This is a genomic window from Nitrosospira sp. Nl5 (assembly GCF_900102495.1).
In the GTDB taxonomy this organism is placed as follows: Bacteria; Pseudomonadota; Gammaproteobacteria; order Burkholderiales; family Nitrosomonadaceae; genus Nitrosospira.
On the sequence record NZ_FMVQ01000018.1, the window covers coordinates 1 to 46,041 of the forward strand.

Sequence of the window (46,041 nt, forward strand, 5' to 3'; positions counted from 1 at the left end):
GTCTCGTTTGCTCCGCCATGCCTTAAATTACACATCTGTTCCTTCCTCTCCAGTAGCGGCTCCCATCGTGGCCGCTCAACCACGAGGCTTCTCGGGGCGTTATTTCCCGTGAGCAAAATGCACAGTGTATTTTCAAACCGGATTGATCAGCATGACTGCCGAGGTGGTAGCGGTGAAAGGATGAGGGTTTTAGCGATGCGCACGTACCCAATCCCGCCATTGTATAAACAGGTCCGGATCAAGCGCGGCAATGGCTGGGCGTTGCCAGAGCGGTTGGGCCCAGAAATCATCCTGCTCGAAACCGCACATCTTTCCCCCCGCCTCTTCCAGAACGAGACAGCCGGCAGCATAATCCCATAGTTTCTGCCCGCCGTGCAGATAGAGATCAAACCGGCCGGCGGCCGTATAGCACCACTCCAGCGAACAGGCACCGTAATTGCGCTGGTAGGAGAAGGGTCGCGCGGAGCAGATTCCCTCCGCGAGCCTGGGGGTAAGACGCTTCAAATCAACGTTAGCCATCGCGCTGCGCAACGTGGGCACATGCTCCTTGATCGGCAACTTTTCGCCATTAAGGTATGCACCTTTACCCTGTTCGGCATAGAACATTTCATCCGCCACTGGATTATAAACTACACCAAGCACACTTCTGCCCTGGCGCATCAGTGCCACCGAAACCGCAAAATACGGCAAGCCGTTGACGAAATTGGAGGTGCCATCGATTGGGTCCATGCACCACAATCCGGCGTCGCCAGCGCGCCATTGATCGATCTGCTCCTGTTCCGGCATTTCCTCTCCTACTACCGCGCCGGGATAGATTTTGCGTAATTCCCGCGACAGTGCTTCCTGCGTGACGAGATCGGCTTCGGTAATCACGCTGCCATCAACCTTGCGCTGCCGTGCTACTCGCAGATAGCGGGGCATGACCTCCTGTTGCGCAACTGCCTTGACCGCAGCAATGACTGCATTAAGCACGTATTATTCCGTCCGCCATTTGATCGAACAGCCAATGCTGGGAATTTGCTTATCAGGGCCACGACCGGTTTCTGCTACCTGAAGCATACCTTCGAATAGGTCGCGGTACGCGCCAGGAGGCGCAGCGTCCTTGCGTGAAGCATCCAGCCGGCCACGGTACTGCAACTCGAGCTTGTCATTAAAGCCGAAGAAATCCGGCGTGCATACCGCACCATATGCCTTCGCGACTTCCTGGGTTTCGTCCCATACATAGGGGAAGGAAAAATCGTATTCCTTTGCTACTTGTTCCATGTTGGCGAACGAATCTTCGGGATAATCGGCTGGATCATTTGACATGATGGCAATGGCGCCGATACCGTGCTGACGCAACTCCGTCACATCGCGGACGATACGATCCCGTATCGCTTTTACATAAGGACAGTGATTGCAGATGAACATCACGAGTAGCCCGTTTTTGCCCCTTACTGATGCAAGGCTGTAACGCTTTCCGTCCACTCCCGGCAGATCGAAATCCACCCCCTTCCAGCCGAAATCACAAACAGGTGTTTCCAGGCTTGCCATGCTTTCCCTCCTGAATGAATGACAAAGTACTTTTTGGGCGTCACCGCAATCGCCATTATATTATCATGGAGCCAATAATTAATTCCGCTCACTGGAAACAATGGCGCTTCCCCGCTTTTACTGTCCCGAAAAAATGACCGTTGGCCAGGTTATCGAATTACCCGCCAACGTCGCACACCACGCTCTTCGCGCGTTGAGGCTTGAACAAGACGACGAGCTGATTTTGTTCAATGGTGATGGGGGCGAGTTTCGGGCGGCTATTGTACGTATTGGCAAGCACGGTGCAGCGGTAATGATTGAAAGGTACCTGGACATCGAACGCGAGTCTCCACTGGTCATTACACTGGCCCAGGCAATATGCACCAACGAGAAAATGGACTGGATTGTACAAAAGGGGGTGGAAATGGGGATTAGCCGAATCCAGCCCCTTGTCACAAAACTCAGCATGGTGAGACTCTCGGCCGAGCGAGCGGAAAGACGCATGAAACACTGGCAGCAAATTGTGATTTCTGCCTGCGAGCAGTGCGGAAGAAATCGCATTCCCCGAATACTGCCATTGATTTCATTGCCCGGGTGGCTCGGCCCGCAAATTGGCACGTGTCAGGATCTGAATAATAGTATTCCACGTAATCCGTGTTTTATACTGTCGCCTACCGCAAAGAAGGGCTTGCGCGATTTTCCCGGATCCCCCCCTGTTACTGCCCTGACTTTGCTGGTTGGGCCGGAAGGCGGCTTTACGCCGGAGGAAGAGGCCGCCGCCGCAGTGGCTGGATTTATTCCGCTGTGCCTGGGAAAACGCATCCTCCGCACGGAAAGTGCGGCGTTGGCGGCGGCTTCGGCGATGCAGGCGCTATGGGGAGATTATTGATTCAGTGAGGATTGCGTCGCAATCCCGGCTCAACAGTCTTTTTCGCGGCAATCTTAAAGTCCGGCACGCCGCTGGTTTTGCGATTTGGATTTTGGGCTGTAAACTTACGAATTCTGTTTGCGTGTTTTTTCCACTTCGCATAGTCCGGGCATAAATCGATGAACGATGCGATCTTCAATGTGTCAACCGAAAGCATGAGGCTCAACACGGACTTCGTGGCTTGGTTCCGTTCAGTGGCGCCTTATATCAATGCCTTCCGCAGCAAAGTCTTTGTCGTCGCTTTCGGTGGCGAGGTGGTGGCTGACGGAAAGTTTGTCGAGCTTGTTCATGACCTCAACTTGCTGGCAAGCCTGGGTGTCCGGCTGGTCTTGGTGCACGGTGCACGTCCGCAGATTGAAGCCCGACTGAAAGAGTCCCAGCTGCAAACCACGTACGTGAGAGGAATGCGTGTTACCGATGCCGCTACCCTGCAATGCGTGAAGGAATCGATAGGGCGGGTGCGTGTTGAAATCGAGGCATTGCTGTCGATGGGACTGCCAAATTCACCCATGGCCAATGCCGCCATTCGCGTTGCCAGTGGAAACTTCGTCACCGCTCGTCCAGTGGGCGTGATAGAAGGTATCGATCTGATGCACACCGGTGAAGTGCGCAAAGTGGATACAGCAGCTGTCCGCTTCCGCCTGGAACAAGGCGAGGTCGCGCTACTCTCACCGCTAGGCTATTCACCCACCGGCGAGATCTTTAATCTGACCCTGGAAAACGTTGCGGCTGAAGCTGCAATTGCGCTCAAAGCGGAGAAACTTATTTTTTTGATGGATACTGACGGCATAGAGGAAGAGTGCGGTGGTAGTTCCGGGGCATTGCTATTGCGCGAACTGACGGTGGCCGAAGGCAAGGTACTGCTTACGAAACTTGCAAATAAGGCTGCCCGGCTCTCCGACGACGCCCAATTATATTTGCCCTTTGCTGTAAAGGCCTGCGAAGGGGGAGTGTCACGCGTTCACCTCATCAACCGCCATGCAAATGGCGCGGTGTTGCAGGAATTGTTCACGCACAGTGGTATTGGAACCATGATATCGGAAGGACCATTGCAAAACTTGCGGGATGCGAGGATAGAAGATGTCGGCGCTATCCTGCAGTTGATTGAGCCGCTAGAAATCGATGGGACGTTAGTGCGTCGTAATCGCGAATTGCTGGAGATGGAGATCAACCGTTTCGTCGTGGTCGAGCATGACGGCATGATAATTGGTTGTGCCGCACTCTATCCTTTCCCCCATGATAAGGCAGGCGAACTCGCTTGTCTCACCGTGCACTCGGATTATCGTGGTACGGGATGTGGTGATACATTGCTCAAGAACGTTGAAGCCAAGGCCAGATCTCAAGGAAGCAAAAAATTATTTGTGCTTACCACTCGAACTGCCCATTGGTTTGTCGAACGTGGTTTTCTCCAAGCCGATGTGGAGGAATTACCAAAAGCCAAGCAGGGACTATACAATTATCGGCGCCGCTCCAAGGTATTCGTAAAAAAAATATAACGTGGTTGCCCCCTCGTCCAACCGCGGATTTAGGATAATGAGGTCACAATTTCGTATTGGAGCCGATTAAATGGCAAGACTCGTTAAATGTATCAAACTCGGGCGTGAGATGGAAGGGTTGGATTTTCAGCCTTATCCAGGGGAGTTAGGGAAGCGGATCTTTGATAATGTGTCGAAAGAGGCGTGGGCCGGGTGGATAAGACACCAGACCATGCTGGTCAATGAGTATCGTCTTAATCTGGCGGATATCAAGGCACGCAAGTATCTGGCCGAACAACTTGAAGCGTATTTTTTTGGAGCAGGAGCGGAGCAGCCTGTCGGTTACGTGCCGCCGGCGAAATAAATGGTACGAAAAATGGGAGCGTCTTTCACGTGATCCACAAAAAACACAATTGTAGTAACCAGACAGATAGAGCATAAACCTGCTTTTCCATGACAAATCTCTCAACCGGCAGTCAGTTCCTCAACCGTGAACTTGGCCAGATCGAGTTCAATCGACGAGTCCTTGCGCAGGCTGAAAATAAAGACAATCCCCTTCTGGAGCGACTGAAATTTCTTTGTATCGTCAGTAGTAATCTCGACGAGTTTTTCGAGGTTCGTGTTGCCGGGCTGAAGGAACAAATCAAACTGGATACGCCTGGTTTTGGTCCGGACGGCATGATGCCGCATCAGGTATTCAGGCTAGTCTCCGATCAGGTTCATAAGCTGGTAGCGCGCCAGTATCAGCTATTGAATCAGGATGTCCTGCCCGGACTTGCAAACGAGGGTATCCGCTTTCTGCGCCGTAACGCCTGGAGCGATATTCAGCGCGAGTGGATCAAAGCTTTTTTTTTCCGAGAATTGATGCCGGTACTGACCCCGATAGGTCTCGATATCTCACACCCTTTTCCACGCGTGCTTAATAAAAGCTTGAATTTTGCGGTTGAACTGGAAGGCAAGGATGCTTTTGGGCGCAGCTCCGGAACGGCTATCGTGCAGGCGCCGCGTGTGCTGCCGCGCGTGATTCTGCTGCCAAGTGAAGTCAGCAACGGCGGGTATAGCTTTGTGTTTTTGTCATCCATTCTGCACGCCCATGTGGCCGAATTGTTCTCCGGGATGAATGTGCGGGGATGCTACCAATTCCGCGCCACCCGCAACAGCGACTTGTTCGTGGACGAGGAAGAAGTCAAAAACCTGCGCATTGCACTGCAAGGTGAACTGCCGCAGCGGCATTTTGGCAACGCGGTACGGTTGGAGGTGGCGGATAATTGTCCACAACATATGTCGGGTTTTTTGCTGGAGCAACTCGGCCTTTCCCGTGATGATTTTTATCAAGTGGAAGGACCGGTTAATCTGGTGCGGCTGATGCGGGTACCGGATCGTATCGAACGTCCCAATCTGAAATATCCGCCATTTATCCCCGGCCTGCCGCTAACGTTGCAAAAGAAGAAAGCGGTCGATATTTTTCAGATGATCCGCAAGAACGATATCCTTTTGCATCATCCTTATCAATCTTTCCAGCCGGTGATTCAGTTTATTCAACAGGCAGCGGCTGATCCCGACGTCGTGGCGATTAAACAGACTGTATACCGCACCGGAACAGATTCATTAGTCATGGCGGCACTTATCGCCGCGGCGGGCAGTGGCAAGGAAGTTACGGTAGTGGTGGAATTGCTGGCGCGTTTTGATGAGGAAGCCAATATCAGCTGGGCCAGTCGTTTGGAGGAAGTCGGCGCACATGTCGTATATGGGGTGGTGGGCCACAAAACGCATGCGAAGATGGCGATGGTGATACGGCGAGAGGAAGGCAAATTGCGGCGTTATGTGCATGTGGGGACCGGCAATTATCACGCCAGTACTGCAAGGCTCTATACCGATTTCGGTTTATTTACCTGCAATGCCGAGTTCTGCGCAGATGTGAACGAAGTATTCATGCAGCTGACCGGTTTGGGCAAGGCCGGAAAATTAAAACATCTTTGGCAATCCCCGTTCAGTTTCCATAGTCAGATGCTGCTAGCTATCGATAACGAGATACAGAACGCCAAAGCGGGGAAGTCTACCCGCATTATCGCCAAAATGAATGCGTTGCTTGAGCCGGAAATCATTAAGGCGCTTTATGCGGCTTCGGGGGCCGGGGTTAAAATTGATCTTATCGTTCGCGGCGTATGCGCCTTGCGTCCCGGCATTCCCGGATTATCGGAAAACATCCGGGTACGTTCGATAATTGGACGTTTCCTGGAACATAGCCGGATTTTCTATTTTCGTGGCGGCGGTAGCCATGTCATATATCTTTCCAGTGCTGACTGGATGGACCGCAATTTCTTTCGCCGTATTGAAATATGCTTTCCCGTTCTGGAGGCGAGATTGAAAAAGCGGGTGCTCACCGAAGGGCTAAACGTTTACCTCAAAGACAACATGCAGGCATGGGAAATGGACGGCGACGGCAATTATCGTCTCAGATCTGCCCGCGGAGGCAAAAAATTCCGCGCCCAGGAGGCGCTGCTTACGGAATTGGCAGCGGCGAAACAGACTGAGACGTAGGGGTGCGGCAAGCAAGAAGATTAAGCCCGAATCGGTTCCGAGTAATGCCTCTACGTATCCTCGCTAAAAAAGCAACGCTTTCCAACCGCAATTCTTTTACGGAACTCCAGCCGTATAGGACAAGTAAGCGTTAACTCTAGTCCTTTGCTTCACGATATTCCTGGTGTGATGGACTGATGAAAAAGCTGGAGCTGGATAGGGTTCTGGACGCGTGCCGATGAAAATGTCCCACCCTGGTAAAGATAAGTTTTCTACCGGTCTTCCAACCGGCCCACATTCCGGCAAGCAAAAAGGCGGCCAACTAGCCGCCTTTTTGCTTGCCCCAGTCCCTTGTCCTTCGTAGTCGGAGGAATGGGATAAAGTAACCTGCGCCAGTTAGGGCTTTGTTGTCTTTTTATTTGATAATGGCTTTCAATTCGCCTTTGGCATACTTGTTTGCCATGTTCTCCAGCATAATGGGTTTGATTTTATCGGCTTGACCGGCGCAGCCAAATGCTTCAAAGCGCGCTTTACAAATATCCTTTGCCGCAGCGGTTGCGTCCTTGAGAAATTTACGCGGGTCGAACTCACTCTTGTTTTTGGCAAGATGGCGGCGGATTGAGCCGGTCATGGCGAGACGAATATCGGTATCGATATTGATTTTGCGCACGCCATGCTTAATTCCCTCCTGGATTTCCTCAACCGGTACGCCGTAGGTCTCTTTCATTTCTCCGCCATACTCGCGGATGATGTCAAGCCAGTCCTGTGGTACGGAACTGGAGCCGTGCATTACCAGATGGGTATTAGGTATACGCTGATGGATTTCCTTGACACGTTCGATAGCGAGAATGTCGCCGGTGGGTTTGCGCGTAAATTTGTATGCGCCATGGGAGGTGCCGATGGCAATAGCCAGCGCATCCACGCCCGTTTGCTTGACAAAATCGGCGGCCTGCTCTGGATCTGTCAGCAATTGGTCATGGGACAGCTTGCCTTCGGCTCCATGGCCGTCTTCCGCCTCACCCATGCCGGACTCGAGTGAACCCAGGCAGCCCAGCTCGCCCTCGACAGAAACACCGACCGCATGTGCCATCTCCACCACCTTGGCGGTGACCTCGACGTTATATTCATAGGACGATGGCGTCTTCGCATCCGCCTCCAGCGAGCCGTCCATCATGACACTGGAAAAACCGCTACGGATGGCATTGATGCATACCGCAGGAGAGGCGCCATGGTCCTGATGCATGACGATGGGAATATGCGGGTAAGACTCTACCGCCGCCGCAATCAGGTGGCGCAAGAAAGCTTCGCCGGCATATTTGCGTGCGCCGGCGGAGCCCTGCATGATAACCGGGCTGTTGCATTCATCGGCCGCCTGCATGATTGCCTGAATCTGCTCCAGATTGTTGACATTGAAAGCGGGCAGTCCATAGCCGTTTTCCGCCGCATGATCCAAAAGTTGACGCAATGATACGAGTGCCATTTTGAGCCTCCTCCAAGTTAGAATCTGAATATGGTGAACCGATATCGGGAAACCCGATGTCCGGGATGACTTACGAGCCGGGCTTTGGTTTATCCTTTCTGTATTCCCCTACCTTGACAATTTTCATCGTATTGGTGCCGCCAGCCTTACCCACCGGTTCCCCGATGGTCATGATAATCAGGTCGCCGTTGCGCACCGCGCCACGCTTGAGCAATTCGTTTTCCGCGTGATTCAGGATGATCTCCGGATCATTCGGGCCACCACCGAATTTGACCGGATAGACACCGCGAAACAAGGTCATTTTACGGCGTGTATCCTCCTGTGGGCTTAAAGCAAATATGGGGACATTGGAGCTTCTGCGCGACATCAGCAAGACGGTGTGGCCACTCTGCGTGAGGGCGGCAATGGCGCGAATTTTCAGACCCCCGGCGGTAAACATGGTGGCACGGGCAACTGCTTCCTCAATGGTGTCAGGAAGGCCGCCCTGAAGCCGGCGAAGCTCGTTGCTGACGAGATATTCTTTTTCTGCCTCAAGGCAGACCCTGGCCATGGCTGCGACCGCTTCGACGGGGTACTGTCCTGTCGCGGATTCTGCCGACAGCATCACAGCATCGGTGCCATCGAGCACGGCGTTGGCCACGTCGGATACTTCCGCACGGGTTGGAATCGGACTGGTGACCATCGATTCCATCATCTGCGTGGCGGTTATCACCAGCTTGTTGTTGGCACGGGCTGTGCGTATCATGCGCTTCTGCAGGGCCGGCACTACCGCGTCGCCTACTTCTACCGCAAGATCACCCCGCGCTACCATGATCGCGTCGGACGCTTCCAGGATATCATCCAGTGCCAGGATAGCCTCCGACCGCTCAATTTTTGCCATCAGTAAACTTTTACCACCGGCTTCGCGCATGACATCACGTGCCCAACGCATGTCATCGCCGGAACGCGGGAAAGATACTGCAAGATAATCTGCCTTAAGCGCCGCGGCAGTTCTAATATCCTCCACGTCTTTTCCGGTCAACGCAGGAGCGCTAAGTCCTCCCCCCTTGCGGTTGATACCTTTGTTGTTGGACAGTATGCCTCCCTGCTCAACGACACAATATACTTGGCGTCCCTTGACCCCGGATACACCGAGCACGATACGGCCATCGTCCAGAATCAGCGTCGCGCCGGTTTCGACATCATTTGGCAGTTCCTTATAATCTAGTCCTACCCGCTCCTCATTGCCGAGAGCGCATTCCGCGTCAAGTATAAATTTGTCACCGGTTTTGAGCGCAATTTTTCCTTTTTCAAATTTGCCGATCCGGATTTTCGGTCCCTGTAAATCCGCCAGTACTCCCACTGCATGACCTGCGGCGCGTGCCAGCGAACGCGTCAGATCAGCGGCTGCGATGTGCTCCTCTCTGGTGCCATGAGAAAAATTAATACGGACGACGTCCACCCCGGCGTTTATCATGCGCTCCAGTACCTTGGGATCACTTGATGCGGGGCCGAGAGTGGCGACGATTTTTGTTCTTCGAATCATCCTAAATCCGGCGGTTGGAACATGGTATTAAGTTAAAAAACGAGCGGCCAATCCCGGACTTGAGATCTTCTAGACAGGCGTGCATTGCATCCGTTAACCGTGCTGAAATTCAGTGCGCTCGCTGTTCAAGTATTTCTACGGCGGGAAGCTTCTTGCCTTCGAGAAACTCTAGGAAGGCGCCGCCGGCAGTGGATATGTAAGATACCTTATCATAGATATCGTACTTCTGGATCGCAGCGATGGTGTCGCCGCCACCCGCCAGGGTGAAGGCTTTGGTATCGGCAATGGCTGTCGCGATTGTTTTGGTGCCAGCGCCGAATTGATCGAACTCGAATACGCCAACGGGTCCGTTCCACACGACGGTGCCAGCTTTCATGATAATGTCCGCCAACTCTTTTGCGCTCTTCGGACCAATGTCGAAAATCATGTCATCATCGGCAACCGCATCGGCATCTTTCAATATCGCCGGTTCGTTCGCATCGAATTTTTTCCCGATTACAACATCCACTGCGATGGGGATGGAAGCATGGCGTTTCGCCATCTTGTCCATCAGCATTTTTGCGGTAGAAATCAGATCATTTTCGCACAAGGATTTTCCGATATTCTTGCCCGTAGCTTTGAGGAAGGTGTTGGCAATGCCACCGCCAACCACCATCTGGTCCACTTTTTCGGACAGAGACTCAAGCACGGTAAGTTTCGTCGAAACCTTGGAGCCTCCAACAATGGCGACCATGGGACGCGCCGGATTCAGCAGGGCTTTGGTCAGCGCGTCCAGCTCTTCCGTCAGCAAGATGCCGGCACAAGCAACAGGAGCGTACTTTGCAATACCGTGAGTTGAGGCCTCAGCGCGGTGCGCCGTGCCAAATGCATCCATGACAAATACGTCGCACAGCCTTGCGTATTTTCGTGCGGTCTCATCAGCATTTTTCTTTTCACCCTTGTTGATGCGGCAATTTTCCAGAACGACCAGTTCACCTTCGGCGATCTCGAATTCGTTTTCCACCCAATCCTTGATCAGGCGCACGGGCTTGCCCAAACGTGCGGCGATATCATCGGCAACCGGCTTGAGCGAATTCTCCTCCGACCATACACCTTCATCAGGGCGGCCCAGATGTGAGGTCACCATGACTTTGGCTTTTTGTTTCAGGCAATGGCTAATAGTGGCCATGGAAGCGGTAATACGCGCATCGGAGGTAACTTTGCCGCCCTTAACGGGAACATTGAGATCGGCGCGAATGAAAACGCGCTTGCCTTTAAGATCGAGATCGATGACTTTAATGACAGACACTGGAAAGCTCCAAATTTATACGGCATAAGGATGTCGCACGGACTGTTCCTTATGCCTCATCGAAGGAGCGGGAGATATGAGAAGGGAAGCGACAGATTCTTTTAATCCCGCAGTTCCACACACCACACCGCAAACTATTTGGCTGCAACGCGGACCATCTCCAGGATCTTGCTGGAGTAACCCCACTCGTTGTCATACCAGGAAACGACTTTGATGAAACTGCCATCCAGAGCCATGCCGGCTTCCGCGTCAAAAATGGATGTGCAACTTTCACCGCGAAAATCAGTGGAGACGACTTTCTCGTCGGTATAACCGAGCACACCCTTCATTGATCCCTCCGATGCGTTCTTCATGGCAGCGCAGATTTCTTCGTAGGTAGCATCCTTGTCCAATTCAACAGTGAGATCGACCACTGAAACATCGGAAGTTGGTACGCGGAAAGCCATTCCGGTGAGCTTCTTGTTCAGTTCCGGGATAACCATGCCAACGGCTTTGGCTGCGCCAGTCGAAGATGGAATGATATTCTCGAGAATGCCGCGTCCGCCGCGCCAATCCTTGTTGGAAGGGCCGTCCACGGTCTTTTGGGTGGCAGTTGCCGCATGAACGGTGGTCATCAGGCCTCGCTTGATGCCCCAGGTGTCGTTCAATATCTTGGCGACGGGAGCGAGACAGTTGGTGGTGCACGAAGCGTTGGAGATGATAGCTTGGCCGGCATATGTCTTATCATTCACGCCGTACACAAACATGGGCGTATCATCCTTTGACGGTGCTGACATGATGACCTTTTTGGCACCCGCGGCGATGTGTTTCTCGCAAGTTTCCTTTGTGAGAAACAGACCGGTGGACTCAACGACGACGTCGGCGCCAACTTCGTCCCATTTCAGTTCAGCGGGATCTTTGATGGCCGTCAGGCGAATCCTCTTGCCATTGACAACCAGGGTGCCATCGTCAATCGAGACATCCCCTTTGAAGCGGCCATGCACGGAATCATGTTGCAGCATGTAGGCCAGATAGTCGGGCTCAAGCAGATCGTTGATAGCGACGACTTCGATGTCCGGAAAATTTTGGATTGCCGCACGGAACACCATACGTCCAATGCGGCCAAACCCGTTGATGCCGACTTTAATTGTCATGTTTTGAACTCCTTGGATAAAAAAATCGAACGGCGCAAGAAAATTTGCGTGGCGCCGCCCGCGTTGCGAATGCTTGAATCAGATAACGCTATTCACCGCTTTTATTACATTCTCGACGGTGAAGCCAAAATGCTTGAATAAATCGCCGGCGGGTGCCGATTCGCCAAATGTATCCATGCCAACCACCGCGCCTTCGAGCCCCACATACTTGCGCCAGTAATCGGTAATGCCGGCTTCCACCGCCACCCGCCCTATGCCTTTCGGCAAGACGTTATCCTTATAGGTGGGGTCCTGGCGGTCAAACAGGCTCGTGCAGGGCATCGAGACTACGCGCGCGCGCACGCCTGTTTCGGCCAGCGCCTTTTGTGCGAGCATCGCCAGCCCGACTTCAGAACCGGTCGCGATAATAATCGCCTGTGGTTTTCCGTCCGCAGCCTCCGACAGGATATAGCCACCCTTATCGATCTGTTTGATGGTAGCGGCGTCACGTTTCTGAAAGGGCAGATTCTGGCGGCTGAAAATCAGGGTAGAAGGACCATCCTTTCGCTCAATTGCGCGTGCCCAGGCGACTGTCGACTCCACCGTATCGCAGGGCCGCCATACATCCATATTGGGAATATAACGTAACGTCGCTGTCTGTTCTACCGGTTGGTGTGTCGGTCCATCTTCACCCAAGCCAATCGAATCGTGTGTAAACACAAACAGGTTGCGGATTTTCATCAGTGCCGACATGCGCAGGGCATTGCGAGCATATTCCGAAAACATAAGGAAAGTAGCGCCGTAAGGGATGATGCCGCCGTGCAGCGATAATCCGTTCATTACGGCACTCATGCCAAATTCACGTACACCGTAATAAATATAATTGCCGCCGGTCCCTCGGCTGACAGTCTTCGACCCCGACCAGAGGGTGAGGTTGGAGCCCGCCAGATCCGCGGAACCACCAATCAGTTCGGGCAATGCCGGTGCCAGGCCCTCAATGGCGTTCTGCGAAGCTTTGCGGGTGGCGATAGTTTCCTGCTTGGCGTCAACACGACCAATCAAGCCATCCACGTGCTCGCGCCAGCCATCCGGTAGCTCGCCCGATGTGCGCCGCGTGAACTCGGCGGCCTCGGCGGGATATTTCTCGACATACTCCGCGAACTTACGGTTCCATTCGGTTTCCAGTTTTTCGCCTTTTGAGCGGCCGTCCCACATTGCATAGACATCATTGGGGATTTCGAATGGCAGATGATGCCAGCCGATATGCGGACGCGCGGCGGCTATCTCCATGTCTCCCAGGGCGGCACCATGGACTTCGTGAGTATCCGCCTTGTTGGGAGAGCCCATGCCGATTACGGTTTTGCAGCAAATCATTGACGGTTTGCCGCTGGCCTGCTTGGCCGCTTCGATAGCTGCCTCGATAGCTACAGGGTCATGGCCGTTGACGTTGGGGACCACATGCCAACCGTAAGCTTCGAAACGCCTGGGTGTATCATCGGTGAACCAGCCTTCCACGTGACCATCGATGGAAATTCCGTTGTCATCATAAAAACAGATCAGCTTACCCAGCCCCAGCGTGCCCGCCAGTGAGCAGGCTTCGTGTGAAATTCCTTCCATCAAACAGCCATCGCCAAGAAACACATAAGTGTAGTGATTGACAATATCAAAGCCGGGACGATTGAAATCCGCGGCAAGTATTTGTTCCGCCAGCGCCATGCCCACGGCGTTGGCAAGGCCTTGTCCCAGAGGGCCGGTGGTGGTTTCCACTCCCGGTGTATAACCGTACTCAGGGTGGCCGGGCGTCTTGGAATGAAGCTGGCGGAAGCGCTTGATTTCCTCCATCGGCAAGTCATAGCCGGTAAGGTGCAGCAAGGCATAAATCAGCATCGAGCCATGCCCGTTGGACAGCACGAACCGATCGCGATCAACCCACTTGGGATTGGCAGGATTGTGGCGTAAATGATGAATCCATAATACCTCGGCTATCTCCGCCATACCCATGGGCATGCCGGGGTGACCAGAATTGGCTTTTTGAACAGCGTCCATAGCCAGCGCGCGGATAGCGCTGGTCAGGTTCTTGAACACCGGCGCGTCAAAATCTCTAAATGTTCCCATGGACACAAGCTCCCTTGTTCAACGAATATATCGCAAATAAAAACACCGCCCCCTAACCCGGGTAGCGGTGCGGGTCGGCAAAGCCTTATTATCGCTTAAGATACGATGTCAGACAACTATGACAAACCTGAATTGCGCCAGATTAAATGGAATTGGAGAGAATTCCGAGACGTAACCATCATACATATCGTCCCGATAGCGTATCCCCAACTCGTATGATTCCGATAATTTTTTCGAGGGAGAATATTGAAAAACTTCTTTAGGGGTATCAGTGATTCCGCAGCTTGATGCCCAGCAGCTTGAGTTTGCGGTAAAGATGTGTGCGTTCCAGCCCGGCTCGCTCCGCCACCCGCGTCATATTGCCACTTTCCTGATCAATGAGCTGTTCAAAATAAGTTTTTTCAAACATGTCACGCGCCTCGCGTAACGGAATATTCAGCGGGACGCCCGCAACCGCTTGCGCCGGCGATGAAGAAGCTAATATTTGCTTCACATCCTCGGCTGATATTTCATCGGCCGCGCAGGTCAGCGCCAGGGAGTGAACCGCGCCAGTGAGCTGCGCAAGGTTTCCGGGCCAGTCCTGGTTTCGCAAGACATTTAGTGCTGCCGTGCTGAATTGCCGCAGAGGTACTTCACCCGATTCGATAAAGCGTGAGAGTATCTGGCTGGCGAGTTCAGGGATGTCTTCACGGTGTTCCCTCAATGCGGGAACGTTGATGCAGAGGCCGCTCAAAACTTCATATAGTCTAGGATCATAGACGCCTTGCGCCGTCAATCCGGCGAGCGGCATTGATGTGGCAACCACGAGTCGCACGCTATATTTTTCCAGTTTGCCCAGCAGCAGCAATAATCCTTTTTGCGCCAGTCTGTTGAGATCACCGATCTCCTTCAGAAATAACACTCCGCCCTTTGCCCGTTCCAGCAAATCAAACGGGGCATTCGTCAGAGCGGCGAGGGTATCCGGCTCCACCCAGGGGGTGTTAGGGCGATGTAGAAAGCGTGCGCACAGGTCCACGCCGGTACCTGGTTCGCCGGTGAGGAGGAGCGGCGTTCTCAGGTTGCTTACCTGTTCCAGCCGTTTTTTCAGATCGACGATCAACGGCCCCCTGCCCAGGCTGGCAAGTGGAAGGATCGCGGGCGGCCTGACTTGTCCTCCGCGCAACGCGCGTCCCACCGTACTCAACAGCTTTTGTAGCGGAATAGGTTTTTCCAGGTAACCTGATGCGCCCATACGCGTCGCTTCCACCGCGGTATCTATGGTGCCGTGGCCAGACATCATGACTACTGGCATGGTGAGCAGGCCGCCGCTTGCCCACTCTTTCAGGAGCGTAATGCCATCGGTATCCGGCATCCAGATATCCAGGAGTACAAGATCGGGTCGCGTCTGTTTTCGCCAATTGCGGGCCTGCCCAGCATTTTCCGCAAGTGCCACGTGATAGCCTTCATCACGCAAGATTTCGGACAATAGCTCACGGATGCCAATTTCGTCATCAACGACAAGGATTGTATTGTTACTCATATTCAAGCGTAAAATCCTTCATGACTTGGGGAAATGCCTGTCAATGAGCGCCGATAAGAGTGTATCGGAGTGGGCGCTTCCAGGCAGCGGAATATAAATTCCGGAATATAAATTCTTAAAGCGGTCATCATATGGCTTCGCGATCGATCGCCGTGTTGTCCCTTGCCGCGGTTGGCAGGGTAATTGAAATTCGTGCCCCGTGAGGCCGGATATTTTCTATCTGAATCGATCCGTTGTGTTCTTCGACTATTTTTTTGACGATCGGAAGTCCTAACCCTGTCCCCTTGGACTTGGTGGTAACGTAAGGCTCGAACACTCGCGCTCTGACCTGTTCAGGAAACCCCCCGCCATTATCACTCACGCTAAACCGTACTCCGCCCGGCGCAGTCTCGGTTCGTACCATGATAGCGGGTTCCGCCACCCCTATCAGTGTATCTTGGGCATTTTGCAGGAGATTGTGGATAACCTGGCGTAATCGCGCGGAGTCCCCTTTCACCGCCGGCAAATCTGAAGCCAAGGCCAAATAAATGTGTGGTTGCGGATAGCCAGGTACTGTTACGCTAGCCGCCTCGTATAACGTGAGTACTTCCCGCACCAGCCCATTGAAATCCAGCGGATGAAATTCCAGTTCAGGTGCCCGCGCATATTCACTGAACTCGTTGACCATTTTTTTAAGGGCCGCCACCTGATTGACGATAGTCTCGGTGGAGCGCCGCAAGATTTGCGCATCTTGAACATTCAGTTTCTCAGCGAGCTTGTGCTGCATGCGCTCCGCCGAAAGTTGTATCGGTGTCAGAGGATTCTTGATTTCATGCGCCAGGCGGCGCGCTACTTCGCCCCACGCAGCAGTGCGCTGTACCTGCAATAAACCGGTAATGTCATCAAACACCACCACACCGCCTCCGCCTGAGACTGGCGGCAGGCGTGTTCCGCGTAGCAGCAGCACCTGATCGGTACCATCTCTCGAACGTTCTACCTGGCATTGCCATTCGCCCCTCTTTCCCGAATGAAATCCCTCGAGAATTTCAGTTTTGAAAGAGCTCAATTGCGGTTCGCGAACTGCACATTCTTCAATGGTCAATCCTTCGAGACCCATCAGCGGAACCTGCAGAATTTGTTCTGCGCTAAGGTTCGCCGTGCGTAAGCATAAATTTTCGTCGAATACCAGGACGCCGGATGAGAGGTTGGCCAATATGTTTTCGAGATATGCTCTGGCACTCTCCACTTCCTGCTGGTTGCGCTGAGCCGTCACACGGGCTTCCTCAAGTTGCTGGGTCATGAGATTAAAAGATTCGGTCAACACTCCCATCTCGTCCCGGCTTTGCACCGGATGGCGTCTGCTAAAATCACCTTGAGCAACGGCGCGGGTGCCTTCCGCCAGCATGCCCAAGGGCGCGCTCAGCCGCTCACTGATAAGGAACGCCGCAGCCAAAGCGGAGAAAAGGGAGAGCAGCAGCGTGAGTGTAAGCGTCACGCCATAGAGACCTTTCAATCCTTCGCGCGATAGCAGCAATTCCTGATAATCGCGATAGGCTGCCTGCACTATTTCCGCATCTTCGGTGAGTTGCTTCGGTACCGGCTGCAATAATTGCAAGACAGGAGCATCTCCTTCCTTGCCGAGCACGTCGATCGACGTTATCACCCTTAAATACAGGCCCCTGCCGGGAATCGATTCAACGGCACTGTAAGCTTTCTCCGTCCTTATCTGGCGCATTACCGCCGGATTCAATGTTTCTGTGAACAACTCGGTGTCATTGGCGCCGGAAAAAGCGATGACCTGGCCTTCCTGATTAAATAGTGCGGCTTCCTGTATCTGTGATTGGTCCAGCAATTGGTTTAGCGCCGGCACCGGTGCAGCGGAATGCTCAGATAGCGTCAGTGCGGCGGTCTGGGCTTTGATGCGCAGCTCGTCCAGCAGATTATCGAGGATGCTGCGTCCCAGGTTTAAGCCCCCCTCAAGCGCCCGGTCTACTTTGACATCAAACCACGACTCAATGCTTTTCCCGAGGAACTGTACCGATACCCCATACACTAGCGCACCTGGAAGAATGGCCATCAGCGAGAAGATCAGCAATAGGCGTAACGCCAGTCGGGAGCCGAATACGCCCGCTTTGAGTCTGCGCCTGAGTCTCCATAGCAAATATCCCACCACTGCCATGAGAAACAGCACCAGACCGATATTGAGCCGGATGAGGAGCCGGTATTTTCGCTCAAAAAGTCCGGTATCTGCACCCGCCGTCGCGAGCAGAAATAGCATGACCGCACCTAGGCCGGCGCCAATGATAATGACGTATTTCACGGCTTGGTATTGTCTTGGAGCTTTTGCAATGGCAACCTTGTGGCCCATTGCAGGATGCCAGAGCTCAGATCCCACTCCCTGGAGCCAAGTGTCTCTACCTGGAATGGTTTAGGTAACGCCGATATATCAAGTCGCATACGCATTTCCACGGTGTATTCCGTATCTTGTTTCAGCTCGGAACTTGCGATAATAGGACGATCACGCACTCGGCCCAGGGCCTGTAATGCCTCATTCAGTGTGGCGAAGTTCTGCGACAATGTCCCACGGCTTAAACGGTATTGGCGGGTAAGCGCGTAATAGCTCAACCCTTCCCTCACCCGGCTGTGCGCAACCCTCTCGTCGAACCAGTACCAACGCGCGTTCATCAGGTTAAGTTCCGTTACAAAATAAAGTACGATGCCTTTTTCGAGTGCACGCTCCAGCTTGAAGTTGAGCGCGATGTCGAAATCAGCGTCAAACTGATAGCCCCCATCCACTGCCTCTATTACAACAGACTTAATCTGTATGCCTTCCGCGGTGGCGGTACCACCCAGTAGCAGTGCCGCTGTCAGCAGTACTCTCGCAGCCGCGCGTAACCCCCGCGCGAAGGAATCAGGCTTTGTGCAGCAGGGCATAAAAGAAACCGTCATGGTGGGAATTCGGTAACAGTTGCCCGTCAATTGTTTCAACCAGGGAAAGAGGCAGCAGACGGGCATCCGGATGATGGCGTAAAAATTCTTCCACCTGTCGTTTATTTTCCTCGGCGAAAACCGAACAGGTGACGTAAAGCAATTTACCATCTCTGGTCAGCATCTGCCATAGAGCGTCGAGGATTTCCCGCTGCTGTGCGGCAAATCGGGAAAGGTCGCTTTCGCGCCTTAGCCATTTTATATCGGGATGACGGCACACCACTCCCGATGCAGAGCAGGGTACATCGGCTAAAATGCGGTCAAATTGCCGGCCGTCCCACCATCCCGCAGGTTGGACCGCATTGCCTTGAACGACGCGATGAGACCTAAGATCCAGCCGCGAGAAGTTTTGTGTTATGCGTATAATCCGCGTGGTATCGTTGTCGAGCGCAGTCAGTTCCACATCCGCCAGTTCCAGTAGATGCGCGCTTTTACCTCCAGGAGCAGCGCAAGCATCCAATACCCGCATGCCATCTTGTGCATCCAACAATGGTGCAGCCAATTGCGCACCTGCATCCTGTACTGATACCAATCCCTCGGCAAATCCAGGTAGTTTTTCCACCGGCACCGGACACGCCAGTTCGAGCGCATCGTTCCATAATAGCTGGGCATTCATACCGTTTTGATTGAGCCATTTCCGGTATTCACTCACGCAGACTTTGCGACGATTGACCCTTAGCGTCATAGGCGGGTGTTGATTGCTGGCCTCCAGCACAGCCTGATAGCTTTGCGGATATTGTGTACGGAGTTTGTCTATCCACCATTGTGGATGGGAGTAACGTCCCACTTCGCTCTCAGCCGCCCGTTCCAGCAGGGTTGCGCGTTGGCGTATGAAGTTGCGCAAAATCGCATTGACCAGCCCTTGCGCACCCTTGCTACCCTTCAAACCGAGAGAAGCGGATACGGCATTATCCACAACCGCATGCACCGAAGTTTTGCTGTATCCCAGTTGATACAAGCCAACCAATAATAAACAACGTAGATTTTGGTCCCATAGCGGCTTATTCAGCAGCAATGCCAGCAACGCGTCGAGTTGGCCATAAAAACGCAGCACACCGTAGCTTAAATCCTGGATCGCTCCGCGCTGCTGGCCGGAAAGATCGGCATGGGTACGCCAGTAGTCCTGCAACACCGCTGTCAGGCTCGCGCCAGCCAGTACTTTACCTACCGTTGCGGCGGCTACACGTTGTGTTTTAATCATTCCGGTATTTTGGTTGAAAGCAGTCGCCCGGTTGCAATGAATGTCCCGAAAGAAATTGGGCCGCGGTTAATTTTTTACCACCGGATTTTTGCACGATTTCCAGTACGAGAGAGCCATTTCCGCACCCGACCACAATGCCATCGCGCCTTGTCGCAACAATCTCCCCCGGCCTGTCAGCAACATCCGCAGCTACGCTAGCCTGCCATACTTTCATAGAGATTCCGCGTACCCGGGAATGCGCGCCAGGCCGGGGGTTGAATGCGCGCACCGCCCGGCTGATGCTCTCTGCGCTGCACCGCCAGTCAATCTCCGCTTCCTCTTTTTCCAGTTTAGGCGCGTACCTCGCGGCAGCTTCATTTTGGGGAGTTGCGGAAATTTTCCCTTGTTGTATACCTGTTAATGCTTCCACAATGCAAAGCGCTCCCAGCAAGGCGAGTTTGTCATGCAGAGTTTGAGCGGTATCATCTTGTGCGATTGCAATACTTCGCTGCAACAGGATCGCGCCAGTATCCAGACCTTGGTCCATCTGCATGATCGTGATTCCGGTTTCCCGATCACCCGCCAATATTGCCCGCTGGATTGGCGCAGCGCCCCGCCAGCGCGGCAGTAACGAAGCATGAATATTAAGACAACCAAGGCGTGGAATATTCAAAACAGTCGAGGGTAGGATCAGTCCATACGCCGCGACCACCATGATATCCGCATCAATGGCTTCCAGTTGCGTACGCAACTCGGCTTGCTTGAGGGAATACGGCTGCGACAAGGAGAATTTTCGTTTTTGCGCAAGCGACTTAACGGCGCTTTCCGCCGTTCTCATGCCGCGTCCGGCAGGACGGTCGGGCTGGGTCAGAACCAATGCAATCTCATGTCCGGCATCTGCCAGAGCTTCAAGCGCGGGGACGGAAAATGATGGGGTACCTGCAAAAATAATTTTCATGTTGAGCGCGGGTTGGTCTGAATCCGACAGTTGGAAGAGATGGAAAGAGATGGAAAGAGATGGAAGGCGCTGTGTTTATGGCGCAGGACGAGGCGCAACGACGGGATTACGGCCGCGTAGGGCTGAGCAATGCCTTCCGCGGGAAGGTACGACCGCTAAAAGCGGGGACGGGGGCGTCCATAGAGGCGTAAACACAGTCCTCTCAGCCCCGCTACCGGTGCTCCGCTGCGGAGAACCTGCTCGAAAGCGTCTATTCAAAGCGTTGGGAACAATGCAGCTGTATGTCACAAAAGACTATTGTCACATTACCTGCGCATTTGCTTTTTCAACCTCGTTCGAATACGTGATTGCTTCATCTGCGACCAGTACTCGACAAATACCTTGCCTACCAAATGATCCATTTCGTGCTGAATGCACACTGCCAGCAAGCCATCGGCATCGAGTACAAAGGGTCTGCCGTCCCGATCCCATGCCTCAACCGTAATTCGCTCGGCGCGTTGCACTTTTCCGAATATTCCCGGAACAGATAGGCAGCCTTCTTCGCAGTCGGACTCGCCGCTGCGGGCGGTGATTTCCGGATTGATCAACACGTGCAACTGGCTATGGGTATTGGAGATGTCAACGACGATTACGCGCTGATGCACATCAACCTGGGTTGCCGCCAAGCCAATTCCGGGTGCGGCGTACATTGTTTCCGCCATATCTTGCACCAGGGCACGAGTTTCGTCAGTCACCTCCGATACCCGGTCTGCTACCGTATGAAGGCGTTCATCAGGGTATTGTAATATCTTCAGAAGCGCCATAAAAAGACTTGCACATTTAACAATCTAAATGCAGAATTTGAATCATATCATCGTGGTTCCTCATTCCCGTTATTCCGTGGTTTCTTTTGTTAGTAGTCGGAATGATTCCCACGCAATCTTGCTCCCCACACTTTATTATATCCCGATTTTGACAAGCGCCTTGTTTTCCACCTTGCAGGAGATTCCCTAATATGCATTTCAGAATATGCTGATCACCAGCATCGTGCGTTAAGATGCGTTGAGTAGCTTTATCTCACGTTTTCTCGGAAATCAACTGTTCTTCCGTAATGCAAAATAGACTGTCCCCTTGCGCTACGGCTGCAATGCCGGAACCGTCCCATTCATAGGTTAACTCGAAAATGAAGCCAATTCAGGACATCGAATCCTGGCTCGCACTTGGCTTGATTAATGGTCTGGGTGACGAATCGATACGACGACTGCTGGTTGCTTTCGGCAGTCCTGCTGAAATTCTTTCCGCAAATGCAGCTTCGCTAGAGCGCGTGGTGAGAAAGAAGGTGGCATACAGTATTCTTAAGGGAGCGGAAAAAAAACGAATTGCCGCCACGCTCGAATGGCTGAAAGACCCGGCAAATTCGATCATCACGCTGGCCGACCCTGATTATTCGTCACTGCTGCTCAACATTCCGGATCCCCCTCCGCTTCTCTATCTCAAGGGAAAACGTGCGCTGCTGAGCTCGCCGATGCTTGCCATTGTGGGTAGCCGCAATGCTACACCTCAAGGTCTTTCCAACGCTGAAGCTTTTGCCGAAGCTGCAAGCAACGCGGGACTTTGCGTTATCAGCGGCTTGGCGCTTGGGGTGGATACTGCTGCCCATTGCGGGGGCTTGCGCGGTATTGCAGCCAGCATCGCTGTATTGGGAACCGGACTGGATATCGTTTATCCGGCACGTAATCGTGATCTTGCTCATGAACTGGCGGAAAAGGGCGCGCTTATTTCCGAGTTTCCATTAGGTACTCCCGCTGTTGGTAGCAACTTTCCACGCCGTAACCGCATTATCAGCGGCATGAGCCGGGGCTGCCTGGTGGTGGAAGCCGCATTGCAAAGCGGATCTCTTATTACCGCACGACAGGCGTTGGAGCAGGGGCGGGAGGTATTCGCCATTCCCGGTTCGATTCACTCCCCGCTATCCAAGGGCTGTCACGCTCTTATTAAACAAGGAGCGAAACTGGTGGAGAGCGTAGAGGATATTCTGGATGAGTTGGGGTGCCAGCCTGAGCGACGTACCACCGATGCCGAGGAACCGGTGGGGGAAGAGCCGTTGCTGCTGAAGCAGCTAGGTTATGACATCACCAATATCGATACATTGTGCATCCGTAGCGGCTTGACGGCAGAAACGGTATCGGCGATGCTACTGACGTTTGAACTGGATGGCGTAGTCGCCAGCCTTCCGGGGGGGCGCTACCAGCGGGTTCGGTAGTTATCGTCGCAATTGTCTGCGTTCCTTTGCTATCCGTGTTAATTCTGAAAAGGCGCTTGAACCGCGACGATACAGAACAAGAGCACCGCAATTGGCGGGTTCCAATCATTATGTACTTTGGTTGTAGTAATCGGAGGTACACTCCATCCTTTTCGAGTCGCTACTGATAGTCCTCAGACCTTCACAGGAGTTTCATGGGTAAAACTTTAATCATTGCCGAGAAGCCTTCTGTCGCCGCCGATATTGCGCGGGTATTAGGCGGTTTCACCAAGCATCCAGATTATTTTGAGAGTGATCAGTATGTATTGTCATCAGCCGTTGGCCATTTGCTGGAGTTGGCGGTACCCGAGCAATATGAAGTCAAACGCGGGAAGTGGAGTTTTTCCAATCTACCGATAATTCCGCCTTACTTTGATCTCGATCCCATCGAGAAAACCGAGTCCCGTTTGAAACTTTTAACCAAGCTCATCAAACGCAAGGATGTTGATTCTCTTATTAATGCCTGTGACGCGGGGCGTGAAGGCGAATTGATTTTTCGTTACATTGTACGCCACGTGGGAACCGGAAAACCGGTAAAGCGGCTTTGGCTGCAATCGATGACGCCCGCCTCCATCCGCGAGGGTTTTACAAAATTGCTTGACGATACCGCTGTGCAACCGCTGGCGGAAGCGGCTGTAAGCCGTTCGGAAGCCGACTGGCTTGTGGGCATAAACGGCACGCGTGCCATGACCGCGTTCAATTCGCAGGAAGGTGGTTTCCACAAGACTACTGTAGGGCGGGTGCAAACGCCGACGTTGGCCATCCTGATTGAACGCGAAGATACAATCAGGAAATTTGTCCCTCGTAGCTACTGGGAGGTGCATGGTACGTTTGCTGCCAAAGCAGGCAACTATAACGGGCGCTGGTTCGACGAAAAATTTTCCAAAGACAAAAAGGATGGTGAACAAAAGGCCGAGCGATTGTGGGATCAGAAAAATGCCGAGGCTATCCGCGGTAAATGCCAGAATAAATCCGGTATCGTCAGCGAGGAAAGCAAGCCCACCACGGAAATCTGCCCATTGCTGTACGACCTCACCAGCCTGCAGCGCGATGCCAACGGGCGCTTTGGTTTCTCTGCCAAAACAACGCTTGGCTTGGCCCAGGCGTTGTACGAGAAACATAAGGCGCTGACTTATCCGCGAACTGACTCACGCGCGCTGCCGGAAGATTATATTGCTACCGTTAAGGATTCCTTGAGCGCATTGGAAAAGACTCGCTATGATCAATTCGCCAAGCAGATTCTCAAAGCAGGCTGGGTCAGGCCCAACAAGCGGATATTTAATAATGCGAAGATTTCCGACCATTTTGCCATTATCCCGACTTCGCTTGAACCCAAGGGGCTGAATGACGCGGAAGCGAAACTTTATGATCTTGTTACCAAGCGTTTTCTAGCGATATTTTATCCCGCCGCCGAATTTCTTGTTACGACTCGAATCACTCGCGTCGAGAACGAGCCGTTTAAAACCGAGGGTAAAGTCATGGTTAATCCCGGGTGGCAAACGGTTTACGGTAAGGAGGTTCATGTCGAGAGCGCGGATGATAACTCTACCCTGGTCGCGGTAAATCCGGGCGAGCTGGTTCTTGCCGAAGAAGTTAAAGTTGTTGCCAACCAGACCCGGCCACCGGCCAGGTTCAATGAAGCGACATTGCTATCAGCCATGGAAGGCGCGGGTAAGCTGGTGGAAGATGAGGATCTGCGGGAAGCCATGAGCGCGAAGGGACTGGGTACACCCGCTACCCGGGCCTCGATCATCGAAGGTCTTGTATTCGAAAATTACATGCAGCGAGTGGGGCGGGAATTGCATCCTACTGCAAAAGCATTTTCGCTGATTACATTATTGCGTGGATTGAAAGTGCCTGAGCTCACCTCACCGGAATTGACTGGTGACTGGGAATTCAAACTGCGCCAGATCGAGCAGGGCAAACTCGAACGTAATAAGTTCATGGAAGAAATTGCCGGCATGACAAGCCATATCGTAGAGCAGGCGAAAAGCCACCGTGGCGAAACCATAAGCGGCGATTTTTCCACCCTTAAGTCTCCGTGCCCGAAATGCGGCAGCGTAGTTCAGGAGACTTACAAAAAATTTCAGTGTCAAAAATGCGATTTTGCATTATGGAAGATACTCGCCGGACGGCAATTTGAAACGGCGGAAATGGAACAATTGATTACCCGCGGCGAGGTTGGTCCGCTACAGGGTTTTCGTAGCAAGATGGGACGACTATTCAACGCCAACATCAAGCTCACCGACGAATTTGAAATGAAATTCGATTTTGGTGGAGATAGCGAAGAAGGCATAGAAAATATAGACTTCTCCGGACAGGAATCGTTGGGAAAGTGTCCCCGCTGTGGCAGCAGGGTATTCGATCATGGGATGAGTTACATATGCGAGAAAGCCGTCGGCGCGGCGCGTACCTGCAATTTTAAAATCGGAAAAATAATTCTTACGCGTCCTATTGAATGCGAACAAATTGCGAAGCTGTTACACACCGGCAAAACCGATTTGCTGCCAAAATTCATATCCAAGAAGGGAAGGCCGTTTTCAGCCTATCTGGTGGTAGACGCGGAAGGAAAAGTGGGTTTTGAGTTTGAGCCGAGAGAAATAAAGAAGAAAACGACAGCAGGAACAGCCGGAACCAGGATTATGAAACCAAAACCCAAGCCATCGGTCGTCAAGAACTATTAGCGCCAGCATATAATGGGTAAACCCATAGTCATCGGGTAGAGGCGGTCCTTACCGTTCGATTCGCTGTAATTTTAGCGATTGCAATTCTATGCCTGTCCCTCATTCTTGGTGAGGGGTGCCGACATCTGATGTTTTTCAATGTAGGAAACGATATCTCCGACGCAGCGAAATCCTTTGGCTTCTTCCCCCTCAAAATTAATGCCAAAAGCATCTTCCGCATCAAACAAAAGCTGAATCGTATCCATAGAGTCAAGGCCGAGCTCGTCGAACTTTGACGATGCACTGATTGTGGAAGCATCCAGGTTTTCAACTTTCGTGGCGATAAATTGTATAACTTTTGTTTCGATATCTGCTGTATCCATATCATCTCCTTCCTTCATTCAAGGGGTTGTGAAAACGATGCTTGCATTGTTGCCGCCAAATCCAAAAGCGTTACACAGGGCATTCCGTGGCTGCTTCTGCCGGGCGTGGTTTGGCGTGTAATCGAGATCACACTCCGGATCAGCCTCGTCAAGATTGATAGTGGGATGTATCGTGCCGGTATGCAGTGCCATGATGGTGGCGATACTGCCGATTGCAGCCGACGCCCCGACCGTATGTCCGATCATTGACTTGGTGGCGTTGATTGCAATATCCCGAGCCCGGTCTCCAAAAAGAGCTTTAATAGCGCGAGTTTCCACGATATCACCAAGGGGAGTCGATGTTGCATGCGCATTGATGTGATCGATTGAATCCGGTTCCATCCCGGCATCGCGGATGGCTGCATGCATCGCCGCTACCTGCCCATCCATGTCCGGCATGACGATATGTGTGGCGTCACATGTTTGTCCATAGCCAGCGAGCCGGGCATATATTTTCGCTCCGCGTTGTTTTGCCCCTTCTTCCTTCTCCAGGATAAGCATGCCCGCGCCTTCCGACATTACGAAGCCGTCGCGACCCTTGGCAAAAGGCCGCGATGCCCGTGCTGGCTCAGTATTAAAGCTGGTGGTTAAAGCATGCAATGCTTCAAACCCAGTCATGGTCAGCGGCAATACGCATGCTTCCGCACCGCCGGCAATCACGGCATCCGCTCTCCCTGCCCGCAAAAGGTCGAGCGCCATGCCGATCGCATTGGCTCCGGAAGAGCATGCGGTGCTGCAGGTCAGGTTCACCCCCTTCAGTCGATGTTTGATTGCTATCCAGGCCGCTGCGGAATTTGCCATCGTTCGAGGTACGGTGAAGGGAGGGATTGACTGATTCCGGAACTTGCGCGCGGCCGAGGACTCAAAGGTCGCAAATCCACCCATCCCCGATCCTATACTTACCGCCAAGCATTGCGGTGCGTACGCGTCGAGTCCACCCGCATCTTCAAGAGCGAGATGGGTAGCCAGCAGCGCTAGTTGTGTAAATCTATCCGTTTGGTCTATATATTTAGCCGACAAAAAGGTATTGGGATCAAATCCGGTAATCTCTCCCGCTATTTGGGAGCGCTGACTTGATGCATCAAAACATCTGATTTTTTGGATCCCGCTGATACCATTGATAGCCGCTGCCCAGAACTGGTCAGTGCCTGTGCCAATGGGAGAAACAACCCCCATTCCCGTGACAACTACCCGCATACACAGTTAGGATTCATCATAAAGGATCGGAAGCACACTGGCAGGCATTCGCAATTCTTCGGAAAACCCGTACTAGGCATGGTCTATTAAGAACGACAAAGAAGTTGTTTGCTTTGTTTTCTCATCCTGTTTTGCCGGCCGTGAAAATCCTGATTCACTGGGCATTAAATATGACAGGAAACAGGTACTTCAATACCGCTCCCATGATCCAGATAATGAGTACTAAACTGGAGATCACGGCTACTCCTTCGGCAATCGCCGATATGAGTGTTGAACTGAGGCTGTCGAATTCCTGTTGCCCAGCCTCGTTACGGCGGCGGAGCCGACGTTGCCTCACCCACATTTGCAGCATGAAGACGACCGGGATAAGGGCAAGAGAAATTAATAGGGAATATTCAGGACTGTCCATTAATAGTCAACCTTTTCTTTATAAAGTATCGCTAAGGAAATTTTAATTGCTGTTTTTGCCTTTCTTTTCGCCAGCGCATCTAGTCATGCTCAGCATTACCAGAACTGGATTAATCAGACAGCTGTCCAATTTGTGCCGCAATCCTGCAACGAAAGCGCTCATTGCTTTCGACGGATAACTGGTATCTCCCGCTTCTAAAAGAAAACGTAAGTCTTCATTTGAAGAGTTGAGACGAGGAGCGCCAACGGGTATTGCTCTGTGTACTTTCCGTTCTGGCCAGCTACGCTCCGTTGTTACAATAAATGATATCTCAAATGCCAGAATGGTAAAATTGGCAATTATTTTATAAATTATTGACACGAAATGACTACGGCAATGATATCGCTCGAAGCTTGCTTCCGTGTAACAATCGGGTTGCTGAGATACGCCTTATCGAAAACCGGCGATTATACTATCACACGTCATCACGGTCATTGAATTTACCCACGTTTGCTAGCACCTGTACTTTGGCAAATGCTATCAGCAGAGCAAAAGGGTCGTCGACACGAAGTGCTTTATTTGCTTTAGTAATGGCTAAACCGCTGTCCGGGCAATATTAGCGTAATCGATTTCAAGCGATCCAGCTAGACAGGGGATGAGAGCATACCGGATAAAACGCAAAGACGGCTAGCCATCACTGGTAATGGAGTCCTGACAGATCCCTTCCGATAGCGGGCCGGTTTTGCCCGGACACTATTTTTTCAAAAATAAAAATTCCAGCGCGGTTGCTCGCGTTTCCTGATGAATGATAAGTCTGATCAACCAATATCGACGGTAGTCACTCTGCACCCGGTCACGAATTTCCGTGAAATGGGCGTCTTTATCGATATCCCGTGGCGGATCTATGCAGATGATCCGATGTGGATACCGCCGCTGCGCCTGGAGCGGCGCCTGCATTTTTCCAGATTTAATCCATTCTTCAAGCACGGAGAATGGCAGGCATGGGTTGCTTACCGGAATAAGCAGCCGGTCGGAAGGATCAGTGCTCAAATTGATCAGCTGCACCGGCAACGCTACGGTACGGATACCGGCCATTTTGGCTTGCTGGAATGCATAGATGACATTAAGGTACTCGCAACGCTTATCCATGCCGCCGAGGCGTGGCTGGCCGACCGGCATACCAGGTATGTCAGCGGGCCTTTCAACTTATCCATCAATCAGGAGTGCGGTATCCTGGTGGACGGTTTTGATACGCCGCCGATGGTGATGATGCCCCATTCACGTAAATGGTATGGCCGGTTGCTCGAACAGCAAGGCTATCAGCCGCTGAAGGATCTACTTGCCTATTGGGTGGAGGTAGACTTTGAGACCCCCCGGGTGATGAGTGTTCTACTCAAGAAATTTGCCGGCCAGGTACGGGTAAGGCGGCTAAGCCGCAACAAATTTGGCGAAGAGATGGAGATTCTGCGTGACATATTCAATGATGCCTGGTCGGAGAATTGGGGCTTCGTTCCTTTCACCGAGGCCGAGTTTGCCGAGCTTGGTACTAGCCTTCGTCTGCTCGTGCCCGATGACTTTATCCAGATTGCCGAGGTTGATGGAATCCCGGCGGCATTTATGGTGGGATTGCCCAATCTCAATGAGATCTTCGCCGAGCTTAACGGCCGGCTATTCCCATTTGGCTGGGTTCGCCTGGTGAGGCGCCTTAAGTCCAGGGGAGTTCGTACGGGGCGGATACCGTTGATGGGGGTACGCAAGCAATTCCAGAATACGCCGCTCGGTATAGCGCTGGCTTTCATGGTAATCGATGCCCCCCGGCAATTAGGGCTCTCACGAGGGGTCCGTGCAGTTGAATTGTCATGGATACTTGACGATAACAAAGCAATGCGCGGAATTCTTGATAGTATAGGGTGCAGACAATACAAGCGCTATCGGATATATGGAAAAACGCTGTGACCTGTCCATTGGCAGACAGGATAACAACGACGATAAGGACAATGAGCCAAATTTGAATGGATAAGACGAGTCAATTTACCGCCCTGGTGCTGGCGGCGGACCGTACAGCTAATGACCCGGTTGCCGTGAAGACCGGTATGGCCTGCAAGGCGATTGCGCCGATCTGTGGAACGCCAATGATTATACGTGTTCTGGATGCGCTGGAAGCCAGCGGGATGGTTAAGACGATTGTAGTGTGCGGGCCACCCGAGTCCGCGCTTCCCGATTGCCCGGAGCTGGAAAAGCGGATCGAGTGCGGCCGTGTTACGTGGCTGCCGAATCTCGATTCCCCCAGTCGCAGTGCCAATAGCGGCCTCTCGCGCATTGATAAGAACGCTCCGGTATTACTGACGACGGCGGATCATGCGTTATTGACGGCATCGATTGTGCAGTATTTTTTGTGCGAAACGCAAAAGGCAGACAGCGACGCCACAGTGGGGGTAGTTAAATATGAAGATGTCGCAGCGGCATTCCCCGGCGTAAAACGGACCGTAATACGGCTGCGCGATGGAGGTGTCTGCGGCTGCAATCTTTATGCATTTCTTAATAATCGCGGCCGCGGTCTGGTTTCGTTCTGGCAGCGCGCGGAAGAGTTGCGCAAACGTCCATGGCTATTGATTGCGCAGATATTTGGCCCGATGGCTGTTCTTTCCTATTTGCTTGGATCGCTGACACTCGACCGGGCGCTCAATGCCGTCTCGGCCAAAACTGGTATCAGAGTGCAGCCGGTATTTCTGCCTTATCCCCAGGCAGGCGTTGATGTTGATAAGGTCGAGGATATGCTGCTGGTGGAATCCGTCCTGGCAGGAGTTGTGCCGCTTGCTCGCGAAGAAACGGATTTGCGCGACTTGCTCTCTTAGCGTAAAGATCGTCCCATCATCAAGCCGCCAGGAAGAATCTGTGAAAATAATAGAACGATATATCACGCGTGAGTTATTGCTGCCGTTTATGGTGGTAATCGTTATCCTGGCGGCATTGTTCTCGAGTTTTAGCAGCGCCCGCTTTCTGGCAGGGGCAGTCACAGAATCGCTTGGCATTGCCGCGATGCTGAAGCTCGTGTTGCTGAAAACTTTGATTGCGCTGGAGGTGCTGATGCCGATCGCCCTCTATGTCGCTATCATCATAGGTCTTGGTCGATTGCACAGGGACCAGGAAATTAACGTATTACGTTCTGCCGGGGTCAGCGAACACCGCATCACCTATGCGGTGCTCATCGTTGCCATCCCCGTGGGCATTATCAGCGGTGTACTTTCTGTCTTCGCACGTCCGTGGGCCTATGAAGAAAGTTATATTCTGAATGCGCAGGCAGAAGCTGAATTAAATATGAATCGATTCCAGGCGGGGCGTTTCTATGGAAGCGAGGGCAGCGGCAGAGTGGTCTATATTCAAGACAAGGATAGCGCTGGCAAGCAGATGAAAGATGTGTTTCATTACATCAACAAAGGCGATAGCAGCGAGATCATTATCGCCAAGGAAGCTCACCAGCGGGAGCCGGTGGCCGCTGAACGCCCGCAAATACATTTACTTGATGGCGTTAGTTACCGGCTCATGCATTCCACAACGGGAGATACCGTTGTCCGGTTCGAAAAACTGATCTATTTCACCGATAGCGGCAACGCATTGGATTACAAACGCAAGGCGGCTGCTACCATGGACTTGGGAAGATCCGATCACCCACGTGACATTGCCGAATTCCAATGGCGGGTCTCACGTCCGATTGCTACGATTCTGCTGGCGCTAATCGCCGTGCCATTCAGCCGAGCTTCACCCCGCCAGGACAAGGGTGAGAAGACTTATTATGCCGCAGCCCTGGTTTTTGCGATCTATTATATCCTGAGCGGATTAGCCCAGACATGGGTGGAGCAAGGTACTGTCGGCAGAGTTCCTGGTGTCTGGTGGTTATATGTCTTGATGTTCATGGTCGCGATTAGCTTGTTGTCATCCGGTTTCTGGCAGAAACTATCCCGGCGTCCATGACGATAATTAACCGCTACCTTGCCCTGCAGGTTTTAATGGGGCTGGGCATCGCTACCGCGGTACTCTTGCCGTTATTCAGCTTTCTCGACTTGCTGGATCAGCTTGACGATGTGGGAAAAGGGACTTATCGCATTCAGGATGCGTTCTTGCATACCGCACTACTGCTGCCACGCAGGTTTGTCCAACTTGCACCCTTTATTGCGCTACTCGGCAATGTAGCGGCACTGGGACGATTGGCTGTTAATTCAGAGCTGACCGCATTACGGGTGGCGGGTGTTTCTCCAATTCGCATTAGCTTGGCCCCACTTGGGGTGGGACTGATTCTCTTATTGTTCATTGCTGTGCTGGAACAATTTATTGCTCCACAACTTCAGCAGAGAGCCATTTCGTCCCGCGCCGTCGCGCTTGACAAGAGCGCGACACTTGGCAAGCACCTGGGTATCTGGACCCGGGATGAACGGAATATCATACGTATCGGTGAAATGCTGCATGCAAAAAAGGCCGCAGATATAGAAGTCATGCATTTTGATGAGAACGGTCTCCTGCTGACCTATACCTATGCTAAATATGCTGATCTCATAGCAGATGATCTATGGAAATTAAGTGATGTCATTACCAAGACCTTTACGGAAAAGCGCATCGAGTCCGTAAGTACAAGCTCGATGAATTGGAAATCATTTCTGAATCCAGACGATATTTCGACACTGACTAAGTCACCGGAGAGCCTTTCGCCCATTGAGTTGTTTTTGCATGTACGTTTCCTTCGCGCCACCGGTCAAGAGGCGGACGCCTATGCGCTGGCTTTATGGCGAAAGGTGGGGGGGGCGTTGACAACCATCGCGATGTTATTGCTTTCCATACCCTTTGTTTTCGGATCGGTACGGGCAGGACTTGGCAATAAACTGGTACTTGCATCAATGCTCGGTATCAGCGTATATCTATTTGACCAGGTTATCGCAAATGCGGGCCTATTGCTGCATTTAAATCCTGCGTTAACCGCTCTTTTTCCCGGGCTACTGTTGATTGCGCTTGCTAATTTCTGGTTGCGGCGGGTTTTTTAGCCGCTTGCTTATTATTTCCCATTAGCGTAGAAGGATTCGGCGCTCGTTCCGGATAGCGGTATTGCCGTGGCAGTGATACGGCATATATTTCGATCTGTATGTCCCCGCATGACAACCAGCCACTACGAACATAGCAGGCCTTCCAATGATTTCAAATCCGGACACAGACAAACGACGCGGAATATCCAAGTGACAACCTACATTTATATCCTCGGAGATAGCGAGACGAACATCTGGGGCCTGAGCGGACGTAAGCGACTGCAACGGATGCTAGAGGCAATGGCGCAGACCAGGCTGGTGAATAGTCCCGAGCAGATTCCGGCGCACGCGCCAGCATTATTTTTACGGGCTGACTATTTGTTCGATGCAAGGGTACTGGTGGCGCTGGTTAACACGCAAACGAACCTCGGGCTCAGCAGTGACGATGGCCAATTAGTCGCAATCCGGATTACGGATGGAGATAGAGCCCATGTGCTGGCGAATTTCATGGATGGGGGAAAGGGAGAGGCTTTCTCTGCCCTGCCTCGTTATACGCTAAAAGACTTGAGTCTGCTGGGCGTTCAACAAAATCTCAAGAAAAGAGATCTGCCCTACATATTGCTTATCAGCAGAGATAGCTGCCGGCGACTGGAGTGGGAATTATTTGCCCGATCATACAAAGGCGTGACCGATCTCGTGACAAAATGGCTCTGGCCCATACCCGCATTCTGGGCGGTACGCGCTTGTGTAGGCTGTGGTATACGGCCAAACCAGGTTACGCTGCTCAGCCTTGTGTTTGCGGTGCTGGCTGGGGTAGCCTTCTGGTATGGTCATTACGGGATGGGCCTGGTGGCGGGATGGCTAATGACCTTCATGGATACGGTCGACGGAAAGTTGGCCCGAGTAACTGTCACCTCAAGCCGTTTTGGAGATGTGCTCGATCACGGCCTGGATATTATTCATCCGCCACTATGGTATATGGCTTGGGGTGTAGGGCTGACAGTACCGGCATTAGTGAATGTATCCGACTTGCCGATGATATTCTGGCTGATACTTATCGGCTACGTTGGCGGCAGATTGTGTGAAGGAGTTTTCCAGTTCTGGATCGCATCATTTGACATTTTTATCTGGCGTCCCCTGGATTCATTTAACCGGCTCGTTACCGCCCGGCGTAATCCTAACCTGATCCTGTTGACATTCGGCTGGCTTATAGCCAGACCGGACATCGGACTCTGGCTGGTAATTGTATGGCATCTGCTCTCAACCATCTTTCTTGCTATCCGGGTAATGATGGGTTGGCAAGCACGGCGATCCGAGGGGCCCCTACGATCATGGTTTGAGGAGATTGTTCCTGGGCGGGACGAAGGGAAACTGGCCGTTCGTATTTTTGCACCTTTAGCGATCAGGATAAATGATAGAAAATTCACGGATTGATAGATTGCGGTCTGGGGCGCCCGTGATCGGATTGCTTTTCAATCCTCTCAGCGGGCGTATTCGCAAGCGCAAGGATGCAATAAGGCGTGTACTTGCCGGGCTGCCGGGCGCAACCTGCAGTGAAGTAACGAATGCACCGGAGATTAAAGCTTCGGTGGATGCCTTTATACAGGCAGATATTGATTTGCTGGTAATTGTTGGCGGGGATGGTACCGTACAAGGCGTATTGTGTCACTTGTTTGCAACACAACCTCTCGCCAGGTGGCCTGTGCTAACTGTTGTCCCGGGTGGTACAACCAACATGACGGCGCTTGATCTGGGCATCTGCGGTAAACCGGAATTTATCCTGCAGCAATTGAAGGGGTATCTGCTGAAGCAGATACCCCCCGTATTTTTACAGCGCCATGTGCTATGTATTGAACAAGCCGGGGCGGCAAAGGTTTACGGGATGTTTTTTGGTGTCGGATTTATTGCCCGCGCCGTGATATTTTCTCAGAGCAAGATAAAACAGCTGCGTATTACCGGAGAAATTTATTCGGGTATTATTACATTTGGCTACCTCGTCGGCTTGATTTTCGGGCGTCGGGACGGCGCATGGGCGCCCGTTCGTATGTCAATTATCGAGAGGAATACCGGAGTGCGTCATGGGACGTATGCGTTTCTTTTCGCCAGTACCCTGGATCGCCTGCTGTTTGGCATGCGTCCATACTGGGGACAGGAGAAGGAACCGCTGCATATAACATTCGTCCGGCAGAAACCGAAGCGTCCCTTACGCTCGTTATTGGCACTACTTACAGGCCACGCGGAAACCCTCAAAGAACAGGACGGTTATCATAGCTGCAATACCGGAGCGCTGGAGCTGTTGATAGATGACGATTACATCGTCGACGGCGAATCCTACCGGGCGTCAAGCCAGGATGGGCCATTGCGTATCACAGCAGCCGGTCCAATTATCTTTCTGGGAGCTGGTAGGTAAGCACATAGTCATGACAAACCATGCCTCAACATTTGATCAACACATCCCCAGCGGCTTGGTCGCTGAGATTGCTGCGCTGAGTTCAAGGCCGGTGTCTGAGGATTTTCTGGTTCTGGTTGAAGCATTGAAATTACGCTTCGGCTCATCGCTGGAGGCCGTTCTTCTTTATGGATCCTGTCTGCGCTCTCACGAGATCGGTGATGGAGTGGTAGATTTTTACGCTATCGTGAACAGCTACAGTAGAGCTTACCCGGAGCGCTATCTTGGTTACCTTAATGCGTGGCTGGCGCCAAATGTGTTTTATCTTGAAGTATCCCCGGAGGAAAATAACCAGGAAAAAAAGTTCCGCGCCAAATACGCCGTAGTCTCAATGGCAGACTTTGCGCAGGGAACCCGGCGCTGGTTCCACCCGTATCTATGGGCACGCTTTGCTCAACCTTCCCGGTTGCTTTACGCGCGGGACGAGACCGTCCGCAAGTATATTTACAATGCGCTGGCACACGCGGTAGTGACATTTCTCAGGTCCAGCCTTCCCATGCTGAACGCGTTCGTGGTGGATGCCGAAGCAATCTGGATCAATGGCTTGACGCAGACCTATGCGGCCGAACTGCGGCCCGAACGTGCAACGCGGGCGCAACAGCTTGCTCAGATCAATCTGGATGATTACACACGGTTGACCGAGCATGCTATGCCTGCCTTGGCAGGAATGCTGGAGATGCTGCCCGACGGACGCTATCGGTGCCTGACCGACGTGTCGGACCGTCGGCGAGCGAGGCTGCGCTGGCGATTACGGCGCTGGCAGGGAACAGTCCTGTCTGTGCTACGGCTGACAAAAGCGGCATTCACCTTCAGCGACAGCATCAGTTATGCCGCCTGGAAGATCGAACGCCATACTGGCGTACGCGTTGAGGTGACGCCCATGCTGCGGCGACATCCGGTGCTATGGGGTTTTAAAGTTTCTTGGCAGCTGTTGCGCCGTGGCGTAATGCGCTGATATACCCGCTACCCCAAGCTAATTGGCAACCAGCAATGGCGTATCGTCATATGTAATATGTTCGGGAATATCTGTGAAATATAGGCCGGAAGATGACAGGGCAAGGGCGTCCGATGCATAAGCTCCGCTTTCTGGCGGAAAATTAAGGATCTTTACCCAAGTACCCCTGTGCAATGCGGTAATACACCCGCCGCAGCGGATTGCCATCGCGCGTGGCTACCTGTTCCCGTATCGGGCCGGGTTGCACCAGCATCCGGTCGATGTCATGAATTCTTCGGGTGCGTGCGACCTCATGCTTCCTCATGCCCACCAGGATGATTGGCCGGGACGTGGGTGGTTCCGATGGATACCAGAAGTCATACATGGCAGCCGTGTCGCCAAATAAATTGCGCGAGCGTATCTCCATCGGTTCACGGCGGTTGTAAAAGGACAAGGCGGCAGCTACCGACCATTTACTCATGCCTACCACAATGGGTTCTTGCCCGGTCCGTTGTCGAACCTCCGCTACCACCTGCTCGATTTCGCTTGTGGCCTCGCGCCAGAAATAGTGTTCCGACAAAAATTTATATGGGATGCCGGGGATGCCGAGCACTACATAGTGCAGTACGAATGCGTAGAGAAAGATGCAAACTGCAATGGTGGGTTTCCAGGCCGCTCTCACACGGCGTGCCAGGGTGCCGAAATCACCTGCCTGGCCCATCAGCCACGCCACTGTCGGCAGCAGTGCAAGCCATGCAGGCCCAGTCCAGTGAAACCGCTGTGACTCGGAAATACTGAGAACGAAGAACACTGCCAGCGGCACGCCGGCGAACACCCGTACGAATAGGCGCCGCCTGCGCGCATAAGCACTGTCGTCACGTTCGGCACCCGGCCACATCGCCATGACTGCGGCAAGCAAGCCCACCGGCGTCAACAGGACCATAAGATGAAGAAATAACTGGTGCACCGCGAATTGATCCTCATCCCCTCCCTTGACCCGGTTTGACTGAAACATAATCGACGCCCAGTTGTTTTCCATATTCCAGATGATAACGGGGGAAAACAACAGCAGGGCAAGTGTGGCGGCGAGATATGCATGCGGACGGCGCAGCCAGCGGCGGGAGGCGGGGTCCAGGATCACAAACAACAGCGCCGCCGGTCCCAGCAGGCCCAGCGTATACTTGGAAAGGATGCCCAGGCCGAATGCGATACCCATTCCCGCCCAGGCCGAACGTTGATCAGCGATTAATGCCCGTTCCATGTAATACAGCGTTGCAGCCCAAGCGGCTACCAGCGGCGCATCCGTGGTCATCACCATGCCGGTGGAAAAATAAAACGGTAGTACGGCCAGCAGCAGCACTGCGCGCATGCCGGTCGTCTTGTCATACAGGTTGCATGCCAGCGCGTACAGGTAGCCCATCGTTATCAGGCCGCAAATGAAAGCGCCGATGCGAACGCCGAACTCCGTATTGCCGAAGATCGCGGTGCCCAGCCAGATCAGCCATGCCACCATCGGTGGGTGATCGTAGAAACTCAGTTCCATGTGCTGGGCATAATTCCAGTAGTAGGCCTCATCGGGAATCAGCTGCGCCTGGCCGAGGTAAATCAGGCGCAGCAGCACCGCAAATGTCACGATGCCGAGAGAGGCGACCCGCCAGCGCACATCTGCCGACGGCGGATTCTGCTTGCCAGGGAATACGTAGAAGGCGGAGCCGAGATAGCTGATGGCGACCGTGGCGGCAATAGCGGGAAATATGGCCAAGGAAGGGGACAGATGCCAGTCATAAACCAGCAAGGCCAGCACGCCGCCGCGCATGAACAAGGCGAATATGCTCATTGTCAGGAAACGGCCTAGTTGACGCCACCGTAGATAGTCTACATGGGGGGGCACCCTCGAATTAAGCCAGTAATTCACTGTGGCGCCGGCGCAGAAGCTCATGATGTGCGCCAGCGCGAGTCCCGCGCCACGGCTCATGAGCCACTGGAACAGCAGGACGTCGATGACCATGCCACACAGGGCGAGCGCAGCAAACCGGCGGGTGGTGCTGAAGGAAGCCGTGCCGCCGGCCAACGTGATCACGCGTTGCAGATAATCCATTATTAGCGGAACGATAGCTTGGAAACGTCGCGAGAGCAGATAGGCATCTCTATCATCTTGAGAGCCGGCAAGGGGCCTACATTGTCTGCTTCGTTAAGTTCGGGAATTACAACGCAGAATTGGGTCAAGGATACCTCTAAAAATCAAGCAACAAATCTAGATGACAGCATGATGCAGGATGAAATGCCGCATGCCTTGTTTCACACTTTAAGCACGAACATTTCGTTCGCCTGTTTCCAGGAAAAAGCTTGCTGGCACAATTCAAATTCTTGACGAACAAGGCTGAGCGGCCCCAGGCCGTTGAAGCTTTACCGGGGATTCAATTCGGCGCCCGATAGCTTTCAACGATTACCAGTTACCGGGAAAGTCTTGGAGCCATGGATAAGCTTGTGCTGAATGTTACTGTATGGGCTGATCAGCATAGTAATGCTGAACAGGGCCCAGTTTATCGTTAAGGTCGTATACCAGCGGACGCCCTGTGGCGATGGACAATTTCATTAGCTGGGAAACGGATAATCCATCCAGCTGCATCATCAATGAACGCAAGACGTGCCGGTGAGATACCACGAGAATCCGTTTTCCACGCTGGATCTCGGGCACGATTGTTTCCTGCCAATAGGGTAGGACCCGGAAGAAAGTCTGCTGCATGCTCTCCGCAAGCGGCAATTCTTTCTTGTCGATGTCCGAGTAGCGGAGCTGATTCCCGGGGCAACGTGCATCGCCGGGGCGGAGCGGGGGGGGGAATGTAGTAAACCGTAACTGGGGGCCAAGGACGGGCCATATGCCAAATTTCCCGATAGCATTAATACGGTGTACTCCCTCCAGCGCCCCGTAATGGCGCTCATTCAAGCGCCAACTCTGCCGTGTGGCCAGTCCGTTAAGTCCCATCGCCGACAATACAATACGCAGCGTGTCAGTGGCTCGCCTAAGTTCCGAAGTAAAACACATGTCGAACTCGCAACCTGCCTCCTTGAGCAGGCGGCCAGCCCGCTCCGCCTCCTGTTCACCGCGATGACTCAACGCAACATCGTTCCAGCCGGTAAAATACCCATCCCGGTTCGAAATACTTTCCCCATGTCGTAACAGAACAAGTTGCGTCATTGTTGGCATTTCCTAAAAAATCATATAGCTGATGGTTAACCGGCTTCGCACTGCAAACCCGGGCGGCGTGAAATATTCATAAATCCAGAAACCGTAAACCCAGGCTCGTCCTCTCTCCGCCATAGCAACCCGCCTTGCCTGAAACATCGCTGTTCTCAATTTTCCTTACCTTCCCCCGATTACGAAGGCGCGATGCTTATGCCCAGCAGGGTAATATGTAATCGATGATTTGCTGGTTAGTTCTTGCATCGGTTTCGGTTGGCCGGTGGAAGTCAGGCGCCCCCGGCCAACCGAAGTCGATAAACTCCAGACCATTAAAATACTTTGCCTTTGCGTACCGCGGAATAATATGGAAGTGTACGTCCGGGTCAACCATCATTAGCATCAGATAATTAAGCTTATCGTAATTAAATGCCTTTGCTAAAGCAGATTCCAGCTGTGCTGTTATTTTGTGAAGCTCGGTAAAGCTCGCTTCACTCAGTTTAGAGAATTCTTGAGCTGGCTCACGAGCTGCCAGAACCAGAGAACCAAGCGTTAACTGGACTGGGCGGAGCATGAGAGTCCAGTATTGATATTGTTGAATTATTGTTTGTGGCGCCCCAAACTTTCGCATTGTTGCGTTAAAGATTGGTGCATCCGGCGGAGAACTGATCATTCAAGAACCATGTATTGTTTCCCGCAGATGCATTTCGCCCAGGGAATATTCAAATCAAATTTACGAATTATCGTATCCTGCCTCCAGGGTACGATGTGCGCATGATCTCCCGCACAATTCCTCGCATTATACATTGCAAGGGGCTCGGAAGACACGGCCGATGATATGAGCGGCACGTGTTCAGAGCGCCGAAAGTGCGCGTATCAATTGACATCGTGATAACGCCTCATCAAGGGACAGACATTGGACGGGCGGTTATGTCCTGCGTCAAGTGGGCAAGCACAAGCATGGGTTCTGCTCGCAAGTCTGCAACGAAGCAGGGCTATATTCATCTTTTATTTAACCCCCCATCGAATAAACCTCCCATCGGTGGGAAGATGGCTATGCAATTTCATCTTGATCTATTTTGCTGAAGAGTGCCTCAGCCTTTACCAGATCCGCGGCAAAATCAATTTCACACCAGAAATGCCCGGACACAGAATACGCATTCACTAATTGTTTGCCGGCCAGCGCATCCACGATGGCGAGATACCACCATTTAAGCTTTTCCTGGTGACGGAGTGCATCCTCGACCGCCGTGCGGAAAAGTTGCGGCCCGCGCTCCCGAAAAAAAATAAGACCGATGGATTCGCAGTCGATTTGATCGGCGGTTAAGTTCTTACTCACGTGCTTGACCCATCCATTCTCATCCAGCTGAACCTTCATGTCGTCCGCATCGTAGATGGGTTTGGAACTCACGGTGAGGGTAATGGGTGCGGCGCCCGAGTTCAACAGTTGTATCAGTAACGCTTTATCAAAAATGGTATCTCCATTCAGGAGCAGAAAGTCGCGATCCATCGCGGAACGTGCAATCCAGCAACTGGCCAGATTATCCGCAACCTCGAAGAACGGATTAAAGATTGTATTGATCCGTGCCCGATTCGCATAGCTTTGCAACAGAGACTCGACCAGGCTGGATTTGAAGCCCGTGACCACAGTGATATCATGAATCCCGGCAGCGAGTAATGCCTCAATCTGCCAAGCAATAATTGGTTTGCCTGCTATCGGTAACAGGCACTTCGGCATGTTTTCAGTTAGCGACAGTAGCCGTCGTCCCTGTCCAGCGCTGAGGATGATCGCTTTGATAGCGCTTTTTTCTTTGCCACAGGTCATATCCAGTAGCCTTTTGAATGTTCAAGAATGCACAAACGATGCGTGCTGAGCATTTTACGCGCCATCCATCCAAACTTGGGCCCTGCCTGCATTCCTCAACATCTCGTCGTGTCCAAATTAAACTGAATATGATTTAGAAATATATTTTTCAACGCACAAGCCGGCGCCTGGCTACGCCTTCTATTCCGCCGGTAAATTTCTAATATTTTTTTGCGTGGATAACTGCTTCGTGTATAGAGGGTGCTCACTGAGCTATTGATCTCATGAAGATAGCATGGCAGCAGATAGATTCTTCTCAGGTGAGTAATGAACTCAGATCAGGTAACGTATTGACCTCTGCCGGGAAGGGGTTGTCATCCCCCGGGCGTACCCGCCCCAGAAATGCTATCCCGTTTATCTGCGCACTCTGATAATCAATCAGCGCATCGCCGATCATGAGCACGCGTTCGGGGGAAAGGACGTGGGACGACAAAATATCCGCGATGAGCAGTTGTTTTGGCGTGGGGGAACCGCGCACCGCCCTAAAATAGGGCGCCATGCCACGACGCATGACTATCGTATTAAGCTCTGCTTCCGGCGTACCGGATGCGATAAATAAAGGTATCCTCGCGGCCTCTTTACGAATCAGTTCGGCTGCGCCAGGCACTGCCTCGCTGGCAACGACTGCCTCGACCACCAGTTCGGAGAAAAGCTGGTCCAATTGCTGCTCTTCATCCGGTGTCAGTGGAGGTTTTTCCAATAAGTGTTGCTGAAAATAATGAAATTTCTGGTAGCGTGACATGCCGCCATTCAAGCGGTGATATCGCACCACCTCAGCCATGACCGTTTCCCCATGGGCCCGATAGAGATTAGCAAAAGCTTGCGTTTTGATATCGCCGGATTCAACCACTACGCCATCGAAATCGAAGATAATGGCTTGCCAATCCGCTGTCGTCATGCTTTGTTGTCGGATGCCGATGGCGTGGCCTCGTCATCTTCGCCGGAGTGATGCATGGTTTTATGAATATCCCTGAGACAATCAAGCAGACCCTGGCCCAGATCGACATGTTCGTTCAGGACCAGTTTGCGGCCGATTCGGGGCTGAAACGCGTAGGGAGTCACTTCGTAGTGATGCACCGCATTGGCTTCATCAAAATGCAAAGCAACTTCCCAGGGCATGATTTCCGAGATCATGGTCATGACTTCTTTGATACGCAATCGTTCCTGTCCCGTCAGAATCAGGTGGCGGTTGGCGAACTCCGGCGCCAGAACCTGTACGCTCATGCGCGCCGCGTCCTCCACATGGATGTACTCGCGAAGCGCCTCACCGCTGCCGTGATAAGTTATTGAATGTTGTTCCACCGCTTCATGCAGCATCCGGTAGATACCGTTGCGTGCATCAGCACGCCTGCCGTACAGAGATCCATAGCGTAAAATACTATATTCCAGGCCATAGCGCTCATGATAGGTTTCGATAAAGCGTTCGGCCGCCTGTTTGCTGGCACGGTAAAAAGATCCGGACTCCGAGTAGACATAAATACTGCTGGCGAAGACGAAACGACGCGCTCCGGCAAGACGGGCGGCTTCCAATACGTGCATATTACCCAGGACATTTATCGTGGCAGTAGCCAGGGGTTTGTCGTGCGCTTCATCAATGTCCGCGATGGCGGCAAAATTGTAGACGACGTCGGCACCCTTGGCTGCTTCCGTCACCTGGGCCAGGTCCATGACGTCACCAATGATCATTTCCTGATCATGGCGTCGATAGGGAGATGGACAGCGATCGAACAAACGCACCCGGTAGCCGGCGGCGGATAATGCATCGGCTACATGGCTGCCAAGAAAACCACTCGCACCATACACAATAGCGGTTTCATTAGACATTCTTTATTAGCCCATCTTTGATGAGGCCCGCATTACCCAGGCCCCGCAGCAGATTCTCCGCAGCTTCAATTTCCATACACTGACGCGACTCTCTGGCGAGAGAGCCAATATGCGAGGTGAGAATCGCCTGGTCGCATTTGAGCAATGGGCCGTGGTAGGGCTCCTGCTCGAAAACGTCGAGTGCAGCCGCACCCAGCTGTCCGGAAGTCAAAGCCTCGGCCAGGGCGACTTCATCGATGAGGCCGCCGCGGGCAGTATTTATCACCACGGCGCCGGGCTTCATCCTTGCGAAAGCATCCGCATCCAGCAAATGATGCGTGCCGGCATCGTATGTCAGGTGGAGACTGATGACATCCGCCTCCGCCAGAAGCTTCTCCAAGGGTACCAGTTTTACTCCTTCCGGTGCCTGCTCCACATAGGAGTCATGCGCTATAACCTCAGCGTCAAACGCTTGGCACAAACGGGCGACACGTCGTCCTACCCGTCCAAAGCCAACGATACCTATCACCTGGGCAGCAAGCAACTGGCCTTGCGTTCGTGGCCATTCCCCTGCGCGGAGCAATCGGTCAGTCCGGCATATCCTTCTCAACGCCGACAATATCAGGCCCATAGCGAGTTCAGCAACTGCCTGAGCCGGTGCTTCGGGTGTATTCAGAACAGCGATACCATGGCGCTTTGCTGCAGCAAGATCAACGCTGTCCAGACCGCTTCCGCAACGCGATATCACCTTCAGGCTTTTGGCAGATGCAAAAACGCGTTCTGTAAGGGGTTCTATTCCAGCGATCATCCCGACGGCATCCGCACCGAGCAATTCGATGGCTTCGTCTTCGGTGAGCTTGCGTCCATGGCTATTACTGGCAATATGCATGCCCTCCTGCAGTAAATGCTGGATATGCGGGTTGCTGTCCACGTCAAACGACGAGGTGGAAATGACAAGTTTACTCATAGCGTTGCTCTTATATTCTGCATATGACTGCGGCAAAGCGTATCGAGGATACGAATGTCCAGACCATAGCCAAGAAAGTTGAAGCCGGCTTCAATGTTTCGCCGCAATGCATCCGGATCCGGCTCGACCACATGAATGCCTCCCGGTTTGCCTAGCCGACGTCCCGCCTCGCGTACTTGTTCTATCGCGGATTGGACTTCCGGATAATCAAGTTCACCAGGCCGACCCATGGAGCCGGATAGATCGTAAGGACCGATAATATAGGCGTCAATGCCGGGAACAGAAAGAATGGAATCAATCGCATTGACTGCGTCGATATGCTCAATCATGGCGACGATGATGGCATTGTCTTCCAACCAGTGCCGGTATTGTTGAAACCGTGCGCCATAACCTTGGGCACGAGCCAGGCCGACTCCGCGCCGGCCTCGAGGCGGATAATAAACAGCTTGTACCGCAGCCTCCGCGTCAGCAGCGGTTTTAACCATGGGCACCATTACGCCTGCAGCACCGGCGTCCATTACCCGCTTGATCTGGTCTGGATGATTCGAAGTCAGCCGTACGATTGCCGGGCACTGTTGCCCATCAAGCACCTGGATCAGCATTTGAACTTCGCTCAACTCCAGGACGCTATGCTCTGTATCCAGTACCAGCCAGTCAAATCCGGCGGCAGCCATGATTTCGGCGATGGCTGGATGCCCTAACGTGACCCATGAGCCGATGGTCAGTGCATTTCGCGCCAGTTTTGATTTTAATTGCATTGGTATTTCTTCCCAGGGAAAGCTGTTGGAGGCGGCTGTTGTTATAAAGGGATAGGGGTAGGGATTCAATACGAGGCCAGCAGGGGATCGCTTGCCATCAATCCGGCCACACGTTCCAGATCGATCTGGGTATCTACTGCCTGAGTATTAAACTTCGTCCGCACCATCTTCACCCGATAGCCGTGTTCCAGCAATCGTAACATGTCGACGGACTCCAGTTGCTCCAGCGGAGTGGGCGGCAGCCTGGCAAAATCGAGCAGTGTTTCCCGGCGGAATGGGATGATGCAGACCTGTTTGTAAGCGAGCGTATGCATGAAGTTAAGCGGGGCGGATTGAGTAAGGGTCGGAGCGGTCGGTATCGGCTGACGTGACATGTAAAGCGCGTCACCCTGCTGATTCATCACCACCTTAATGGTGTTGACGTCATAAAAATCAGCTTTGTTATCGATACTTCGCACCAGATTAACGCAGCCCAGCAGGGGGTCGTGCCGAAACGGCTCCACCGCGGCGTCTATCATTTCCGGATGGGTCATTGGCTCATCGCCCTGTACCATAACAATAAGTTCGGCATCAATCTCGGCACCGGCTTCCGCCACACGGTCACTGGCCCGTTCATGGGTGTCGGCAGTCATAATCACGGAAGCGCCGAAATCCTGCGCTACCTGCCGGATTTCCTCGTCACAAGTGGCGATATAAGTGGCGTCAAGGGCATTACTCAGGGCAACACGCTTGTAGACGTGTTCCAGCATGGTTCGGCCTAGAAGCTTTGCAAGCGGTTTGCCGGGGAAACGTGATGAACCCATACGTGCCGGTATTACAGCAATTGTTTTCATTAGTTATTCATACTCACTGGAGAGCTTGTTGTCATAAAAAGGTCCTTCTCCATTTGACCGGCGATTATGGCCCGATCATGTTAGTGAAAATGGAATTTGTCGCTCTGATCGCTATCCTACCATTCGGGGAAGTATTCCGCGAGAACTTGAGGTAGTCTTACTCGTGGCCGATCTCTGGATAGGCTCTCGTGAAGCGCCAATTATGGCAGCCGAGCTGTCACAATCGGGGGGTTTATTCAAAGGTCTCTTCGCCGGCGTGGTATCAGCAAACAATAGCTGTGCTAGTGTAGGGCGTCGAAATATGGCTACGTAAAACTGCCGGGATTGTTGCCGTGCCTGTCCGTGCCCCTAGTTGTCCCCGCGTCATGAATAATTATACGTTCCGGTGTCTCACCTGACTCCCATTCAGTCATTCTTGCGTCTGCGACGTGGTTATTAATTTGCGTTTGTTATGTAACGATACTTCTAACGCGCGGCGCTTCTGGCGCGCTACGCTGGTAAACGAATATCCGCGCGTGTACAATTACGCGCTTTTCGCCACTCGAATGTATCTGAATATTCAATGTAATGATGGATATGCTGCCTGTCTCTAACATGTCGGGGAGGAAAAAGCGGGGATGAAAGCACTTTTTTTTCTGCGTCATTATAACGACATTGACCACATCACCCCGGTCATCAGCAAGTGGATTGCCTCGGGTCACACCTGCGAC

At 52.7% G+C, this 46,041-nt stretch carries 38 protein-coding genes; 13 read left to right on the forward strand and 25 right to left on the reverse strand.

Annotated elements, in window-relative coordinates; genetic code table 11:
- Positions 1-189: 189 nt before the first annotated feature.
- Positions 190-972 (reverse strand): inositol monophosphatase family protein, encoded by a 783-nt coding sequence (locus tag BLP45_RS13295; protein WP_090372976.1) that lies wholly within the window; start codon positions 970-972, stop codon positions 190-192.
- A 3-nt stretch (positions 973-975) separates the two neighbouring features.
- Positions 976-1,533, reverse strand: a complete 558-nt coding sequence (locus BLP45_RS13300) for a thioredoxin family protein (RefSeq protein ID WP_090372977.1) — start codon at positions 1,531-1,533, stop codon at positions 976-978.
- A gap of 100 nt (positions 1,534-1,633) precedes the next feature.
- On the opposite strand from BLP45_RS13300, the gene BLP45_RS13305 reads away from it, so the two are divergent.
- The 4 genes from BLP45_RS13305 (at position 1,634) to ppk1 (ending at position 6,456) form a co-directional block, all read left to right on the forward strand.
- Entirely contained in the window at positions 1,634-2,401 is a 768-nt protein-coding gene (locus BLP45_RS13305; protein WP_090372978.1) for a 16S rRNA (uracil(1498)-N(3))-methyltransferase, read from the forward strand.
- A 194-nt stretch (positions 2,402-2,595) separates the two neighbouring features.
- Complete coding sequence (gene argA / locus BLP45_RS13315; protein WP_090372980.1) at positions 2,596-3,936, forward strand: amino-acid N-acetyltransferase; 1,341 nt, start codon at positions 2,596-2,598, stop codon at positions 3,934-3,936.
- 70 nt (positions 3,937-4,006) lie between these two features.
- A complete protein-coding gene (locus BLP45_RS13320) occupies positions 4,007-4,279 on the forward strand; it encodes an oxidative damage protection protein (protein WP_090372981.1) in 273 nt (90 codons plus the stop codon).
- Positions 4,280-4,368: 89 nt separating this feature from the next.
- Positions 4,369-6,456 (forward strand): polyphosphate kinase 1, encoded by a 2,088-nt coding sequence (gene ppk1 / locus BLP45_RS13325; protein ID WP_090372982.1) that lies wholly within the window; start codon positions 4,369-4,371, stop codon positions 6,454-6,456.
- Positions 6,457-6,850: 394 nt separating this feature from the next.
- Here ppk1 and fba read toward each other — a convergent pair whose 3' ends face one another.
- The 11 genes from fba to def all read right to left on the reverse strand — a co-directional run bounded on the left by fba (position 6,851) and on the right by def (position 21,382).
- Positions 6,851-7,915, reverse strand: coding sequence for a class II fructose-bisphosphate aldolase (fba, locus tag BLP45_RS13330; RefSeq protein ID WP_090372983.1), 1,065 nt, complete (start codon positions 7,913-7,915; stop codon positions 6,851-6,853).
- Positions 7,916-7,985: 70 nt separating this feature from the next.
- Positions 7,986-9,440 (reverse strand): pyruvate kinase, encoded by a 1,455-nt coding sequence (gene pyk, locus BLP45_RS13335; protein WP_090372984.1) that lies wholly within the window; start codon positions 9,438-9,440, stop codon positions 7,986-7,988.
- A 109-nt stretch (positions 9,441-9,549) separates the two neighbouring features.
- Entirely contained in the window at positions 9,550-10,728 is a 1,179-nt protein-coding gene (locus tag BLP45_RS13340) for a phosphoglycerate kinase (RefSeq protein ID WP_090372985.1), read from the reverse strand.
- Positions 10,729-10,862: 134 nt separating this feature from the next.
- Positions 10,863-11,861, reverse strand: a complete 999-nt coding sequence (gap, locus tag BLP45_RS13345) for a type I glyceraldehyde-3-phosphate dehydrogenase (RefSeq protein WP_090372986.1) — start codon at positions 11,859-11,861, stop codon at positions 10,863-10,865.
- Positions 11,862-11,939: 78 nt separating this feature from the next.
- Positions 11,940-13,955: a transketolase gene (gene tkt, locus BLP45_RS13350; protein ID WP_090372987.1), complete on the reverse strand. Its 2,016-nt coding sequence runs from the start codon at positions 13,953-13,955 to the stop codon at positions 11,940-11,942.
- A gap of 268 nt (positions 13,956-14,223) precedes the next feature.
- Positions 14,224-15,474: a sigma-54-dependent transcriptional regulator gene (locus tag BLP45_RS13355; RefSeq protein ID WP_090372988.1), complete on the reverse strand. Its 1,251-nt coding sequence runs from the start codon at positions 15,472-15,474 to the stop codon at positions 14,224-14,226.
- Positions 15,475-15,601: 127 nt separating this feature from the next.
- Positions 15,602-17,821 (reverse strand): sensor histidine kinase, encoded by a 2,220-nt coding sequence (locus tag BLP45_RS13360; RefSeq protein ID WP_256327837.1) that lies wholly within the window; start codon positions 17,819-17,821, stop codon positions 15,602-15,604.
- Complete coding sequence (locus BLP45_RS13365; RefSeq protein ID WP_090372989.1) at positions 17,770-18,387, reverse strand: DUF4390 domain-containing protein; 618 nt, start codon at positions 18,385-18,387, stop codon at positions 17,770-17,772. The genes BLP45_RS13360 and BLP45_RS13365 overlap by 52 nt, the downstream gene beginning before the upstream one ends.
- Positions 18,365-19,642: a 16S rRNA (cytosine(967)-C(5))-methyltransferase RsmB gene (rsmB, locus tag BLP45_RS13370; RefSeq protein WP_090372990.1), complete on the reverse strand. Its 1,278-nt coding sequence runs from the start codon at positions 19,640-19,642 to the stop codon at positions 18,365-18,367. The genes BLP45_RS13365 and rsmB overlap by 23 nt, the downstream gene beginning before the upstream one ends.
- Positions 19,635-20,579 (reverse strand): methionyl-tRNA formyltransferase, encoded by a 945-nt coding sequence (gene fmt, locus BLP45_RS13375; protein WP_090372991.1) that lies wholly within the window; start codon positions 20,577-20,579, stop codon positions 19,635-19,637. The genes rsmB and fmt overlap by 8 nt, the downstream gene beginning before the upstream one ends.
- A gap of 305 nt (positions 20,580-20,884) precedes the next feature.
- Entirely contained in the window at positions 20,885-21,382 is a 498-nt protein-coding gene (gene def, locus BLP45_RS13380) for a peptide deformylase (RefSeq protein ID WP_090372992.1), read from the reverse strand.
- Positions 21,383-21,741: 359 nt separating this feature from the next.
- Here def and dprA point away from each other — a divergent pair, with 359 nt between their 5' ends.
- On the forward strand, positions 21,742-22,821 hold the full coding sequence (gene dprA / locus BLP45_RS13385) for a DNA-processing protein DprA (protein ID WP_090372993.1): 1,080 nt from the start codon (positions 21,742-21,744) through the stop codon (positions 22,819-22,821).
- Positions 22,822-23,015: 194 nt separating this feature from the next.
- Complete coding sequence (locus tag BLP45_RS13390) at positions 23,016-25,544, forward strand: DNA topoisomerase III (protein ID WP_090372994.1); 2,529 nt, start codon at positions 23,016-23,018, stop codon at positions 25,542-25,544.
- Between the two features lie 86 nt (positions 25,545-25,630).
- Here BLP45_RS13390 and BLP45_RS13395 read toward each other — a convergent pair whose 3' ends face one another.
- The 3 genes from BLP45_RS13395 to BLP45_RS13405 form a co-directional block, all read right to left on the reverse strand.
- Positions 25,631-25,906 carry an acyl carrier protein gene (locus BLP45_RS13395; RefSeq protein WP_090373012.1) on the reverse strand — a complete coding sequence of 92 codons (276 nt, stop codon included), beginning with the start codon at positions 25,904-25,906 and terminating at the stop codon, positions 25,631-25,633.
- Between the two features lie 18 nt (positions 25,907-25,924).
- Positions 25,925-27,142, reverse strand: a complete 1,218-nt coding sequence (gene fabF, locus BLP45_RS13400) for a beta-ketoacyl-ACP synthase II (RefSeq protein ID WP_090372995.1) — start codon at positions 27,140-27,142, stop codon at positions 25,925-25,927.
- Between the two features lie 154 nt (positions 27,143-27,296).
- Entirely contained in the window at positions 27,297-27,551 is a 255-nt protein-coding gene (locus BLP45_RS13405) for a hypothetical protein (protein ID WP_090372996.1), read from the reverse strand.
- A 780-nt stretch (positions 27,552-28,331) separates the two neighbouring features.
- Here BLP45_RS13405 and BLP45_RS13415 point away from each other — a divergent pair.
- The 7 genes from BLP45_RS13415 (at position 28,332) to BLP45_RS13445 (ending at position 35,946) form a co-directional block, all read left to right on the forward strand.
- Complete coding sequence (locus tag BLP45_RS13415; RefSeq protein ID WP_090372998.1) at positions 28,332-29,486, forward strand: N-acetyltransferase; 1,155 nt, start codon at positions 28,332-28,334, stop codon at positions 29,484-29,486.
- A 56-nt stretch (positions 29,487-29,542) separates the two neighbouring features.
- Positions 29,543-30,385, forward strand: a complete 843-nt coding sequence (locus tag BLP45_RS13420; RefSeq protein ID WP_090372999.1) for a nucleotidyltransferase family protein — start codon at positions 29,543-29,545, stop codon at positions 30,383-30,385.
- Between the two features lie 40 nt (positions 30,386-30,425).
- A complete protein-coding gene (lptF, locus tag BLP45_RS13425) occupies positions 30,426-31,502 on the forward strand; it encodes an LPS export ABC transporter permease LptF (RefSeq protein ID WP_090373000.1) in 1,077 nt (358 codons plus the stop codon).
- Positions 31,499-32,563 (forward strand): LPS export ABC transporter permease LptG, encoded by a 1,065-nt coding sequence (gene lptG, locus BLP45_RS13430; protein WP_090373001.1) that lies wholly within the window; start codon positions 31,499-31,501, stop codon positions 32,561-32,563. The genes lptF and lptG overlap by 4 nt, the downstream gene beginning before the upstream one ends.
- A 189-nt stretch (positions 32,564-32,752) precedes the next feature.
- Positions 32,753-33,976 carry a CDP-alcohol phosphatidyltransferase family protein gene (locus tag BLP45_RS13435; RefSeq protein WP_371128758.1) on the forward strand — a complete coding sequence of 408 codons (1,224 nt, stop codon included), beginning with the start codon at positions 32,753-32,755 and terminating at the stop codon, positions 33,974-33,976.
- 22 nt (positions 33,977-33,998) lie between these two features.
- Complete coding sequence (locus BLP45_RS13440; protein WP_256327838.1) at positions 33,999-34,952, forward strand: diacylglycerol/lipid kinase family protein; 954 nt, start codon at positions 33,999-34,001, stop codon at positions 34,950-34,952.
- Between the two features lie 10 nt (positions 34,953-34,962).
- Positions 34,963-35,946, forward strand: a complete 984-nt coding sequence (locus BLP45_RS13445; protein WP_090373003.1) for a hypothetical protein — start codon at positions 34,963-34,965, stop codon at positions 35,944-35,946.
- Between the two features lie 142 nt (positions 35,947-36,088).
- Here the strand turns inward: BLP45_RS13445 and BLP45_RS13450 are convergent, their stop codons facing one another.
- The 9 genes from BLP45_RS13450 to BLP45_RS13490 all read right to left on the reverse strand — a co-directional run bounded on the left by BLP45_RS13450 (position 36,089) and on the right by BLP45_RS13490 (position 45,331).
- Positions 36,089-38,023 carry a glycosyltransferase family 39 protein gene (locus BLP45_RS13450; RefSeq protein ID WP_371128759.1) on the reverse strand — a complete coding sequence of 645 codons (1,935 nt, stop codon included), beginning with the start codon at positions 38,021-38,023 and terminating at the stop codon, positions 36,089-36,091.
- Positions 38,024-38,422: 399 nt separating this feature from the next.
- Entirely contained in the window at positions 38,423-39,124 is a 702-nt protein-coding gene (locus tag BLP45_RS13455; RefSeq protein WP_090373004.1) for a 2,3-bisphosphoglycerate-dependent phosphoglycerate mutase, read from the reverse strand.
- Between the two features lie 196 nt (positions 39,125-39,320).
- A complete protein-coding gene (locus BLP45_RS13460) occupies positions 39,321-39,779 on the reverse strand; it encodes an HIT family protein (protein WP_090373005.1) in 459 nt (152 codons plus the stop codon).
- Positions 39,780-40,160: 381 nt separating this feature from the next.
- Complete coding sequence (locus tag BLP45_RS13465; RefSeq protein ID WP_176754763.1) at positions 40,161-40,931, reverse strand: phosphocholine cytidylyltransferase family protein; 771 nt, start codon at positions 40,929-40,931, stop codon at positions 40,161-40,163.
- A 295-nt stretch (positions 40,932-41,226) separates the two neighbouring features.
- Positions 41,227-41,868 carry an HAD family hydrolase gene (locus BLP45_RS13470; RefSeq protein WP_090373006.1) on the reverse strand — a complete coding sequence of 214 codons (642 nt, stop codon included), beginning with the start codon at positions 41,866-41,868 and terminating at the stop codon, positions 41,227-41,229.
- Positions 41,865-42,794: an NAD-dependent epimerase/dehydratase family protein gene (locus tag BLP45_RS13475; RefSeq protein WP_090373007.1), complete on the reverse strand. Its 930-nt coding sequence runs from the start codon at positions 42,792-42,794 to the stop codon at positions 41,865-41,867. Before BLP45_RS13475 ends, BLP45_RS13470 begins: the two co-directional genes overlap by 4 nt.
- On the reverse strand, positions 42,787-43,740 hold the full coding sequence (locus BLP45_RS13480; protein ID WP_090373008.1) for a phosphoglycerate dehydrogenase: 954 nt from the start codon (positions 43,738-43,740) through the stop codon (positions 42,787-42,789). The genes BLP45_RS13475 and BLP45_RS13480 overlap by 8 nt, the downstream gene beginning before the upstream one ends.
- Positions 43,737-44,498, reverse strand: a complete 762-nt coding sequence (locus tag BLP45_RS13485) for an HpcH/HpaI aldolase family protein (RefSeq protein WP_090373009.1) — start codon at positions 44,496-44,498, stop codon at positions 43,737-43,739. Before BLP45_RS13485 ends, BLP45_RS13480 begins: the two co-directional genes overlap by 4 nt.
- Before the next feature lie 65 nt (positions 44,499-44,563).
- Positions 44,564-45,331, reverse strand: coding sequence for a 3-deoxy-manno-octulosonate cytidylyltransferase (locus BLP45_RS13490; protein WP_090373010.1), 768 nt, complete (start codon positions 45,329-45,331; stop codon positions 44,564-44,566).
- Between the last annotated feature and the right edge of the window lie 710 nt (positions 45,332-46,041).

Bases quoted from the DNA above. Each gene is read 5' to 3' on its own strand.
- BLP45_RS13300 (WP_090372977.1), bottom strand. From the start codon at position 1,533: ATGGCAAGCCTGGAAACACCTGTTTGTGATTTCGGCTGGAAGGGGGTG.
- BLP45_RS13305 (WP_090372978.1), top strand. From the start codon at position 1,634: ATGGCGCTTCCCCGCTTTTACTGTCCCGAAAAAATGACCGTTGGCCAG.
- argA (WP_090372980.1), top strand. From the start codon at position 2,596: ATGAGGCTCAACACGGACTTCGTGGCTTGGTTCCGTTCAGTGGCGCCT.
- BLP45_RS13320 (WP_090372981.1), top strand. From the start codon at position 4,007: ATGGCAAGACTCGTTAAATGTATCAAACTCGGGCGTGAGATGGAAGGG.
- ppk1 (WP_090372982.1), top strand. From the start codon at position 4,369: ATGACAAATCTCTCAACCGGCAGTCAGTTCCTCAACCGTGAACTTGGC.
- fba (WP_090372983.1), bottom strand. From the start codon at position 7,915: ATGGCACTCGTATCATTGCGTCAACTTTTGGATCATGCGGCGGAAAAC.
- pyk (WP_090372984.1), bottom strand. From the start codon at position 9,440: ATGATTCGAAGAACAAAAATCGTCGCCACTCTCGGCCCCGCATCAAGT.
- gap (WP_090372986.1), bottom strand. From the start codon at position 11,861: ATGACAATTAAAGTCGGCATCAACGGGTTTGGCCGCATTGGACGTATG.
- tkt (WP_090372987.1), bottom strand. From the start codon at position 13,955: ATGGGAACATTTAGAGATTTTGACGCGCCGGTGTTCAAGAACCTGACC.
- BLP45_RS13355 (WP_090372988.1), bottom strand. From the start codon at position 15,474: ATGAGTAACAATACAATCCTTGTCGTTGATGACGAAATTGGCATCCGT.
- BLP45_RS13360 (WP_256327837.1), bottom strand. From the start codon at position 17,821: ATGGGCCACAAGGTTGCCATTGCAAAAGCTCCAAGACAATACCAAGCC.
- BLP45_RS13365 (WP_090372989.1), bottom strand. From the start codon at position 18,387: ATGCCCTGCTGCACAAAGCCTGATTCCTTCGCGCGGGGGTTACGCGCG.
- rsmB (WP_090372990.1), bottom strand. From the start codon at position 19,642: ATGATTAAAACACAACGTGTAGCCGCCGCAACGGTAGGTAAAGTACTG.
- fmt (WP_090372991.1), bottom strand. From the start codon at position 20,579: ATGAAAATTATTTTTGCAGGTACCCCATCATTTTCCGTCCCCGCGCTT.
- def (WP_090372992.1), bottom strand. From the start codon at position 21,382: ATGGCGCTTCTGAAGATATTACAATACCCTGATGAACGCCTTCATACG.
- dprA (WP_090372993.1), top strand. From the start codon at position 21,742: ATGAAGCCAATTCAGGACATCGAATCCTGGCTCGCACTTGGCTTGATT.
- BLP45_RS13390 (WP_090372994.1), top strand. From the start codon at position 23,016: ATGGGTAAAACTTTAATCATTGCCGAGAAGCCTTCTGTCGCCGCCGAT.
- BLP45_RS13395 (WP_090373012.1), bottom strand. From the start codon at position 25,906: ATGGATACAGCAGATATCGAAACAAAAGTTATACAATTTATCGCCACG.
- fabF (WP_090372995.1), bottom strand. From the start codon at position 27,142: ATGCGGGTAGTTGTCACGGGAATGGGGGTTGTTTCTCCCATTGGCACA.
- BLP45_RS13405 (WP_090372996.1), bottom strand. From the start codon at position 27,551: ATGGACAGTCCTGAATATTCCCTATTAATTTCTCTTGCCCTTATCCCG.
- BLP45_RS13415 (WP_090372998.1), top strand. From the start codon at position 28,332: ATGAATGATAAGTCTGATCAACCAATATCGACGGTAGTCACTCTGCAC.
- BLP45_RS13420 (WP_090372999.1), top strand. From the start codon at position 29,543: ATGGATAAGACGAGTCAATTTACCGCCCTGGTGCTGGCGGCGGACCGT.
- lptG (WP_090373001.1), top strand. From the start codon at position 31,499: ATGACGATAATTAACCGCTACCTTGCCCTGCAGGTTTTAATGGGGCTG.
- BLP45_RS13445 (WP_090373003.1), top strand. From the start codon at position 34,963: ATGACAAACCATGCCTCAACATTTGATCAACACATCCCCAGCGGCTTG.
- BLP45_RS13450 (WP_371128759.1), bottom strand. From the start codon at position 38,023: ATGGATTATCTGCAACGCGTGATCACGTTGGCCGGCGGCACGGCTTCC.
- BLP45_RS13455 (WP_090373004.1), bottom strand. From the start codon at position 39,124: ATGACGCAACTTGTTCTGTTACGACATGGGGAAAGTATTTCGAACCGG.
- BLP45_RS13460 (WP_090373005.1), bottom strand. From the start codon at position 39,779: ATGATCAGTTCTCCGCCGGATGCACCAATCTTTAACGCAACAATGCGA.
- BLP45_RS13465 (WP_176754763.1), bottom strand. From the start codon at position 40,931: ATGACCTGTGGCAAAGAAAAAAGCGCTATCAAAGCGATCATCCTCAGC.
- BLP45_RS13470 (WP_090373006.1), bottom strand. From the start codon at position 41,868: ATGACGACAGCGGATTGGCAAGCCATTATCTTCGATTTCGATGGCGTA.
- BLP45_RS13475 (WP_090373007.1), bottom strand. From the start codon at position 42,794: ATGTCTAATGAAACCGCTATTGTGTATGGTGCGAGTGGTTTTCTTGGC.
- BLP45_RS13480 (WP_090373008.1), bottom strand. From the start codon at position 43,740: ATGAGTAAACTTGTCATTTCCACCTCGTCGTTTGACGTGGACAGCAAC.
- BLP45_RS13485 (WP_090373009.1), bottom strand. From the start codon at position 44,498: ATGCAATTAAAATCAAAACTGGCGCGAAATGCACTGACCATCGGCTCA.
- BLP45_RS13490 (WP_090373010.1), bottom strand. From the start codon at position 45,331: ATGAAAACAATTGCTGTAATACCGGCACGTATGGGTTCATCACGTTTC.